At 58.1% G+C, this 57,671-nt stretch carries 44 protein-coding genes, 1 tRNA gene and 3 pseudogenes (2 of these 48 only partly in view); 29 read left to right on the top strand and 19 right to left on the bottom strand.

Annotated features, from left to right (window positions below):
• Positions 1 to 415, top strand: a pseudogene (glk, locus tag AAHB66_RS16535) (glucokinase) (it extends 552 nt beyond the left edge of the window).
• 41 nt (positions 416 to 456) lie between these two features.
• Here glk and AAHB66_RS16530 read toward each other — a convergent pair.
• Together AAHB66_RS16530 and AAHB66_RS16525 are read right to left on the bottom strand one after the other, a co-directional pair.
• Complete coding sequence (locus AAHB66_RS16530) at positions 457 to 1,194, bottom strand: LytTR family DNA-binding domain-containing protein (protein WP_347113650.1); 738 nt, start codon at positions 1,192 to 1,194, stop codon at positions 457 to 459.
• 3 nt (positions 1,195 to 1,197) lie between these two features.
• Positions 1,198 to 2,904 carry a sensor histidine kinase gene (locus AAHB66_RS16525; RefSeq protein WP_347113648.1) on the bottom strand — a complete coding sequence of 569 codons (1,707 nt, stop codon included), beginning with the start codon at positions 2,902 to 2,904 and terminating at the stop codon, positions 1,198 to 1,200.
• A gap of 385 nt (positions 2,905 to 3,289) precedes the next feature.
• Between AAHB66_RS16525 and alaC the strand changes: the two are divergent.
• Positions 3,290 to 4,533: pseudogene (gene alaC, locus AAHB66_RS16520) on the top strand (alanine transaminase).
• Between the two features lie 489 nt (positions 4,534 to 5,022).
• Here the strand turns inward: alaC and lpxP are convergent.
• The 7 genes from lpxP to AAHB66_RS16485 all read right to left on the bottom strand — a co-directional run bounded on the left by lpxP (position 5,023) and on the right by AAHB66_RS16485 (position 12,398).
• Positions 5,023 to 5,943 (bottom strand): kdo(2)-lipid IV(A) palmitoleoyltransferase, encoded by a 921-nt coding sequence (lpxP, locus tag AAHB66_RS16515; protein WP_347116508.1) that lies wholly within the window; start codon positions 5,941 to 5,943, stop codon positions 5,023 to 5,025.
• Between the two features lie 238 nt (positions 5,944 to 6,181).
• Positions 6,182 to 6,841 (bottom strand): hypothetical protein, encoded by a 660-nt coding sequence (locus AAHB66_RS16510; protein ID WP_347113646.1) that lies wholly within the window; start codon positions 6,839 to 6,841, stop codon positions 6,182 to 6,184.
• A gap of 91 nt (positions 6,842 to 6,932) precedes the next feature.
• Positions 6,933 to 7,628: a hypothetical protein gene (locus AAHB66_RS16505; RefSeq protein WP_347113645.1), complete on the bottom strand. Its 696-nt coding sequence runs from the start codon at positions 7,626 to 7,628 to the stop codon at positions 6,933 to 6,935.
• A complete protein-coding gene (locus AAHB66_RS16500; protein WP_347113643.1) occupies positions 7,625 to 7,897 on the bottom strand; it encodes a hypothetical protein in 273 nt (90 codons plus the stop codon). The genes AAHB66_RS16505 and AAHB66_RS16500 overlap by 4 nt, the downstream gene beginning before the upstream one ends.
• A 239-nt stretch (positions 7,898 to 8,136) precedes the next feature.
• Positions 8,137 to 11,496: a CapA family protein gene (locus AAHB66_RS16495; RefSeq protein WP_347113642.1), complete on the bottom strand. Its 3,360-nt coding sequence runs from the start codon at positions 11,494 to 11,496 to the stop codon at positions 8,137 to 8,139.
• Between the two features lie 10 nt (positions 11,497 to 11,506).
• Entirely contained in the window at positions 11,507 to 11,809 is a 303-nt protein-coding gene (locus AAHB66_RS16490) for a hypothetical protein (protein ID WP_347113641.1), read from the bottom strand.
• Positions 11,790 to 12,398: an alpha/beta fold hydrolase gene (locus tag AAHB66_RS16485; protein WP_347113640.1), complete on the bottom strand. Its 609-nt coding sequence runs from the start codon at positions 12,396 to 12,398 to the stop codon at positions 11,790 to 11,792. Before AAHB66_RS16485 ends, AAHB66_RS16490 begins: the two co-directional genes overlap by 20 nt.
• A 115-nt stretch (positions 12,399 to 12,513) precedes the next feature.
• Here AAHB66_RS16485 and AAHB66_RS16480 point away from each other — a divergent pair, with 115 nt between their 5' ends.
• The 9 genes from AAHB66_RS16480 to AAHB66_RS16440 all read left to right on the top strand — a co-directional run bounded on the left by AAHB66_RS16480 (position 12,514) and on the right by AAHB66_RS16440 (position 26,479).
• Positions 12,514 to 14,175, top strand: a complete 1,662-nt coding sequence (locus AAHB66_RS16480; protein ID WP_347113639.1) for a Mur ligase — start codon at positions 12,514 to 12,516, stop codon at positions 14,173 to 14,175.
• A gap of 9 nt (positions 14,176 to 14,184) precedes the next feature.
• Positions 14,185 to 14,880, top strand: a complete 696-nt coding sequence (gene lapG / locus AAHB66_RS16475; RefSeq protein ID WP_347113638.1) for a cysteine protease LapG — start codon at positions 14,185 to 14,187, stop codon at positions 14,878 to 14,880.
• A 9-nt stretch (positions 14,881 to 14,889) separates the two neighbouring features.
• On the top strand, positions 14,890 to 16,836 hold the full coding sequence (gene lapD, locus AAHB66_RS16470; RefSeq protein WP_347113637.1) for a cyclic di-GMP receptor LapD: 1,947 nt from the start codon (positions 14,890 to 14,892) through the stop codon (positions 16,834 to 16,836).
• Positions 16,837 to 16,862: 26 nt separating this feature from the next.
• Positions 16,863 to 17,204: a tryptophan synthase subunit beta gene (locus AAHB66_RS16465; RefSeq protein ID WP_347113636.1), complete on the top strand. Its 342-nt coding sequence runs from the start codon at positions 16,863 to 16,865 to the stop codon at positions 17,202 to 17,204.
• Positions 17,205 to 17,483: 279 nt separating this feature from the next.
• A complete protein-coding gene (locus tag AAHB66_RS16460; RefSeq protein ID WP_347113635.1) occupies positions 17,484 to 20,570 on the top strand; it encodes a retention module-containing protein in 3,087 nt (1,028 codons plus the stop codon).
• Positions 20,571 to 20,706: 136 nt separating this feature from the next.
• Positions 20,707 to 21,309, top strand: coding sequence for a hypothetical protein (locus AAHB66_RS16455; RefSeq protein WP_347113634.1), 603 nt, complete (start codon positions 20,707 to 20,709; stop codon positions 21,307 to 21,309).
• A gap of 180 nt (positions 21,310 to 21,489) precedes the next feature.
• On the top strand, positions 21,490 to 22,839 hold the full coding sequence (locus AAHB66_RS16450; protein WP_347113633.1) for a TolC family outer membrane protein: 1,350 nt from the start codon (positions 21,490 to 21,492) through the stop codon (positions 22,837 to 22,839).
• A 138-nt stretch (positions 22,840 to 22,977) separates the two neighbouring features.
• Entirely contained in the window at positions 22,978 to 25,128 is a 2,151-nt protein-coding gene (locus AAHB66_RS16445; protein ID WP_347116507.1) for a type I secretion system permease/ATPase, read from the top strand.
• Positions 25,115 to 26,479: an HlyD family type I secretion periplasmic adaptor subunit gene (locus AAHB66_RS16440; protein ID WP_347113632.1), complete on the top strand. Its 1,365-nt coding sequence runs from the start codon at positions 25,115 to 25,117 to the stop codon at positions 26,477 to 26,479. The genes AAHB66_RS16445 and AAHB66_RS16440 overlap by 14 nt, the downstream gene beginning before the upstream one ends.
• A gap of 41 nt (positions 26,480 to 26,520) precedes the next feature.
• Here AAHB66_RS16440 and AAHB66_RS16435 read toward each other — a convergent pair whose 3' ends face one another.
• On the bottom strand, positions 26,521 to 27,060 hold the full coding sequence (locus AAHB66_RS16435; protein ID WP_347113631.1) for a DUF2058 domain-containing protein: 540 nt from the start codon (positions 27,058 to 27,060) through the stop codon (positions 26,521 to 26,523).
• A 55-nt stretch (positions 27,061 to 27,115) separates the two neighbouring features.
• The gene (locus AAHB66_RS16430) at positions 27,116 to 27,655 is read right to left on the bottom strand and encodes an isochorismatase family protein (RefSeq protein WP_347113630.1); all 540 of its coding nucleotides are present in this window, start codon (positions 27,653 to 27,655) and stop codon (positions 27,116 to 27,118) included.
• Positions 27,656 to 27,852: 197 nt separating this feature from the next.
• Here AAHB66_RS16430 and AAHB66_RS16425 point away from each other — a divergent pair, with 197 nt between their 5' ends.
• Positions 27,853 to 29,760, top strand: a complete 1,908-nt coding sequence (locus AAHB66_RS16425; RefSeq protein WP_347113629.1) for a flagellin — start codon at positions 27,853 to 27,855, stop codon at positions 29,758 to 29,760.
• Positions 29,761 to 29,789: 29 nt separating this feature from the next.
• On the opposite strand, the gene AAHB66_RS16420 is transcribed toward AAHB66_RS16425, so the two are convergent.
• The 4 genes from AAHB66_RS16420 to AAHB66_RS16405 all read right to left on the bottom strand — a co-directional run bounded on the left by AAHB66_RS16420 (position 29,790) and on the right by AAHB66_RS16405 (position 35,385).
• Positions 29,790 to 30,011: a hypothetical protein gene (locus AAHB66_RS16420; RefSeq protein WP_347113628.1), complete on the bottom strand. Its 222-nt coding sequence runs from the start codon at positions 30,009 to 30,011 to the stop codon at positions 29,790 to 29,792.
• A 269-nt stretch (positions 30,012 to 30,280) separates the two neighbouring features.
• Complete coding sequence (locus AAHB66_RS16415; protein WP_347113627.1) at positions 30,281 to 33,748, bottom strand: peroxidase family protein; 3,468 nt, start codon at positions 33,746 to 33,748, stop codon at positions 30,281 to 30,283.
• 548 nt (positions 33,749 to 34,296) lie between these two features.
• Positions 34,297 to 34,368, bottom strand: a tRNA-Arg gene (locus tag AAHB66_RS16410).
• Between the two features lie 75 nt (positions 34,369 to 34,443).
• Entirely contained in the window at positions 34,444 to 35,385 is a 942-nt protein-coding gene (locus AAHB66_RS16405; RefSeq protein ID WP_347113626.1) for a formate/nitrite transporter family protein, read from the bottom strand.
• 315 nt (positions 35,386 to 35,700) lie between these two features.
• Between AAHB66_RS16405 and mlaA the strand changes: the two genes are divergently transcribed.
• The gene (mlaA, locus tag AAHB66_RS16400; RefSeq protein WP_347113625.1) at positions 35,701 to 36,453 is read left to right on the top strand and encodes a phospholipid-binding lipoprotein MlaA; all 753 of its coding nucleotides are present in this window, start codon (positions 35,701 to 35,703) and stop codon (positions 36,451 to 36,453) included.
• 47 nt (positions 36,454 to 36,500) lie between these two features.
• Here mlaA and fadL read toward each other — a convergent pair whose 3' ends face one another.
• Entirely contained in the window at positions 36,501 to 37,838 is a 1,338-nt protein-coding gene (fadL, locus tag AAHB66_RS16395; protein ID WP_347113624.1) for a long-chain fatty acid transporter FadL, read from the bottom strand.
• Positions 37,839 to 38,209: 371 nt separating this feature from the next.
• On the opposite strand from fadL, the gene AAHB66_RS16390 reads away from it, so the two are divergent.
• The 4 genes from AAHB66_RS16390 to sixA all read left to right on the top strand — a co-directional run bounded on the left by AAHB66_RS16390 (position 38,210) and on the right by sixA (position 42,804).
• Positions 38,210 to 38,494, top strand: a complete 285-nt coding sequence (locus AAHB66_RS16390) for a YfcZ/YiiS family protein (RefSeq protein ID WP_142486589.1) — start codon at positions 38,210 to 38,212, stop codon at positions 38,492 to 38,494.
• A 156-nt stretch (positions 38,495 to 38,650) separates the two neighbouring features.
• Complete coding sequence (gene fadI, locus AAHB66_RS16385) at positions 38,651 to 39,961, top strand: acetyl-CoA C-acyltransferase FadI (RefSeq protein WP_347113623.1); 1,311 nt, start codon at positions 38,651 to 38,653, stop codon at positions 39,959 to 39,961.
• Complete coding sequence (gene fadJ / locus AAHB66_RS16380) at positions 39,961 to 42,108, top strand: fatty acid oxidation complex subunit alpha FadJ (protein WP_347113622.1); 2,148 nt, start codon at positions 39,961 to 39,963, stop codon at positions 42,106 to 42,108. Before fadI ends, fadJ begins: the two co-directional genes overlap by 1 nt.
• A gap of 210 nt (positions 42,109 to 42,318) precedes the next feature.
• Positions 42,319 to 42,804 (top strand): phosphohistidine phosphatase SixA, encoded by a 486-nt coding sequence (sixA, locus tag AAHB66_RS16375; RefSeq protein WP_142486586.1) that lies wholly within the window; start codon positions 42,319 to 42,321, stop codon positions 42,802 to 42,804.
• 45 nt (positions 42,805 to 42,849) lie between these two features.
• On the opposite strand, the gene smrB is transcribed toward sixA, so the two are convergent.
• Positions 42,850 to 43,401: an endonuclease SmrB gene (smrB, locus tag AAHB66_RS16370; protein ID WP_337014147.1), complete on the bottom strand. Its 552-nt coding sequence runs from the start codon at positions 43,399 to 43,401 to the stop codon at positions 42,850 to 42,852.
• Between the two features lie 157 nt (positions 43,402 to 43,558).
• On the opposite strand from smrB, the gene prmB reads away from it, so the two are divergent.
• From prmB to AAHB66_RS16340, 6 genes are all read left to right on the top strand, one after another.
• On the top strand, positions 43,559 to 44,491 hold the full coding sequence (gene prmB / locus AAHB66_RS16365) for a 50S ribosomal protein L3 N(5)-glutamine methyltransferase (RefSeq protein WP_337014149.1): 933 nt from the start codon (positions 43,559 to 43,561) through the stop codon (positions 44,489 to 44,491).
• A 76-nt stretch (positions 44,492 to 44,567) separates the two neighbouring features.
• A complete protein-coding gene (gene aroC / locus AAHB66_RS16360; protein WP_337014151.1) occupies positions 44,568 to 45,653 on the top strand; it encodes a chorismate synthase in 1,086 nt (361 codons plus the stop codon).
• Positions 45,654 to 45,655: 2 nt separating this feature from the next.
• Positions 45,656 to 46,477 carry a penicillin-insensitive murein endopeptidase gene (gene mepA / locus AAHB66_RS16355; protein WP_347113621.1) on the top strand — a complete coding sequence of 274 codons (822 nt, stop codon included), beginning with the start codon at positions 45,656 to 45,658 and terminating at the stop codon, positions 46,475 to 46,477.
• Positions 46,477 to 47,286, top strand: coding sequence for a sulfite exporter TauE/SafE family protein (locus AAHB66_RS16350; RefSeq protein ID WP_347113620.1), 810 nt, complete (start codon positions 46,477 to 46,479; stop codon positions 47,284 to 47,286). The genes mepA and AAHB66_RS16350 overlap by 1 nt, the downstream gene beginning before the upstream one ends.
• On the top strand, positions 47,286 to 47,831 hold the full coding sequence (locus tag AAHB66_RS16345; RefSeq protein ID WP_347113619.1) for an elongation factor P hydroxylase: 546 nt from the start codon (positions 47,286 to 47,288) through the stop codon (positions 47,829 to 47,831). The genes AAHB66_RS16350 and AAHB66_RS16345 overlap by 1 nt, the downstream gene beginning before the upstream one ends.
• Positions 47,832 to 47,844: 13 nt before the next feature.
• A complete protein-coding gene (locus tag AAHB66_RS16340; protein ID WP_106994715.1) occupies positions 47,845 to 48,123 on the top strand; it encodes a YfcL family protein in 279 nt (92 codons plus the stop codon).
• 83 nt (positions 48,124 to 48,206) lie between these two features.
• On the opposite strand, the gene mnmC is transcribed toward AAHB66_RS16340, so the two are convergent.
• Positions 48,207 to 50,207 carry a bifunctional tRNA (5-methylaminomethyl-2-thiouridine)(34)-methyltransferase MnmD/FAD-dependent 5-carboxymethylaminomethyl-2-thiouridine(34) oxidoreductase MnmC gene (gene mnmC, locus AAHB66_RS16335; RefSeq protein ID WP_347113618.1) on the bottom strand — a complete coding sequence of 667 codons (2,001 nt, stop codon included), beginning with the start codon at positions 50,205 to 50,207 and terminating at the stop codon, positions 48,207 to 48,209.
• Between the two features lie 158 nt (positions 50,208 to 50,365).
• On the opposite strand from mnmC, the gene fabB reads away from it, so the two are divergent.
• Entirely contained in the window at positions 50,366 to 51,583 is a 1,218-nt protein-coding gene (gene fabB / locus AAHB66_RS16330; RefSeq protein WP_347113617.1) for a beta-ketoacyl-ACP synthase I, read from the top strand.
• A gap of 67 nt (positions 51,584 to 51,650) precedes the next feature.
• Positions 51,651 to 52,830 (top strand): annotated as a pseudogene (locus tag AAHB66_RS16325) (MFS transporter).
• Positions 52,831 to 52,910: 80 nt separating this feature from the next.
• On the opposite strand, the gene flk reads toward AAHB66_RS16325, so the two are convergent.
• Positions 52,911 to 53,915 carry a flagella biosynthesis regulator Flk gene (gene flk, locus AAHB66_RS16320; protein WP_347113616.1) on the bottom strand — a complete coding sequence of 335 codons (1,005 nt, stop codon included), beginning with the start codon at positions 53,913 to 53,915 and terminating at the stop codon, positions 52,911 to 52,913.
• A gap of 113 nt (positions 53,916 to 54,028) precedes the next feature.
• Between flk and pdxB the strand changes: the two genes are divergently transcribed.
• The 4 genes from pdxB to AAHB66_RS16300 all read left to right on the top strand — a co-directional run.
• Complete coding sequence (gene pdxB / locus AAHB66_RS16315; RefSeq protein WP_347113615.1) at positions 54,029 to 55,165, top strand: 4-phosphoerythronate dehydrogenase PdxB; 1,137 nt, start codon at positions 54,029 to 54,031, stop codon at positions 55,163 to 55,165.
• Between the two features lie 67 nt (positions 55,166 to 55,232).
• Positions 55,233 to 56,246, top strand: a complete 1,014-nt coding sequence (locus AAHB66_RS16310; RefSeq protein WP_347113614.1) for an aspartate-semialdehyde dehydrogenase — start codon at positions 55,233 to 55,235, stop codon at positions 56,244 to 56,246.
• Positions 56,246 to 57,058, top strand: a complete 813-nt coding sequence (gene truA / locus AAHB66_RS16305; RefSeq protein WP_347113613.1) for a tRNA pseudouridine(38-40) synthase TruA — start codon at positions 56,246 to 56,248, stop codon at positions 57,056 to 57,058. Before AAHB66_RS16310 ends, truA begins: the two co-directional genes overlap by 1 nt.
• Before the next feature lie 27 nt (positions 57,059 to 57,085).
• Positions 57,086 to 57,671, top strand: the 5' portion of a protein-coding gene (locus AAHB66_RS16300; RefSeq protein ID WP_347113612.1) for a DedA family protein. 74 nt of this gene lie beyond the right edge of the window; the window shows 586 of its 660 coding nt (coding positions 1-586); it begins with the start codon at positions 57,086 to 57,088; its stop codon lies off the right edge, out of view.

Raw genomic sequence — 57,671 nt, 5'->3', positions numbered from 1 at the left:
GTCGGCGGAGCGCGTGCTCTCCGGTCCGGGGCTGGTGAATCTCTACCGGGCGATCGTCAAGTCTGACGGGCGTCTGCCGGAAAACCTGCAGCCGAAAGACGTGACCGAACGTGCGCTGGAAGATAGCTGCACCGACTGCCGTCGTGCGCTGTCGCTGTTCTGCGTCATCATGGGGCGGTTTGGCGGCAACCTGGCGCTGAATCTGAGCACCTTTGGCGGGGTCTATATCGCGGGCGGGATCGTGCCGCGCTTCCTCGACTTCTTTAAATCCTCCGGTTTCCGCGGCGGCTTTGAAGACAAGGGCCGCTTCCGCGACTACGTTCGTGATATCCCGGTATACCTGATCGTCCATGACAACCCGGGCCTGCTGGGCGCCGGGGCGCATCTGCGTCAGACCCTGGGCCAGGTGCTGTAATCCTTCCTCCCCGGTAAACGTCCGTTCACCGGGGATCTTTCTTACAGGTGCATCAGCTGGCGAAACTCTTTCACCTTGCTGCGACTCACCGGCACCTGAAAATCCAGATCCTTCAGCCGCAAAATGTAGGTGTTGTTAAACCAGGGCTCAATCTCGCGGATCTTGTGCAGGTTGACGCAAAACGACCGGTGACAGCGGAAAAAATGGCTCGTCGGCAGCTTGCTGCAGAATTCGGTAATGTTCATCGGCATGACGAACGACTCGCGCCGGGTATAGACAAAGGTCATCTTCTCATGCGCTTCGGCGTAATAGATATCGTCCACCGGCGTCACGATGATGCGCTCGTCTTTGATCAAATTAATAGTGTCATTTTCACGCGTGACCGGTGAGACTGCGGCCTGTCCCGCGCCCGACTGCTGCTGCCAGGCTTGCTCAAGCTTTTGCAGCATGCTGACGATTCGGGATTCCTGATACGGTTTCAGAATATAGTCGAAGGCCTCCAGCTCGAAGGCCTCCACCGCATGCTCTTTCCACGCGGTCACAAAAACGATAAAAGGCTTGCTGGCAAACTGGCTGATGTTTTGTGCCAGCAGCACGCCGTCCAGCGACGGAATGTTGATATCCAGAAAAATGGCATCGACCCTGTTGTGCTGAAGGTATTTCAGCACGTCCAGCCCGTCCTCAAAGGTGCCGACGATCTCCATCTGGCTGTGTTCTTTGATCAGCCAGCTCAGCTCCTGTTGCGCGAGTATTTCATCTTCCACAATGATGACTTTCATGGGTTACTCTCTCCAGGGCGATAACAACGTCTGCGCATGAACGGCGGAGCGTTCATTGGGCACATAAAAGGCAATCTCGGTGCCCGGCTCAAGGCGGCGAATATGCAGCCCTTCACCATAGAGCAGCTTAACGCGGTGGTGAACATTCAGCAGGCCAATTTTATTGCCGGGCATCTCGTTCGACTCCACCCGCTCAATCACTTTCGGATCGATCCCGTGGCCGGTGTCGCGCACCGCCACCCGCACGCGGTTGCCGCACTCCGCCACGCTTATTGTCACCACGCCCTTGCCCTTGCGCGGCTGAATGCCGTGGACAATGGCATTCTCCACCAGAGGCTGGATCAGCAGGCTCGGGATCACGCAGTTCACCTCTTCATCAATGTCATAGATGACGGTGAGCTTATCGCCAAACCGCGCCTGCTCGATGGCGATGTAATCCTTAATCTGGTACAGCTCTTTTTTGATGTCGATCTGTTCGTCATCCTTCAGCTCAATGTTGTAGCGCAGGTAGCGCGACAGATTGAAAATCAGCTGCCGGGCGGTGTCCGGATTGAGGCGGATCGACGAGGAGATAGCGTTCAGGGCGTTGAACAGGAAATGGGGATTAATTTTACTCTGCAGGGCGCGCAGCTCGGCCTTGTTGGCCATCTCCCGCAGCTGCTCGGCACGCGAAACCTCCAGTTGGGTGGAGATAATCTGCGACAGCCCGACCGCCATCTCCTGTAAAGAGGAGGTGATCTGGTGCGCGTGGCAGTAGTAAATTTTTAGCGTGCCGGTGACGACCCCTTTTTCCCACAGCGGGATCACCAGCATGGAGTGGATCTCCGGCGTGCGGTGGGCTTCGTCGTTATTTTTGATAATGATTTTGCCGTCGCTGATGGCCTGACGGGTGGTGGGGCTGACGGTATCGTCATTATCCCGGTAGTTATGCTCGCCCACGCCCACATAGGCCAGCACCCGGTTAATATTGGTAATGGCAACGGCATCGGCGTGAATATCGGTGCGGATGATGTCGCACACCTTACGCAGGGATTCGGCGTTAATATCGCGAAACAGCGGCAGGGTTTTATTGGCAATATCCAGCGCCAGTTTGGCCTGGCGCGCGGCGCTGGCCTCTTTTTCGCCCTCCACGCTCTGCACCAGCAGCACGATAAAACCGATGCAAACGGTGCCCAGGATCATCGGGATGCCGATTTTCGATACTATATCCAGCCCCAGTTCGACGGTCGGTGCCCAGGCCACCACCAGAATCATGGTCATGGTTTCACAAACCATTCCACCGATAATGCCCGCCCGCCAGTGCTGCTTTTTGGCGAATTTGCGGTTGATCCAGCCCGACATCACGCCCGCAATAACGCAGGTGATCAGGCAGGGGACAGCCGTCACGCCGCCGATATCGATCAGGTAACGGTGAAGCCCGGCGATGACCCCGGTGATAATCCCCACCCAGGGGCCAAACAGGATCCCGCCTGACATTACGGCAATAATGCGCACGTTGACCAGGGAGCCTTCCACCGGCACCCCGGACCAGGTGCTGAACAGGGCAAACATCGAGAAGATGACGGTGACCGCCAGCAGCTCGCGCGGCGAGTGGGCCGATTTATGCAGCAGCTCGCGGAACAGGCGGATACGGATCAGGAAGAAAAGGCAAATCAGCATTAATGCCGCGCGATCGAAGACCGCCAGCAGCATATTGAATATTTCGTGCACGGGTAAACCTGGGAAAACGGGAAAGAACCATGATAAAAAACCTGACGCCCAATGACCAGTCATCCGTCAGTTTTATGAAATGGGGATAAACCATACTATTCAAAGGGGATAGTTTCAGGTTGACCAGAACGTTGCTCCGTTGAGAAAACCCACCCGAAAGTCGTAAATCTATTGATATTAAAATGTTAAGAAAATGGCATCAGAAATGCCTCTTTTTATTCTCACTTCCCGTTTTAGCCGCAGCAGTGTTCCCGTTTTAGCGCTACGTTTTTTTTTATTTTTGCCTCTCGACAAGGCGAATTTTTTCGGGTTATTTTCTAAACACGCCACACACCGTGGCGACGTCGCTCGGACGGTCCGGGCGCTAACGTTATCTGAGGTAGTTATGGCTGACTCCAGTCCTGAACGTCGTTTTTCGCGTATCGATCGTCTTCCCCCCGTATGTATTCAATATTACCGCCGAACTGAAAATGGCTGCGCGTCGGCGCGGCGAAGACATTATTGATTTCAGTATGGGCAACCCGGACGGCGCGACGCCGCCGCATATCGTGGAAAAACTCTGCACCGTTGCCCAGCGCCCGGATACGCATGGCTACTCTACCTCCAAAGGGATCCCGCGTTTACGCCGCGCCATCTCGCGCTGGTATCAGGATCGCTATCAGGTGGAGATCGATCCCGAGAGCGAAGCCATCGTCACCATCGGCTCGAAAGAGGGGCTGGCGCATCTGATGCTGGCGACGCTGGATCATGGCGACACGGTGCTGGTGCCAAATCCCAGCTACCCGATCCATATTTACGGCGCGGTCATCGCCGGCGCGCAGGTCCGCTCCGTGCCGCTGGTGGAGGGCGTCGACTTTTTCAACGAGCTGGAACGCGCCATTCGCGAAAGTTATCCGAAGCCGAAGATGATGATCCTCGGCTTCCCCTCCAACCCGACCGCCCAGTGTGTCGAACTCGATTTCTTTGAAAAGGTGGTGGCCCTGGCGAAGCGTTACGACGTGCTGGTGGTCCATGACCTGGCCTACGCCGATATTGTCTATGACGGCTGGAAAGCGCCGTCGATTATGCAGGTCCCCGGCGCACGCGACGTGGCGGTGGAGTTCTTTACCCTGTCGAAAAGCTACAACATGGCGGGCTGGCGTATCGGCTTTATGGTCGGCAACAAGACGCTGGTGAACGCCCTGGCGCGCATCAAAAGCTATCACGACTACGGTACCTTTACCCCCTTGCAGGTGGCGGCCATTGCTGCTCTCGAAGGGGATCAGCAGTGCGTGAAGGATATCGCCGCGCAGTACAAACGCCGTCGCGATGTGCTGGTCAAAGGGCTGCATGAGGCGGGCTGGATGGTCGAGATGCCGAAAGCCTCGATGTACGTCTGGGCCAAAATTCCGGACGCCTACGCCGGGATGGGCTCGCTGGAGTTCGCCAAGAAGCTGCTGCAGGATGCGAAAGTCTGCGTCTCGCCGGGCGTGGGCTTTGGCGAGTACGGTGATACGCACGTGCGTTTCGCGCTGATTGAGAACAGTGACCGTATTCGTCAGGCGGTGAGGGGGGATTAAGAGTATGTTCCGTGCCGACGGGCTATTGCCGCAGACGACAAAAGCCTCGCCGGAGCAGACCGGGGAGTAAGCACCAAAAAAACAGGAGCCAATTGGCTCCTGTTTTTTTGACTATATATTCTTTGCTCAGTTCATCATCAGGGCAAAAGTACCGACCCAGGCGAACACAATAACTGAAAAACCCATAAAGAAATATTTCACGTTCATCGCTCCGCGTATTTCGTGATACGCATTAAATACAGAGTCCAACTGAGTATAGAGAGGTGAAGTCAGGCCAGGACGGAAATGAGAATTATCCCCGTGATGGCATTAACTCCAGCTCAGAATTCTGTGCTTTCAGGTAGCCAGACGGCGCTAATGTACGCCTAAATTTCAGGGGTGACAAGAGGGGTTTTCTTAAATAATTTCCGTCACTTACGAGTGTCGTGGAACGGCGACAGTTTAATTTCCCAGGGTAATAAATTGTGCTTGAGCAACATAGCCTGCTAACGATACATCATCGTGATTACAGGTGATTGAAAAGGTTAGTTTCAAGGCGAAACTAACCTTCAGAAGAGGGTTAACGATAGAGGGAGGCCTCGCCCTCAGGACGGGTTTTGAAGCGGCGATGTACCCACAGATACTGCTCCGGCGCACGCATGATCTCTCGCTCGATCACCTTGTTGATCCAGGCTGCGGCAGCCACCTCTTCCTGCGGATAGTTTTCCAGTTCCGGCATGATAAACAGGCGATAACCGCTGTTATCGGTTTTTCTCACCATGGTCACGGTCAGCATCGTGGCTTTGGACAGGCGTGAAATCACAAATGTCCCGTTGGTGGTGGCGACATTTTTCACCGCGAAGAAGGGGGCGAAGCTGCTGCCGTTGCGGCCGTAATCCTGATCGGGGGCAAACCACACCGCTTCCCCTTTTTTCAGGGCGCTGACTAATCCGCGTAAGTTATTTCGGCTGATCATTGCCTTATTGGAACGCATGCGGCCCCGGGTCTGCACCCACTCCATCAGCGCGCTGTTGTGCGGCCGATAGGTGGCCATCATCGGCTGGCATAGCCCCATGACGCGACCGCCCAGCTCCAGCGACATAAAATGCACGCCGATCACCATCACTCCGCGGTTTTTGGCCTGCGCGCGCTGTAAATTTTCCAGACCTTCCACATCGAACCACTTGCGTACCCGATGATCCGGCCAGAACCAGGCCATCCCCGTTTCCAGTAACGCCATGCCGATGGATTTAAAGTTTTCAGTAATAAGATGCTCGCGCTCTTCGGGCGACATGGCCGGAAAACAGAGCTCGAGGTTTCTGCGGCCGATGGATTCCCGGCGTTTCAGGAAACGGCGCGAGAGGCTACCAAGGGTGGAACCCAACCAGAGCAGCGCCGGGTAGGGAAGTTGCACGAGCAGCCACAGGACACCCAGACCAAACCACGTAAACCAGTAACGCGGGTGTAAAAGGGCGAGTGTGAATTTGCATTGAGACAAGATAAAACAACCTTTATGAAGAGTGTGTAGGTAGCCCCAGACGGGCGATACGCCGTACTGCTTTTATGACCCGTATTAATACTAATGGTTCCGGGCTGTTACCGTACAGGTCGACTGGTCTGATAATGCGATTTGCCGTTGGGCGGCGTAATGTAGCACTGAATATATCTTAACTGCCATCACTACTTTGTGCCTAAAAATACAGCAAAAAACAGGCATGTTTATTGTCTCTAAAAAGACCTTAGTTTTCACGTGTTTCATAGCCAAAATCAAAGCCCATTAACAGGTTCTCGCGTAAGGCGTGGTTGAGCGGATAGCTGTAGCTTTGCCCGATGCTCACCGCATGAATAACCCGCAACAGCGTGCCGCCGCTCAGCGTCGAGGGCTCCCCGGTAATCGCCACATCCGCCCCCTGTAAACCCTGGCGTAAGGCGTGATAAGCCGGTGAGGCCGTAATGCTGTTATTCATCACGCTGAACATCCCCAGCAGCAGGCAGATCAGCAGCACCGGGAAGGTCAGCGGATGGCGGTTGAGCAGGCGAACCGGACGCCACGAGGTGATATACAGCAGGGCCGCGCTCAGGGGGAGCAGCAGCAGATAGAGCAGTTTTGCCAGATGGGTGAGCGCGCCGAGCAGCGAGAACATCAGCGCAATCGGCGGGACAATCACCGCCCGCGCCGCATCCTCTCCCTGCTTTTCATTCACGCCGCCCGCGCCGTAGCTTGCCAGCGCGGCCTGCAGGTGGGGGAGCTGCTGTTGCACAGCGTAATCAAGATGGGGTGCCTGTAACTGTAGGGCGAACTGCTTCAGGGCGTCATCTTTAGGGTATTCGGGACGAATCCTGCTCTGGCGGGGGAGGGACAGCCTGTCACGCAGCCTGTTCTGCACCACCTCCAGCATAAAAAACGCCTCCCAGTCGAGCCGGGCAGGGATTATCTCTCCGTGATAACGCACCTCTGTCTGCGTAATCTTGTAGTAGTCGAGATAGTCCTTATAAATTTCCGCACGCGCCGCCAGCCAGGCTTTGTAATAGCCGAGGATCCCCCCCCTCCTGGACGCTGATGCTGTCGCGCAGGTTCTGCGCCGCCTCGCTTTCGAGCAGCTGGTGATAGCGGCTGACCGAACTCATCAGCAGCGGCAGCATTGCCAGAAACGCTTTCCCCGACGGGCTGGACCAGGTCTGGCGCTGCCCGCCGTCGGGATCCAGCGGGATCCCCTCCAGCGTCTGATGTCCGTCAATTAAGGATTGCTGATAGAGCTGTGCCAGTAGCGACTTCTGGCGAAATTCACCGGTACTTTGCGCGACCTGGTGCTCAATCACTCGCTCCACCGTCTGCCAGGTCACCACGCCGGTCAGCAGGCAGAGCGAAAACACCATGCTTGCAACGTACAGCGGGGGAAAATCGATGCCGCGCCTTTTCAGCCCGGCGTTGCCCGCCAGCACCAGCTGTAGCACCAGCAGGGCCGCGGCGATGGCGGTTAACGCCCGGCCATAGCGTTCCATGCTGTGAATGTCGTCGGGCGTGGAGAGGCTGCCCACCAGATCCAGCAGGCGCGAGTTGAATGCCAGCTCGCAGATGAGATAGGTGAGGGTGATGATAATCACCAGAGCGTTCTGCCAGAGCGGCAGCGTAGGTCGCTTAATCGCAGGGCGAGGACTGAGTTCACCGATGACGCGTTCCGTCATGATTTCAGCTCCAGACTTGTCTGACGGGTTATCGCCGGTTGCCAGATCTGCTCGGGCAACGAATTGTCCAGCACCGGTACCGCCCTGGGCTGACGTTGTTCTGCTGCTTTAATCGGCGGCCGTTTTTTCACTTTCACCGGCGACGGCGCGTCCTCAGGTATTTCTCTGTATGGCTCCTGCGCGCGCTGCACGGGTATCGCCGGGGGGTTGAACGTACCCGGGACGATAGTATTTTTGTACCGGCCGTCCCCGGCTGGCGGCATTGTCATGGGAAGAGCACCCGCTGACGCCCAGGACCAGCATCAACAGCATCAGCCCGCAGCGGAGTATTTTTTGCAGTGGCACGCTCATCAATTTGTCCTGACCCTGTATCACAGCGGAGGGATGTCTCCTTAACTGTAATCGGGAATTGTAATTCAGGTAGTTGTCCCACCTGAAAATCCCCCTGTGCGCCGCTCCGTTGAGGCGGCGATAGGGTCAGTATGTATTCACCACCAACATCCACTCCTCATGATTTATTATTATTCACTCCCTGCTCCTCGTCCGATGGCATGAGACCAAAGCGGTCGTCCAGCGCCATCACCAGCATACATTCACCCTTCACGCTGACGGCGCGCCAGCCCGCGCCGCTCTCGTCAATCGCCATTCCTTGCGCTTTCAGCTGCGCGATCAGATCGGCAAATTCAGCCTCGTTAACCGGGCGTGGCTGCCAGAAGGTCCGTTTATTGTCGGTAAAGATCGGCAAGAGCTGGATCTGTGGCGTCGGGTGGCCGAGCAGCAGACGGACGATAAAACCGTACGCGGGCATGCCGCGCGCCTGATACTCGCCGTTACTGTTAAACACCGCGTTGCCGATGCTGTAGACCACCAGGCTCTCACCCAGCCGGGCGGCGTCGCCCGCCATATGCGGCCCGGAGCCGATGATGAGATCGGCACCGGCCTCGCTCAGGCGTTTCGCCAGCGCCCGCTGGCCGGCGGTGGTCCAGCGGTAGTCCAGCCCCCAGTGGGCCAGTACGATGGTGGTGGCCGGGCGGGGGCTCGCTTTCTCCTGACGCAGCTGTTCGATCAATCCGCCGCTCAGGCAGGCGACGCCCGCGCGGCGGGGGCGGGCGTAAAAGGCGCACTCCTGCTCCATGTAGCGTCGATACCAGTAGGCGCTGAAGATTTTGTACTGCCTGCCGCCCACCGTCAGCACCAGCGGGGCCTGCGCCTGATGCGCATTAAGACCGGCTCCGATGCAGGCGATCCCACCTTCCTGAAACGCTGCCAGGGTACTGTGCAGACCCGGTAATCCGGCGTCCATGGCGTGATTGTTGCCCAGCGCCACCGCGTCGATGCCCTGCTTACGCAGGGCGGCAACCGAGGCGGCCGGATCCCCGGTCAGACAGAACGGCTTCCGGCCCTCAAGGCTGGCGCTCAGGTCGGTGGTCAGCGCCGCTTCGAAGTTGGCGAGGGTAAAGTCGCTGCCGCGCAGCAGCGGGGCAATAGCCGCGAAGCTGTGGTCATAGCCGTGGCGCTGGAGGGCGTCATCAATCCCGCGCGCCTGGCGCCTGCGGGTGTACCACTCGCCAAAATAGGTGTCACCCAACAAGGTAAGGGTGGCGGCTGGCTTTTCGATCTGCCGGGCGACGGACTCCGGAACGGGCGCTCTGCCTTCAGCCCTGGCCAGCAGCGCATCCAATAGATAGTCGAGATGGAAAGCGTCATCCGCCCCGGCGGCACAGGCCAGCCACAGCTCGCCGGCAATCCACTGCAGCGCAACGCCCCAGCGTCCGGCACTGAACTGCCCCCAGGCGCTGCCGTCACTGTGCAGGTTGCTGCTTTTACGGTAGACCCGCTCGCCGATCGCCGCCTCATTCTCCCCCAGCCACGGCAACAGGTGCGGGTAGCGCTGGTGGAAATGGCGCACCAGCCGGGCGATATCCGCCAGCGTGGTGCGTTGGCCAGGGCGGGGGCGGCCTGAGACGTTATTGAGATGGGTGTGGCGCATCCCCAGCGTGGCGATCCGCGCCCGGAGCTGTTTCAGCGCTTCTGCGCTGCTGCCCGCCAGCAGTTCTGCAAGGTGAATGGCGGCATCGCAGGCGTTATGGATCAGCATCCCCTGCACCAGTGATTTTACGGTAACTGTGCTGCCCCGCGGCAGGCCGAGCGCCGGGTTGCCCTCCAGGACGGTAGCGGCAATATCGTGCACGTTAACCGGGGTTTCGAGGGTGATTTTTTTCGCCAGCAGACGCTCCGCGACACAGACGGTCAGCAATAGCTGGCTGAGGTAGCCCGGCGCAAAGGTGCTGTCGCTCAGCTCAGAGACCCGCTGTTCGCCGGTAGAGAGGTTGATCAGCAGGCGGGCGGTTTGCCCCTTCCCGAGCGCAGTCGGCGCGGCGAGGCGGGTTTTCAGCAGGCCGACGACCCGCTTAAAGTCGGAATTGCGCGTGCTGCCTTTGACCAGCACGATATCGCCGTCGCGTAACGCAGGGGCAGCGGCCTCCACCAGCGCCTCAGCGGTGAGGAAATGACCGCCGCGAACCTCCTCCGGCAGGGCATCGTGCAGAGCCGACATCTCCTCACCGTGCAGAAATGCCTGCTGGCATCCCGCCGACAGCAAGGGATCCGCCAGCGCGCGGTGGATCGCCCCGGCCTGCTCGCCGAGATTGACGATGCGCCCGAGCAGGGCAATAACCCGACCACCGCCGTCGCGGGCACGCTGCGCCGCCACCTCAAAGGCGTTGAGCAGCGACAGGTATTCGGCGTTGTAGCTGTCATCAATCAGGGTGACCGCTCCGCCGTCTGGCAGCGCCAGCGCGGTAATGCCCATATGCTGCCCGTCGCCGCGCCAGGCTTCGAGGCAGGTGATGCTCTGCTCCGGGCTGACGCCCAGCAGATCGGCGGCGATCAGCGCCGCCACCGAGTTAAGCGCGCCCCCCTTGCCGGGGACTGCCAGCCGGTAACTCAGCGTCTGATTGCGGAAAGTGAGGGTAATCTGGCTCCCGCCCTCATCCGGAGCAAAGGCTGTAATGCGCACGTCAGCGGCGGACTCGAAACCGTAGCTGATGATGCGGGCACCATCGCGGCTGACCCCCTCCGCCACGATGTCGTACCCGGCCATATCGCGGTTTAAAATGGCGTAGCCGCCCGGAATCAAACCGTGGCTGATGCGGGCTTTAAAGCGCGCCACGTCCTCAAGGGAGGTGACGCTCCTCCCCACCTGGGTAATACCGATTTCGGTCACGATGACGATATGCGGCTTGATGCGCGGGCCGATCCCGCCGTTGCGCATCCACAGGGCCGAGATCGCCACCTCCATCACCACCGCCTGCGGATTGCAGGCGGTGCGGGCCAGCGTGACCGACGCCCCCGTGCGGGTGTTATGGTTGCCGCGGCTCGCCACCACCGACATGCGAGGAGCAAGGATGCTGTCCAGCATCTCTTTGGTCGTCGTTTTCCCTACCGTACCGGTGATCGCCACCAGTTTACCGTCCAGCCGCCGCCGCGCCTCTTCTGCCAGCCACAGCAGCGCCTGATAGCTGTTGCCAATCACCAGTTGGGGAAAATCCGGGGGCAGATCCTCCAGGCGTCGCTGGACGATCGCCCCGCAGTAGCGGGAGGCATGGCGTGAAAGCGACAGATGAGTATCGTCCCAGCCCGCGTAAATACCGGTGTTGCCGGAGCCCTGCCGCCAGGTGTCGGGGTCGATAGCGACAAACAGGCAGGGGCCGGAGTAGGACGTTTTATCGTGCAGAATGGCGATGTCGTCAGCACGCCAGTCAGCATTTGGGCGATTATGCCACCGGCTGCCGGGCAGTTTTTCGAGATCGGCGGCCGTCCATCCCGGTGCGTCAGCAGGGTGTTGGCGGGTTGATGTCTGGTTCATGGTCGTGTCCTTACGGTGTTGGGGAATGCCCGCGCTGCGGACAAAGCTGAATGGCGTTGATAGCGGCATTGCCCGTCAGATCGTGATACTCCGGCGGGGCAGCGGGGCGTTCGAGCAGCATCACCCGGTGGCCATGCTGGCGCAGCGCAGCGGCAAAGCGCGCCTGCAGATCGAACGGCGTATTGCGATCCTGTGGGTTGCCGATCACCAGGATCAGCCGCAGGGGATCGGCGGCGATCCCGCTAATATGGTCGAGCGGATCCCAGGGATGGGGCAGTCCGGTGCCGTCCAGCTCAGGGGCAGGGGGGCGCATTTCGCTGCTGGCGCATGCGCTGGGCACGCTCCAGCAACCCCCAGGCACCGGAGGTCAGCACCGCGCAGTCGATATCCCGGCGGCCGCTGGTCAGCAGAGCTGAGGCCGCAGTAGCACCGCCGCTGTGTCCGCTGAGGATAAAACGCTGAATGCCGTAGCGGGCTTTGATGGTATCGAGTGCGGCCGCGATCGCCTGAAACTCTTCCGCCTGGCGGCGGCGGTAGTGGTTGCCGCTGGAGCCGTAGGTGCCGGGACGGGCGATGATGATCGTCGGCAGACCGGTCTGGCGCAGCATGGCCCGGGCCTGACGGCGCTGGGCGTCGGCGGTATTGCCGGGGATGGCGTCGGGCGAGCGCTTAATCTGTGAGACGCGGTCGCCTTTCAACACCACCAGAACCAGCGGGGCGTCGCGTAGAGTGCCCGCGCTGAAATAGCGCATACAGGCCACGCCATTCGGGTACTGCACCCAGGCGGCGTCGTTGCTGGTCGGGCAGTGCTGTCGGCTGGCCGGTTGGTTCCACAGCAGCGGCGTCTCAGCGTGAGCGACAACGCTTAGCAGCAGAAAACCTAACGCACACCATCGACTCACAACACCGCCTCGCGGGGAAACAATAGACATACAGAATACACAACTTGTCATACATAATGTTATCATCGGTTAGGATTTTTCTGACAGGGTTCCTCTGGCGTTATCAGGAGTTAAAATGCCGCTCAGCGACTTACTTGCGCAAACCCGCCCGGCGATGGAATTGCTGGAGGTTGCGCCTAAACCGTCGATTTGCCCCGCCTGGGCGATCTTTTTTAGTGCTTCTGATAGTCAAAGCCGTGCGCACATTGTGCAGGGCCGCGGCGACACTTTTGAGCAGGCCTGGCAGCAGGGCGAGCAGGCGCTCCAGCAGTGGCAACAGCAGAGCGGTACCGACGTCTGCTGGCTCCGGGTTGACCTTGTCGATAAGGTAGAAGCACTGCGCTGGGACACGCTGGAAACCCGATTAGCCAAAACCAAACGTAACTATTTTCGCTATGGCCTGAGCCTCGATCCGGCCTTTCGCTACGCCATGCTGGAGCAGGAAATTGCCGCCAACGCGCTGCTCTATCACGGCGACTATGGCGTCGCCACGCCGAATGCCAACAACCTGGCCCATTTCTCACGCCGTCGCTTCGGGGCAGTGCTGAGATGGCCAGAACAGCCTGACCAGAGGCTCTGGCGCTTCACCACCCGGGCGCTGTTTTGCGACGGCGAGCAGCTGCTGCCTGTCGAATCAACCGGGCGGAACAGCGGCTACCGCCAGCTCCCCGACTGGCAGGCGACGGCGCTGGATCCGATGATTGCCTCAGCCACCGACTATCTGGCGCGCCAGATCACCGCCTCCGGGCGTTACCAGTACGGCTGGTTCCCCTGCTTCGATCGCGCCATTCCGACCTATAACGCCCTGCGCCACGCCAGCTCAACCTATGCCCTGCTCGAAGGCTGGGAAGTGACGCGGGAGCCTGAACAGTTCGCGGCAATCGGGCGGGCGCTAAACGACCTTTGCACCACCTTTATTCGCACATATACGCTGCCGGACGGTAGCGAAGCTGACTTCCTGGTGGACACCGGAGATGAGATCAAGCTCGGCGGCAACGCGGTGTGCATCCTGGCGATGGCGAAATACTGCGAGCTGACCGGTGACAACCGCTACCTGGAACAACTGGCGCGGCTGGCGAACGGGATCGGCTTTATGCAGGATCCGCAGACCGGCGGGTTTGTCCATGTGCTTAACGCCGGGGATCTGTCCCTCAAGGCGGCGCACCGCATAATCTATTACGACGGTGAAGCGGCCTTTGCCCTGATGCGTCTCTACGGGCTGACGAAGGCACCGCGCTGGCTGGACATGGTCGAACGGGCGATGGAGCACTTTATCGAACAGAAGCACTGGCAGGCCCACGATCACTGGCTCAGCTACTGCGTAAACGAGCTGACGCTCTACCGGCCGCTGGAGCGCTACTACCAGTTTGGGCTGGATAACGTGCGCGACCATCTCGACTTTGTCCAGAACCGGATCACCACTTATCCCACGCTGCTGGAGCTGATGATGGCGGCATCAAAGATGATCGCCCGGCTTGAAGCCTCGCCGCATCAGCATCTGCTGGCCGGCTTCGATATGGACGTGTTCAACCTGGCGCTGGAGACCCGCGCCCGCTATCTGGCCAACGGCTTTTTCTGGCCGGAGCTGGCGATGTTCTTTAAAAACCCGCCGCGTATCCTCGGCAGCTTCTTTATTCGTCACCACAGCTACCGGGTGCGGATCGACGATGTTGAGCACTACCTCTCTGGCTATGTCGCGTATCGCCAACGCTGGCGCGCCCGGTCAGGCGAGCAGTAAGCCGCCCCTATGCGAGTTCTTCGTTCTCTCCTCTCAGTGCGTTGTCGACATTGGCTGTCGCTCTGGCTGGTGGTCCTGCTGGCTATCTCGCCCGGGCTCGGCGCCGGGTGGGATTTCAGCGCCATCAGCACCCGCACCGAGCGGCTGTATGGCCCGGCTTCCCCCGCGGCCCGACAGCGGATCGATGAGTGGGCGGCCTTGCTTAACAAGCCGTCGCAGGGCACGATCCAGGATAAGTTAAAGCAGGTTAACCAGTTCTTTAACGCCAGAATGGCTTTTCGGGATGATATCGTCGTCTGGAAGCAGCAGGATTACTGGGCAACGCCGATTGAATTTCTGCGTAAAGGGGCAGGGGACTGTGAAGACTTTGCGCTGGCGAAGTATTTCACCCTGCGCGAAATGGGCGTTCCCGCGAATCAGCTACGTATTACCTATGTAAAAGCACTCGAACTGAATCAGGCGCACATGGTGGTGACATGGTATCCCACCCCCACGGCGATCCCGCTGGTTCTGGATAATCTGAAAACCGCCATCCTGCCGGCTACCCAGCGTACTGACCTGCTTCCGGTCTACGCGTTTAACGGCGAAGGGCTCTGGCTGCCGCAGTCCGGCGGCAACAAACGCGTGGGCGACAGCAAACGGCTCTCCCGCTGGCAGGATCTTCTCACCCGAATGCGTGCAGAAGGATTTGTAATTAATGAATAGGATAGGGCCATGTCTCTTTATAAACAGCTACTGATCGGCATCTGTTTATTTACGTTTGTCATTTTCTGCGGGAACTTTGTGGTGACCCTCGAAAGTTCGCGGGAGCAGTACCGCAACCAGCTCAGCGCCCATGCACAGGACGCGGCGACGGCGCTGGGACTGTCGCTGACCACCCATATCGACGACCCGACCATGACCGAGCTGATGGTGAACTCCATCTTCGACAGCGGCTATTTCTATCGTATCCGCGTGGTCGACATTAAGACCAATAAAGCGATCATCGAGCGCAGCGATGTGCCCCAGGATAGCCACGTCCCGCAGTGGTTCGTGCGGCTGGTGCACCTCAGCCCCGGCGAAGGTGATGCTATTGTGATGCGCGGCTGGACGCAGGTCGCAAGAGTCGAGGTGGTGAGCCATCCGATGTTCGCCCTGGCCCGCCTGTGGAACAGCATCGTCGCCAGCTTTTTATGGCTAACCGGCTGTAGCCTGCTGTTCCTGCTCGCCGCCACCCTGCTGTTACGTCGTACGCTGCGTCCGCTTAACTATATTGTCGGCCAGGCGATGGCAATCTGCCGCCGCGAGTTCCTGAATGTATCGGCACTGCCGAAAACCCCGGAGCTGCGCCGGGTGGTTGAGGCTACCAACATGATGGTGACCCAGCTCAAGGCGTTATTCGGCGAGCAGGCCCGGCGCACCGAATCCCTGCGTCAGGAGGCCTATCACGACAGCCTGACCGGGCTGAGCAACCGCCGCGCGTTTGATATGCAGCTGCAGTCGCGTCTGAGCGATGAAGAGAACGCCGGCGGGCACATTCTGCTGCTGCGGGTTCAGGATCTGATGGGCCTCAACCAGCGTCTGGGCGGAGCAAAATCCGATCAATTGCTGGTGGCGGTGGCGGATATTCTCACCGGCCTGCAGCGCAACTATTTTCACAACGAAGGCTTTGTCGCCCGCGTGCGCGGCGGGGAGTTTGCCATTATCGCCCCGCTGATCCTGGGGCAGGATCTCGACAACCTGAGCAACACCCTCAGCACCCAGCTGAAGGCGCTGTCGGAGATGGGCATGAGCGACGTTTCGCCGGTAGCCCACTTTGCGCTGGTGCCTTTTAACGTCGGTGATACTCCACAGGCGGTACTGGCCCAGGCGGACCAGGCCCTGGCGAGAGCGGAGACCGAGATGCGCTTCTTTGCCAGCCCTGATACTGCATCGGCCGGTGAGCGCGAAGAGGATCACCACAGCTGGTACACTCGCCTTGATGCGGTGCTTACGAATGGCGCCTTTGAGCTGTTCTCACAGCCGGTCTATGCGTGCAACAACGCGCATGAGGTCCTGCATCACAAGATCCTCGCCCGCATTAAAACCCAGGAGGGGGAACTGGTGCCGGCGGGTCGCTTTATGCCGTGGATCCACCGTCTCGATCTCAGCCGTCGCATGGATATCGTGATGCTCCAGCAGACCCTGCACGAGCTGGCGAAATCGCCGCGCCCGCTGGCGCTGAGTATCAGCGGCGCCAGCGTTGCCGACGACCAGAGCCTGAACGCCCTGCTGCAGCCGCTGAAAGGCGCGCCGCAGCTGGCCGGTTTGCTGACGTTTGAGCTGGATGAGAACGAGCTTCCCGATATCGAGCGCGTGAACGTGCTGGTCAGTCGCCTCAAGGCGTTGGGCTGCCGTCTGGGGATCCAGCATTTTGGTGGTCGTTTCCACCTTATTGGTAATTTACCCCAGTGGGGGCTGGCCTGGATTAAAGTTGATGGCAGTTATATTCGGGATATAGACAGCGAGGACGATAAAAAACTGTTTATTGAGGCTATTTACTGGGCGACCCGTCAGATTAATTTGCCGCTTATTGCCGAACGTGTGGAAACAGCGGGCGAACTGGCGATTCTGGAAAAAATTGGTCTGCATGGCGCGATGGGGCGCTATTTCGCTGACGCCAGTACGCTGGGTGGAAATTAACCACACAGATTTAGTGGAGACTGAAAATGTATTACGTTGAACGCGATACGGAAAGACGAATTAGTCGGGTGGAACTGACGCCTTTTTCCACAATGACGGAACAGCATGACCTGTGCACGCTCGAGATTGACGAGTGGATGCGCCAGCGAGAAATCCGCGAAGCCACGCTGTATCAACTGCGGCAGAGCGACCTTGAGATGGTGCGTGTGCTGGAGGATCTGATCGAGGTGCTGATGAGTAAAGGTGTCATCACCATTACCGATCTGCCACCGGCCGCGCAGGCTAAACTCACCAGCCGCGCGCAGGCGCGCCGTTCGCTGAGCGGACTGGAGGGATTAATTGCGGATGATGACGAGGGGCTTATTTAACCACTTTCGTTACGTAACGGAATTAATCAAAAATTAACAGGGGGGGCATTGGCCTGGCCCCCTGTTTTGATAGTGCATACCTGTTTAGATTCCTATTCATTCATGCCATCAATTAATATAGGGGCCTGACACGGACCTGAATCAATAAAATTGTTGTTGAAAGGCGTATCCTTGTCAGTGTTGCACAGCAAATTACTAATACAGATTTAATTCTCTTTTAGCATTCTAAGCCTGAGCAATGGATGAATTGGGCTTGAAAAGGATTGAGGGAAACAATATATGAGCGGCGTATCCGGGATCGTCAAAGCAGTAATAGGGCAGGTATTCGCAGTCAGTCCTGACGGCAGCACGCGGTTGCTGACGGAAGGCGACAGGATCCTCGACGGAGAACAAGTCCAGACGGGCGCGACTGGCGCGATTACCTTATCGCTGGCGGACGGCAAACAGTTAGATCTGGGCCGTGACAGCCACTGGGACAGTTCAGGGCACGTGACCACTGACAGCGCGGCGGCCCAGCAGCAGGACGTCGCGGCTATTCAGCAGGCCATTGCCGACGGGCAGGACCCGACGCAGACCCTGGAAGCGACAGCAGCAGGTCCTCAGTCCGCGGGAACTGGCGGTGAGCCTGGCGGCAGCGGCGGCGGGTCGCACACCCACGTCGTGCTCGATTTAACCGCTGAGATTGTTGACCCTAATGCGGGTTATCCGACTATCGGCCTTGATTTCCCCGACGATGAGCGCCCGGAAGAGTTAACGCTGCTTGATATTGACGATTCTGATGCGGATGCGGATGCCGACTCCGATGCAGATGCCGACGCGGATGCGGATGCGGATGCCGATGCAGACGCCGATGCGGATGCGGACTCCGATTCTGATGCTGATGCCGACGCAGATGCGGATGCTGATTCTGACGCCGACGCAGATTCTGATGCGGATGCGGATTCTGACGCCGATGCGGACGCCGATGCCGATGCGGATGCAGATTCTGATGCAGATGCTGACGCCGATGCAGATGCCGACGCAGATGCTGATGCGGATGCAGATGCTGACGCCGATTCCGATGCGGACGCCGACGCAGATGCTGATGCAGATGCCGATGCGGATGCCGATGCGGATGCGGATGCCGACGCTGACGCGGACGCCGATGCTGATGCTGATGCAGACGCCGATGCCGATGCGGATGCAGACTCCGATGCAGATGCAGATGCAGATGCAGATGCAGATGCAGATGCAGATGCAGATGCAGATGCAGATGCAGATGCTGATACCGATGCGGACGCTGATGCTGATACCGATGCGGACGCAGATGCGGACGCAGATGCGGATGCGGATGCGGACGCTGATGCCGACGCTGACGCGGATGCGGATGCGGACTCCGATTCTGACGCCGATGCGGATGCAGACTCCGATTCAGATGCGGATGCTGACGCCGATGCAGACGCAGATGCGGATGCCGATGCGGACGCTGATGCAGATGCAGATGCAGATGCAGATGCAGATGCGGATGCCGACGCGGATGCGGATGCCGATGCCGATGCGGATTCTGACGCCGATGCCGATGCCGATGCCGATGCCGATGCAGATGCCGACGCGGATGCTGATGCTGATGCCGATGCAGATGCCGACGCCGACGCGGATGCTGATGCCGATGCCGATGCCGATGCCGATGCCGATGCCGATGCCGATGCTGATGCCGATGCTGATGCCGATGCAGATTCTGATGCCGATGCAGATTCTGACGCCGACGCGGATGCGGATGCCGACGCTGATGCTGATGCGGATTCTGATGCAGACGCCGATGCCGATGCCGATGCGGATGCAGATGCAGATGCTGATGCAGATGCAGATGCAGATGCTGATGCTGATGCTGATGCGGATTCTGATGCTGATGCTGATGCGGATTCTGATGCGGACGCCGACGCCGACGCCGACGCCGATGCGGATGCTGACGCTGATGCGGATGCTGACGCTGATGCGGATGCTGACGCAGATGCGGACGCCGACGCCGACGCCGATGCGGACGCCGACGCCGATGCGGATGCGGATGCGGATTCCGACGCCGACGCTGATGCCGACGCCGATGCAGATGCAGATGCGGATGCGGATGCGGATGCCGATTCTGATTCCGATGCGGACGCCGACGCCGACGCCGACGCCGACGCTGATGCGGATGCCGACGCTGATGCGGATGCCGACGCTGATGCGGATGCCGACGCCGACGCCGATGCAGATGCGGATGCCGATGCGGATGCAGATGCTGACGCAGATGCGGACGCCGATGCAGACGCTGACGCCGATGCGGATGCGGATGCTGACGCAGATGCGGATGCGGATGCGGATGCCGACGCCGATGCGGACGCAGATGCAGATGCTGATGCCGACGCCGACGCCGACGCGGATGCGGACTCCGATTCTGACGCCGATGCGGATGCAGACTCCGATTCAGATGCGGATGCGGATGCAGATGCCGATGCAGATGCAGATGCAGATGCCGATGCAGATGCAGATGCTGACGCTGACGCTGACGCGGATGCGGACGCGGATGCCGATTCCGATGCGGACGCCGACGCGGATTCTGATGCCGATGCCGATGCGGACGCCGACGCCGACGCCGACGCCGACGCCGATTCCGACGTCAAACTCACCGTTACCGTCACCCCTGGCGATAAAACGACCGAGACGACCGATGACAAGATCATCCACATCAACGGCGGTAGCGGCGATCCTAACGGTTACGACATCCAGAACGGCGTGATCGTGGCGATCGGCAGTAACGTTCACGTCTGGCTGACCCCGGATAGCCCGGACGGCAAGATTCAGGGCGACTTCGTGCCGAAGGCCGACAGCCCGGATCAGATCCACTACTACACCAGCCAGGGTAATGCCAACGCCAACAACGGCGACAAGACCCATACCGATATCTTTGTGGTCGGTGACCATACGGGTGGCTACTACCAGCAGGGCGACTGGTCTCAGGATCACTATGAATTCCGGCCGCTCAACGGCATTACCGGCAACCAAGGCTTACCGCAGAGCAGCGTAGGTAAGGACTATATCTTTGTTCAGGGTAATGAGGCTGACTACACCGTTACCGGTGTCGATCATCCGCAGAACGGCAAAAACAACGACATAGATAACCTGCATGTGGTCGATAACGAGACCGGGAAGTCGCCGTTCCAGAATGCCAACGGCATCGAGGGCGTTGTATTTGGAGACGGGCCATCTGGAACGCACGGTGGCAGTACCACCGTCAGCACCACGGTCACTTTGAACCTCGACGTGAATCTCGAAAGCTCAGACAGCGGCGACCACCTAAAAAGCATCACGCTGGACGGCATACCTGAGGGGGGCGACCTTTACGGGTAATCATACCAACGTCACGTACGATGCGGAGCACGGGACCTACACCCTGGAATTTGATAACGACACCTCGCACTTTACCGGGCAGGTCAGCGTTGAACTTCCGGGCTCTGAGCACGATTTAGGCGAGATCACGCTGACAGTGGATTCTACCGCTGCCGATCAGCACGAAACCGACTTCACCTTTGATGGCGAAGAGGGCGGAACCATCGTCAGCGAAAGCCACGGCGGGGAAGAGCATGCCGATGACGCTGTCGACGACGACCATCCTCTGATGGCCAGCCACAGCGTTGAGGAGAACCATGTCGATCATGACGCTGACGAGAGCGATAAGCAGACGCATACCAGCAGTCTGGATGCGGACGATCACGCCGCCTCGTTAATCGACGACGATAATCTCCTGCTCAGCACCACCGCAGAGCATGGCGAGACGCCGGCGGCATCGGCCGATCATGCCAGTGATGCGCTGCCGGGCGATACGCAGAGCGAGGCCCTCGCCACGCTGCAGAGCGCCAGCCCGGGACAGGACGAGCAGCTGAACTTCAGCGATCTCATCCATGATGACGAGCATAACGATCTCAGCAACCTGATCCAGGCAGGGCCGCAGGGTGACGCGGCGGATGCCCAGGCGGAGGTCGAACATGTTCCTGCTGAAGGCGGCGAGATAGCCGGAACGGACGGTTACGATGCCGGTAACGACGAGATGCTGGATAACCTGATCGCGAAACCGGAAGAGCACGCCTGATCGGCCGCCGCGCAGGGGGCAGTTGGGCTCTGCGCGGCAACAAAGATGAAGTGAATTTAGTTCAGACGAGGGATCCCGTCCGATCATAAACGCGCAGGATGCATTTTTTCCCTCGGTCTAATGGGATTTTCTCTGGTGGATATTGCCAACAATCAAGGGATATGAAGGAAAAACAGCAAGATGAAACAGTATAGTCAGATCGTATTGGGTGCGGCGCTGGTGTTGAGCGCCACGCAGAGCCAGGCCACTACCCTGGAGCAGGCCGTAAAAGACAGCCTGCTGTGGCACCCGGAAGTTAACGCCTCGGTTAACAGCCGCTATTCCGCAGATCAGGATCTTCGTGCCGCCAAAGGCGGTTATCTGCCGACGCTGGATCTCACCGCCGGTACCGGCTGGGAGCAAACCGATAACGCCAGCACCCGTGCGGCAGGCGATCATCTGCGTGATTTGCACCGCAGCGAGTCCGCCATCAACCTGCGACAGAACGTCTTCAATGGTTTTGCAACCACCAGCGAAGTGGGCCGCCAGAAAGCGACGGTCAATTCTCGTGCCTGGACGGTAATGAACACCAGCGAATCCACCGCCCTGCAGGCGATCCAGAGCTATCTCGACGTGCTGATGCGCCAGAAGATGGTCGCGCTGGCAGAAGATAACCTGAAGAATCACGAGCGGGTGTTCGATCAGATCCGCCTGCGTACCGAGCAGGGCGTGGGCCGTCAGGCAGACTTTGAGCAAGCGCAAGCCCGTCTGGCGCAGGCGCGCAACAACCTGCTGACCGAGCAAACCAACCTCGAAGACTCCCGCGCCAACTACCAGAGCATTACCGGCAAAGAGCCTGACACCCTGGTGATGCCCGCTAAAATTGCGGTTCCCGCCTCGCTGGACGCCGCGCGTTCAGTGATGCTGGCAAATAACCCGCTGCTGAAGCAGGCGGACGCCGACGTGGAAGCCACCCGCCAGCAGTACGAGGCGGCAAAATCGCGCTTTTACCCGGACGTGAACGTTGAAGTCGGTCGTACCATGGATAACAACATCGATGGCACCCGCGGGCACAGCCAGGAGTGGCAGGCGATGCTGCGCATGCGCTACAACCTGTACAACGGCGGCAGCGACCAGGCCACGCTCACCTCTTACGCTTACAAAATGAAAGAGGCGGAGGATGTGAAAAATAACGCCCGGCGTCAGCTGAATGAAGATCTGCGTCTGGCCTGGAATGCCCTGAGAAACGCCAGTCAGCAGGTGCCGATCGCCAAAGAGTATGCCGATCGCAGCGTGCAGGTGCGTAGCGCCTATCAGGAGCAGTTCAGTCTGGGCGACCGTACCCTGCTCGATATGCTGGACAGCGAAAATGAAGTGTTCAGCGCCCAGCGCCGCTACGTTGAGCTGCAGTTCGTCGACATGTTTACTACCTACCGCATCAGCGCCCGTACCGGCGAGTTGCTCAAAAGCCTGAACATTCAGGCACCGTCGGCAGCGCAGCCGCTCGATCAGGAGCAGCGTTCACAGACGGAGCTGCCTGAATTAAAATAAGCCGCCCTTAAAGGCTGACGGGGTTATTGCTGGCAGAACGACCGGCAATACCCCCTCTTTTTTATCCCTGCGACCGCCGTCTGCAGAACACTGAGGCAGAGAATGACGCCTGATATTGACTCCCCCGATCGCATCGAGATGACCCCGCAGGCGCAGGGCAGACAGGATCCCCGGCAAAGCCATGACGATCCGCTGCTGGATGCGCTGATGATCGTCTGTAAATTGCATAACATCGCCACCAGCCGCAACGTCCTGACCACCGGTCTGCCGCTGGAAGCGCACACCCTGACGATGGAGAGCTTTCCACGCGCCGCCGGACGGGCAGGGCTCAAAGCGCGGGTGGTGCAGCGGCCGCTGGAAAACATCACCGCGATGTCACTGCCCGCCATTCTGCTGCTGAAAAACAATCAGACCGCGGTGTTGATTGGCTGGGACGATCAACAGCGCGCGCGTCTGCTGCCGAGTGAAACGGAAGGCGGTGAGATTACCGTATCGCCGGAGACCCTGGCGGAGAACTACAGCGGTCGGGTGATCTTTATCTCCCCGGAACATGAGTTTGATGCCCAGCCGACGGCCACGCTGCCGCGCACCAAAGCCTGGTTCCAGGACACGCTCAAACTGTCGAAATTCCTCTACCTGGATGCGGTGGTTGCCAGCTTTCTCGTCAACCTGGTGGCGCTCGCCGCCCCGCTGTTTGTGATGAACGTCTATGACCGGGTGGTGCCGAATCAGGCCACGGCGACCCTGTGGGTGCTGGCCATCGGCATCAGTATTGCGTTTGTGTTCGACTTTGTGCTGAAGATCCTGCGGGGCATTTGCCTCGACCTGGCGGGTAAAAAGACCGACCTGGTGGTCTCCTCGGCGCTGTTCGAACGGCTGCTGGGGATGAAGATGAAGCTGCGCCCGCAGCGGGTAGGAAGCTTTGCGCAGAACTTCCAGGAGTTCCAGTCGATCCGCGACTTCCTGTCGTCCCTGACCCTGACCGCCTTTATCGATCTGCCGTTTACCCTGCTGATCCTGCTGGTGATTGGCATCATCGGCGGTCCGCTGGTATTTATCCCGCTGCTTTGCTACCCGCTGGCGCTGCTGGTGAACTGGCTGATCCAGCGCCCGCTGATGTCGCGGGTTAAGAAAACCTACCAGCTCTCCAACGAACGTCAGGCGATGCTGGTAGAGACGCTGACCGGCCTGGATGCCATCAAGATTAACAACGCCCAGAGCGAGCGCCAGTACCAGTGGGAGCATCTCACCGGCCAGCTCAGCAAGCTGGAGCTGCGGGTGAAGTCGCTCTCCTACGTGGCGGTGAACTTTACTACCTGGCTGCAGCAGTTCAGCGGCGTGGCCATTATCGTGGCCGGGGTCTACATCATTATTGGCGGCAACCTGAGCATGGGCGGGCTGATCGCCTGCTATCTGCTGCACCGTCGCGCCATGATGCCCATCGGCCAGCTGTGCAGCCTGATCACCCGCTACCAGCGCGCGCGGATGACCAAAGCCACTATCGACCGCATGATGGGGCTGGAACAGGAGGTGCAGGATGACGAGGTGCCGCTGAAGCGCGAAACCCTCTCCGGCGCCATTGAGCTGCGCGACGTCACCTTCGTCTACCCGGGCAACCAGTACGCCTCGCTCAGCAACGTCTCGCTGACCATTCAGCCCGGCGAGAAGGTGGGGATCATCGGCCGCAGCGGGTCGGGAAAAAGCTCGCTGGCGAAACTGCTGGTCGGCTTTTATCAGCCGGACAGCGGAAACGTGTTAATCGACGGCATTGATGCCCGCCAGATAGACGTCCACGATCTGCGCCATAACATCGGCTATGCCCCGCAGGATATCCACCTGTTCAGCGGTACCCTGCGGGAGAATCTGGTCTACGGCGCCAGCTACGTTGACGATGAGACCATGCTGCGGGTCGCTACCCTGACCGGGGTACATGAGTTCGCCCGTCGCCATCCGTCCGGGTACAACATGCAGGTGGGCGAGCGGGGGATGAGTCTCTCCGGCGGCCAGCGGCAGGCGGTTGCGCTGGCGCGCGCGCTGCTGCTCGATCCCCCGGTGCTGCTGATGGATGAACCCACCAGCTCCATGGATAACACCAGCGAAGATCTGATTAAAAAGGCGCTGATACCGGTTATCAGCAACAAAACGCTGCTGATGGTGACCCACCGTGCATCGCTGCTGACGTTGGTGGACCGTCTGATTATCGTCGACAACGGCAAAATCATTGCCGACGGTCCGAAAGAGAGCGTCATGAGCGCGCTGAAGAAGGGACAAATTCATGCGAATCGTTGAGTCGCTTAGCCGCCTGATGAGCTGGCTGTCAGGAGATAAACAGCCTGCGCCTTTCACCACCAATGAGGTGAACAAAGCCTTGCTGGATGATGCCCCGTGGGTAGTGCGCGTGACGCTGTGGGCCATTTTCGCCTTCTTTATCGCCATGATCCTCTGGGCATCGCTGGCGAGTATTGATGAGGTGACGCGCGGGGAAGGGCGGGCCATTCCCTCCTCCCGCCTGCAGAAGGTGCAGAACCTCGAAGGCGGGATCGTGGCCGAAGTCTTTGTGCACGAAGGCGAGGTAGTGAAGGCCGGGGCGCCGCTGCTGCGTCTGGACGATACCCAGTTTCGCTCCAATGCCGGGGAGTCCGATGCCGACCGGCTGGCGCTGCAGGCGCGGATCCAGCGTCTGACCGCCCAGCTTGACGATGCAACAACCCTGACCCTGGCACCGGAGATTGTGCAGAAGGCGCCGGATATCGCCAGTGGCGAGATGGAGCTCTTTGCCAGCGTGAACAAACGCATCCAGAGTGAGCTGGCCGGGCTCAACGAACAGCTGGTGCAGAAGAAGCAGGAGCTGCTCGACTTCCAGGGCAAAGTCAGCCAGTACCGCCGTAGCCTCGGGCTACAGCAGCAGGAGGTCAGCATGTCTGAACCTCTGGTGGCCAAAGGGGCAATCTCAAAAGTAGAGGTGCTGCGCCTGCGTCGTGGCGTGGTGGAAACCCAGGGGCAGCTGGACTCGGTGCTGCTCGCCATTCCCCGGGCGGAAGCGGCCATCAAGGAGATCGAAAGCAAGGTCAGCGAAACGCGGGGTCGTTACCGCAGCGAGGCGCTGGGGCAGCTCAACGAGGCGCGAACCGATCTCAGTAAAATAGAGGCCTCGGGCAAGGCGATTTCCGACCGGGTGAACCGCACCCTGGTGACCTCGCCGGTACGCGGCATCGTACAGCAGCTGATGGTCAACACCATCGGCGGCGTGATCCAGCCGGGTAACGACCTGGTGGATATTGTTCCGCTGGATGACAATCTGCTGGTGGAAGCCAAAATCCGTCCGCAGGACATCGCGTTTTTACGTCCGGGTCAGGAAGCGACGGTGAAATTTACCGCCTACGACTACACCATCTATGGCGGGCTGAAGGGCACCCTGGAGCAGATCAGCCCCGATACGGTGACCGATAAGGACGGGAAGAGTTTTTATATTATTCGTCTGCGCACCGACAAAAATCACCTCGGTACGGATGAGAAGCCGCTGTTGATTATTCCGGGGATGATCGCCTCGGTGGATATTATTACCGGTAAGAAAACGGTGATGGCCTATCTGCTAAAACCGATCCTGCGCGCCAGAGCGGAGGCGTTCCGCGAGCGTTAAGAATGGAACAGCCCTCCTCCGGGGGAGGGGGGCTGTCAGGGTTACCACATCAGATCGTCCGGGACGACAAAGTCGGCGTACGGATCGTCTTCGTCCTTCGCTTCCTGAGTCAACTCGCTGCTTAACACGATATAGCTCGCATCACGCTGGGAAATTTTCTCGGCAACGATGGCGGGGATAATTGCATATTCGCTGTCGCGACCGGCGTCGGCAACCAGACGGGCAATGGCGAGACGGCCATTGATCAGCTGCGCCTGGGTGGTCTTATCGACATAGATTTTTTTAATCAGGTTATTGTCGGTGAAGTTAAAACCGATATCCCCTTTTGCCACCACGATCCGGTTCATCTCAATCAGCTGCTTGATCTGCGCCTTATACTCTTTCGCCAGCGCCGCCTGCTTCTGCTGCTCGCTTAACTCTTTGTCGCGTTCAATTTGCGCCTGCTTGTTCACCTCCACCGCTTCGCGCGCCTCACGCGCCTGAACGCGGGATTTTTTGGCGGTGCGCTGCACTTTCGCCATTTTTTTGCTGGTGACTAAGCCAGCTTTAAGCATCTGCTCTTGTAGTGTGAGTTTGGTCATGTTCGTTTCTGAAATCCGTCAAATGATTGGCAGATTATACCCTGGAGCGCAGAGCTCAGTGGACGTTTAATTCCCTGGTGGCGATAACCTGAGCAAAACCAGCATCGAGCAGCCCCAGGGTCACATCAAGAATGGTTTTCGCGCTGAGCTGAGATTTTTCCAGCTCAAAACTGAGCACCGCATCTTTTAGCACCGTCATCTTTAATCCAAGATCGGCACCCATTCTGACGGTGGAGTTTACGCAAAAACCGGCCACCGCACCGATAACGACCACCTCTGAAATATTTGCCTCCTGGAGATGAGCCAGTAATTCCGTTGAGCTGAACGCGGAGGAGGTGTGTTTGATAAATACCGGTTCGCCAGGCCGTTCCTCAAATGCTTCCAGGGGCTGGCTTGATGGCGAGCTGTGATGGAGGGGCGAACCCTGCTCAGGCGTCTGGTGGCGTACATGGATGACGGGGCAGCCAGAGGCTCTGAATTTATCCATTACAGAGGTCATATTTTCAATGCCGGTTTGGGGAAAGTAATCCACGCCCTGTTGAATTCTTTCTTTTACAAAATTCTGCATATCGATGATGAGTAGCGCTTTTGACATATTACCTTCCTTAAACCGTGCCGGTGGCAGGGTTATTCGCCGTTCACAGACGTCGTCGTCACCCTGAATCGAATTAACATATCCGCAATTGCGAACGGCGCACCCCTACTAAATTTGGTTAAGACTCAAATAAATCATCAACTAACCAGGATTACGACCGATAACATCTCCAGACAAACCTGTACCGGTACATCGGAATGTTAAGCCTAAAAACGAATTTAATAGCATTAACGATTCAGGGAAGATCCGCAAAAAATACCTCTGCCCTCGAGCAGGCCATCCGCAATCTCTCCTCTGGCATGCGGATCAACAGTGCGAAGGATAATGCGGCCAATCAGGCGATTGCTAACCGCATGACCAGCCAGCAGAATGCGCTGCAACAGGCGCAACGTAACGCCGGGGATGGTTTGTCGCTGGTGCAGACAGCCGAAAGCGCGATGGGTGAAATTAACAACCGACTGCAGCGCGTCCGTGAGCTCACGGTGCAGGGGCTCAGTGAGTCCTATACTCTGCTGGATGCCGATACCATTCAGGCCGAAATCAATTTAAACCTGAAAGAGATCGATCGGCTGAATACCACCGTCGATTTTAACGGTATCAACCTGCTGGACGGCAGCGCGGGCACGGTCGGTTTTCAGGTCGGCACCCGTGATAATGAGAAAATCTCTCTCGATTTATCGAAAAACTTCAGCGTGGACAGTATAGGCCTGAAGGATTTCGTTATCCGCGGGATCAGCGGAACGGTCTCAGATATAAACCAGGTCTCGGGCAGCGCCAGTAATATCGATCTGACCAGCGGCAATGTCAGCGTCACGTATTCGCCGTCAGGCACCTTTAATTCGCCGCAGCTGGTGCGTAACGCCACCAACAACCAGTATTACATTCAGGATACGGGAAACGACGGCAAGCCTGTCTATTATCAGGCCACCACAATCGCCGAGTGGGATACCGCCAGTGGAACCGGAAACGTGACTGTCAACGCTTCCACTGGAACGCCCGTCTACAGCGGCGTCACCCAGCTCAATGGCCGGTCGATTCCTTCCGTGAACTATCTCGATACCAGCGGCGGGGTATTAAGCAACAGCCCTGCGCCAACGCTTAGAGAATCCAACGGCCATTACTATATCGAGCAGGATGACTTCTATTATCCTGCCACCCTGACATACGGTGCATCCGGTGCCGTCACCGCGCAGATGACCAGCGTACTGGACACGGCTTTTTCCGTTGCTCCTGCTGTCGTAACTTCTACACCTACTATTGATACCACCGCCGCAGCGCTGACGTTTAAAGATGCCAGTAATAATCCGGTCTCCACCGCCAACTCCAGGCTGCTGAAATCGGGTAGCCAGTACATTATGGAAGTGGACGACGGCAGCGGTAATTTTAGCTACTACAATGCCTCGGTGACGGCGACGACTGATGGCACAGCCAGCTCCCTTGTCGTTACGGCGAATAACGCCACCAGCCTGAATAATTTCTCGGACGTTACCCGCGTCAATGGGTCATCACGCGTGACGATGGATCCTGCGAAGGTCAATGTGCGTTACACCGATGCCGACGGCAATACGTCGAACGATGTGCTGCGCCTGGATGCGGACGGTAACTACTACATGGATGTGGTAAACGGCACGGAGTCCAAGAGAGTCACCCTGGTTTTACCCGATGATAACTCCGGCCAGATCATGCTAAAAACGCAGAACGGCGTGGGTGATATCGTACTTTATTATAATGCGTCTATTGGGTCATCGACGGATGCCGCCACCAACTACACCACCCTGAATATCGCGGAAGTCGGGAATGAAATACGGCTGAAAAATCCTCTTAATCCCCTGGCGGCGATCGACAATGCCATTAAGCAGGTTGATGCAAGACGCAGTACGCTGGGCGCCGTGGCTAACCGTCTGGAGTCCACGCAAAATCTTCAGGGGAAAATGTCTGTGGCCGTTAACGCTTCTCGCTCACGTATTGAGGATGCGGATTACGCGGTTGAAGTGACAAATATGGCGCGTGCGCAGATGTTCCAGGAGTCGATGGCATCGCTGTTGACCAAAGCCAATCAGATGCCGCAGGTGGTGTTGTCGTTACTGAATGATTCGATGAAATAAAGCTCCGGTATTCCGGAGCTCAATAAATCTTAGCGAATAACGTTACCGTGCTGTACGCAGCGGCCATCGTTGCAGCTAACCGCATCCACTCTGGCGGCGCGGTGGTTTCTTGCCTGAGCGGTAACCGTCGCGGCAGCCACCGGGTGGTCGGAATTTGCCACTACGGCAGCGCGCTCAACCGGGTGAAAGATTACGCCGGCAAACGCAGAGCACGGGGCGAGTAGTGCCATCGCGATCAGGATTCTTTTCATTCCATTTCTCCGTTGTTTTCTGAGGTGTGAATTCGTTTTAACGGCGCGAGAGTACAGCACAGCGACATGTGAAGTTGTGGGTATGGGTGCTATTGGCTGAGAAGGACGAAGAGAAAGCAGAAACGGAAGGTGTGCAAATTCCCCTGCAGGCGCCAGCATAAGCATATTGATAAAAGAACTGAAAAAAACAGAATTATAAAGGTGGATTTCGTTCCCTTAATAAATCCTTCAGTTCTGTTGGCGTATGCTGGCGCGATAGAGTCTCCTCCTTATCCGATCAGAACAAAATCATTCATATCGATGCTGTTAGCCTTCACGTTTTCTAACGTAATGACATTGCCATTAGCAGGGTTGCCGAGGGTAATCAGGGTACTGTTCCCGGCTCCCCCGGCAATAGTGACGCTGCTGGCAAAATTCGCCACGCTAATGCCCAGTGAACTCAGATCGAGGTAGTCCTGTCCGCCGCTGGGATTACTGTCGAAGCCGTTGGTAATACGGTCTCGCCCAAAGCCTGCGCTAAAGACGAAGGTGTCATTTCCCGTACCACCGGTCAGGATATCGTCACCCTGGCCACCCTCGAGTCTGTCGTTACCCGCTCCGCCCGTCAGTTTATCGTTACCGGCCCCGCCCTGAAGGGTATCGGCACCGTCACCCCCATCAAGGGCGTCATTTCCTGCCCCACCGTTCAGCTGGTCGTTTCCTCCCATCCCATACAAAGCGTCATTACCGCTGCCACCGGTGAGGGTGTTGGCAATGGCATTTCCTCTGCCGGTGAAAGTGCCTGTCCCGGTAAACACCAGGGTTTCAACGTTATTGGTCAACGTGTAATTCAGGAGAGTGGTCTGAACAACATCCGTCCCGCTATTAAGATCTTCCTTGACGATATCTTTCGCATTATCAACCAGATAAACATCATTTCCGGAGCCTCCTGTCATGGTATCGGCACCCTGGCCACCCTCGAGCCTGTCGTTACCCGCTCCGCCTGTCAGTTTGTCGTTACCGGCCCCGCCCTGAAGATTATCGGCACCGTCACCCCCATCAAGGGAGTCATTACCGCTGCCGCCGTTAAGGCTATCGTTGCCGGCACCACCGTTGAGCGTGTCGTTGCCGCCCCCACCGTTCAGGACGTCGTGGCCGATCCCGCCATTGAGGATGTCATTGCCGTTTCCACCATTCAGGACGAGGTTGTTGTTGACTACGACCGGCGGTTTATCGAGCTGACTCGTCCCGAAGATGTTCTCGGGAAGATTGGTCAGGCCCGTGTTGCGTGCCACGATCGCGGCAAAGCCCTGCTCCTCAAGGACGTCGTAGAAGTCCAGATGCTCCACGCGATCGATATAATAGAGCCGGTCACCTTCCTGGATGCGGTCAAGTTGCTCGTGGATGATGACCCAGAAGGTCTGGCCTACCACACCGCCGTTGATATGCTTCTCGGCCAGTCCGCCCACGAACAGATCCACTCTGTCGATGCCTTTGACGGTGTTTCCGTTGACAAATTGATAGCCAGGATTAGCCGCCAGGAAGTCGGCAATCTGAGAATCCTCCAGCACCAGATCAGGATAGGCCTGTTTGAATTGCGCAATGACGGTGTCGCTGAGATTGTTCCGGGCCTGGAAGTCTTCCCATGAACTGTAGGGCGTGAGATCGCCGGCAAATCTGACCGCCTCCTTCACATAGGGATCGCGAGAGGCCAGCAGGTCGGCCCGGATCTGGTTCATCGAACCCAGACCGACGTCCCACTCGCGGGCGACGTCGAAAGCGAACACGTCAGCACTCATACGAACAAGGTCGTTTCGCACAGCATCGACGAGATTGACGTCGACTTCTTCCGCAGCCTGGACAACACCACCGGCAATGATCCCGGCGGCACCGAGCTGCTCATAGCCTGGCTGTGGAGAGTAGGGCAGCTGCGCTTTAGGGAAATTGAATGCGCTCGTATCGTTGGTCGGGTTGAGGAACGCGTCGAACAGCGGTACCTGCGTTGCATTGCCCTGAGCGTCGAGCACCGTCAGCGTCTGCCCTATCATCGAATGACCGAACCGGTAAGCAGCAACCGCGAACTCGTGCGAGACGCGGGCATCCACGTCCGGGTTGTACTCGACGAAGCCGTGATTGCCGTCACCTCTCATGCCACCCAGCAACTTGTCGGCAAAGTCGGTGTAAATAACGCGCTGATATTCAGCCTCGTTGATGATCTTGGCCGCCTGGAACAGCTCTTCAGCGGTTCCAACAAATCCGGCGTCGAGCAATCCGTTGACATGGAAGTTGTGATTCCGCGCCCAGATGTTGTGGACCGCAGTGAGTGCGATGTTCTCGTTCGCCCGTCCATCACCCGCCACGTAGTGGTCGAGCAGGTTGATGAAGGGGTTGGTGTCGAGCAGCAGCGCAAAGCCACTGCCCATGAAATTAGAGGTCATGGCAGGGAGCATCGACGAGTTGATCACGCCATTGCTGTCGACCAGTCCGGCGTAGTACTCCTGGAAGGTCATGTTGTGATCGCCCGGCAGCGAGCCGTCGGTGAACAGCGTGTTGTTGTTCCAGTGATGCAGGATCAGTTCCCTCAGCGTGGGCAGCAGTTTGAAATTTGGATTTGAGGGATCCAGTCCGCCCTCCAGCAGTTTGCCCGTAAACCCGCCCAGTCCGTCGCCTTCGCGCAGGAACTGGCCGACGAGTTCGTTCGAGCCATAGGTTTGGTTCTGGTCAGCGAAGGGCGATGTCTTATTGAGATGCTGCGGGATGCCATTGGCATCAATGCTGTCAACGGTGCCGCGAGTGAGGTCCGCGGGATTTGGCACCGAGCCCGGAGTGCCAATCTGGATGGTTCCGTTACCGCCCTTACCGAGGAAATCGAGACCGTGATCGAAGTACTGACCGAAGGCCGTGAACAAGCTGTTCACGCCGGCGGCGTTGCCGGAAAGGTTTGCTTCCTGAGTGCCAAGGGCATCGCTGATGGCACGCGGATCCAGCCCGGAGAACAGGGGATTGATGTCGCGGTTGTGCGTCGTCTCATTGTAAGCGCCGTAGTGCGCGTCGGTGAGTCGTATGAACGGCTGATCGGCCGAACCATAGTCAAGATGAACACGGTTATTGCCGGTACCTTCGAGATCGCGGATCCCGAGGGCATCGTTGTCTTCACCACCTTCAAGCCCGTTGACGAGATTCTTCAGGTTGGCGACATCACTGGCGGTGAGCGGGAAGGCGCCGTCGCCGCCGACATCGTCATCGTCATCCGCCAACGTTTTTGTGCTCGTTAAGAGAATGGGATCGCCAGGGTTCAGCAGGGTATTCGGGCCGTCAGGCACTGTGCTCTTTTGCTGGGGCAGCGTAGAAGGCCCGGATCTCGACGGCAGCTCAATAGCCGCCTGCGGCGGCGGTGTGCCAGACACACTATTCAGACCCGTGCCGATTACCGGATCGGTACCTTTGTTCACTTCAACTTTGGATAAGATGTTGGCGGTCTGGTTACGGATAATCCATGACGGCGCATCGATAACCGACCCCATCCCGGCGTACTCCGCTTTAAACGAGGGATCAAACAAGCGCTGGAAGGAGTGGTCTGTGGCACCAAACTTGCCTTGCCCTGTGACCAGGTGGCTAAAGCTATCATCGAAGGTACGCATACCGAATGGCACCAGACGGTTGGATAGTATATTGAAGTTGACTCCGTCGACATACGCTTGTGCTACAGAGGCGTGCAGGAGGCTAAATTTCAGGTCAGACTTACGGAGATCGGCCATTTTCGTTTCTCTCAATAATGATGATGAAAAGGCACGAAAAGGCGAAGCCGGTACGCGGCACTCGGATTACGCGCCTGGTATTGCTAACTGAGCGAGTAGACAGAGCGGCTCCGAGCCATGGAAGTTGGAAGTCAGGGCGAACGACCTACATCTCCCCCTTCACTTTACAAAAAGACCCTGTGATGGACATGTTCTGCTCCCACAGGAAAATCGCGACGACTTACTTTGCCAAAGCGATGGCAGGCTTCAGTCAAGCGACCCCCTGAAATTGACTAAAGTCAAAAAGTAAACAACTGTCAATTGTTTGTAACAACTATAAACAACCAGCAATAACTTTAAATTTTTCAATAGCAAAATCGTTGTAAGCGTTCCGTTTAAACGGACCATTCACTTCATGAGATCTTCCGAGAGACTGATTATGTCCCCTGAGGCCCTCGTTGAGGTTTGGAATGCTATTGTCCGGAAATACCTGGATAGTAAATGTGGCTTATAGCTTTATGCGATGCGGTTTTAATGGGGTCAGGCAGAAGGGGATAATGCGCCAGGAATGTCCCCTGCAGGAATCGAACCTGCAACTAGCCCTTAGGAGGGGCTCGTTATATCCATTTAACTAAGGGGACGAAGCGGCACGAGTATAACGCCATTTATACAAGGCGTTAAGCTCGCCACCGCCTGACTGCTTAAAGTGTCGCCATTCAGGCCGAATTTTTATTTTCTTCCGCTTCCTCCTGCTGGGCCTGCTCCCTGGCTTTGATCTCGGCTTTGCGCTTATTCGACATATCGTTACGGATTTGCGCATGGCTCAACAGGGCAAAAATAAAGGTACCGCCGCAGATGTTGCCTGCCAGGGTCGGGATCGCAAATGGCCAGAAGAACTCGCTCCAGTGGATGGTGCCGTTAAAGACCAGATATAAAATCTCCACCGTACCGACCACGATATGGGTGGTATCGGCCAGGGCGATAAGCCAGGTCATCAGAATGATAACCACGATTTTGGCCGAACCGGCAGACGGGAACATCCACACCATGGTGGCGACGATCCAGCCGGAGATAATGGCGTTGGAGAACATTTCGAGCGGGCTGTTTTCCATCACCCCGGTCCCGATTTTCACAAACGCATCGCGGGTGGCCTCGTCAAATATCGGCATATATTCAAACGCCCATGCCGCGACGCCGGTGCCGATAATATTCCCGAACAACACCACGCTCCACAGGCGCATCAGCAGGCCGAAATTGCCCCATGTCGGGCTCTGCATCACCGGCAGTACTGCGGTGACGGTATTCTCGGTAAACAGCTGCTGGCGCGCCATAATCACGATAATAAAGCCAAAGGTATAACCGAAGTTTTCCAGCACCAGCCCACCGGGGATGCCCTCAAACTGAACGTGAAATATCCCTTTAGCCAGAAAAGAGGCGCTCATCGATAGCCCGGCGGCGATGGCTGACCACAGCAGCGCCATGGCATCGCGTTCCAGCTCTTTTTCACCGTCCTGGCGAATATGTTCGTGGATAGCCATGGCACGCGAAGGGAGTTGGTCCTCATCGACCTCAATCTTCTTTCCCCGGCGTTTCTCCTCGCTTTCAACTTCCAGTTCTTCAGTGTGTTTATCTATTTTCTCTTCTTTGAGTTCGTCCATTTTGGTGCTCCTGAGGTGGCTGATACCTTTAAGCGTAGCGGTTTTTGCCCCGACGCCCGTGGGTATGCTCTTAAATTCCTGTTATGGCAATAAAGGCGATACATCCCCGGCAAAGGCCGTATAAAATTGCCAGCCTAACGAAAACCTAAAGCCAGGCTATTCTGAGATCATAAAGAGGGTGTTTTATTGCCCCGATTTGTGGTCGTAGACATCAGTAAGCGTGCTGATACAATCACTTGCACATTTACAGACGGAGCGCGAAAGCGCCAGTACGGATGGCTTTTGCTGATAGCCATACTTAACAGGGAGAAAGATATGAAACTTCGGCTTTCGGTGGTTGCGCTGGGCACCACGTTGCTGATGGGCTGCGCCAGTTCTGGCGAGCAGCAGGGGCGCTCCGATCCTCTGGAAGGATTTAACCGCACCATGTATAGCTTCAACTACAACGTGCTGGATCCCTATGTGGTACGTCCGGTCGCGGTCGCATGGCGTGATTATGTTCCTCAACCTGCCCGTAACGGGCTGAGTAACTTCACCAGCAACCTTGAAGAGCCTGCGGTGATGGCGAACTTCTTCCTGCAGGGCGATCCCTACCAGGGGATGGTCCACTTCACCCGCTTCTTCCTGAACACCCTGTTAGGGATGGGCGGCTTTATTGACGTTGCCGGGATGGCGAATCCGAAGCTGCAACGCGAGCAGCCACACCGTTTCGGTAGTACGCTGGGTCATTACAATGTGGGTTACGGCCCGTATGTTCATTTACCGTTCTACGGCAGCTTCACGCTGCGTGATGATGGCGGTGATGCGGTCGATACCCTCTATCCGGTACTGTCGTGGCTGACCTGGCCGCTGTCGGTGGGTAAATGGACGCTGGAAGGGGTGGAATCGCGCGCACAGCTGCTGGATTCAGACGGTCTGCTGCGTCAGTCTTCCGATCCGTACATCATGGTGCGTGAAGCCTACTTCCAGAACCATGACTTTATTGCTAACGGCGGTAAGCTGAAACCGGAAGATAACCCGAACGCGAAAGCGATCGAGAATGAACTCTCCGAGATTGATGCGGAATAAAAAAGAAAAGGTGAGCACGAGGCTCACCTTTTTTTATCGCTACGTGATTAGAACGCGTAGTTGAAGTTGGTCCCGAACAGCCACGCCTTGCCTTCAGAAGTGAAGTTATACGCAGCCGGGCCTTCGCCCTCGGTGAAGCTGACTTTCTGACCATGCATATAAGATGCGCCCACGTCGATAGAGGCATCATCGTTAAAGGCGTAGGTCATACCGGCGCTCAGCCACAGACGGTCCTGATCCGGGATGGAGATGGAACGCTTGTCGGCCGGAACCGGGCTGTCGTCAAAGGCGATACCGGTGCGGAAGGTCCAGTTCTTGTCGTAGTAATAGGTGGTACCCAGCGCGATACGGTACGCATCTTTAAAGCTTTCATCTTTATAGAACAGGGTTTGACCGTTGTTGCCGGTGGCCTTCAGCTCCTGGAACTGGCTCCAGCTGGTGTAGGTCAGACTGTAGTGAACAGCCCACTGCGGCGCCACGAGGTTATACCCGGAGACTTCCCACATTTCTGGCAGATGCAGCGACAGAGAGCCGCTCTCGGTGCGGCCACCGGTGCCCGACGGCAGACCCATACTGCCCAGGATGCTGTTCAGGGCCGGGTTGATGGAGCTCTTATAGTCGCCGTCGAAGTCGATTTTCACTTCAGAGCGGTAGGTCAGACCCCAGCGGTTGTTTTTATCCAGCTCATACAGGATACCGGCGTTCCAGCCGAAGCCCCATTCGTCGCCTTTCAGGTAGGCAATCTGATCGTCAGGCTCGTTGATCCCATTCAGGTAGGATGGCGGTACGCGGCCGGTCAGCTGACGTGACAGCAATGGACCCAGCGAACCTGCATAACGCTCAATTTTGGCTTTCGCGTAAACGGCATCAAAGCCCAGGCCAAAGCTCCAGTTGCTGTCGAGACGATAGGCTCCGCTCAGGTTCAGGTTGAGGGTTTCCAGATCGGTTTTACCGCCGTAGATACCCGCCGCGTAGCTGTCGTTAAATTCGGTTGCCAGACCGTAGTTGGAAGTGACAGACGCACCCCAACCAAACTGGTCGTTGATTGGCATAACAAAGTGCACGTTAGGCACCCAGGCGGTCGGGGCGATATTGTCCTGGTCTGCACTCTGTCCTGTTAAGGCGGAGTTACCCGTGACGTTGACATCGGGATCGATATAAACGGCACCGATAGAGAAGGTCGGGCGATCAAACATGGTGATCAGCGCCGGGTTACGGCTCGCATTCCCTGCGTCATCAGCGATGGCACCTTCCCCGGAATAGGCGCGGCCCAGGCCTGAGGAAGAGAACTCATTTAGCTGAAAGCCCGCTGACCAGGCGGAGGTGGAGACGATTGCCACTGCGATTGCGAGCGCAGTTTTTTTGAACAGGGTTTTCTGGCTCATGACCATAACCTCATTGAGTTATTTTTATTCAATATTTGTTACACACCGTAACAGGAGCGCGAAGTGTAGGGTCTGTGGTAACACTTAGAAATCAGACCAGTGGCGAGAGTATAGGTCTGACCAGATAGAATGTTGCAAGTCTGTTTATTAATATTTACTGATATGTTTTTCGAAACGGGATCTGGTTGGCAAAATTGTGACCAGTTCGCTTACTCCAAACGGGTGATTTTTGTTTTAGATCATTTTTACGTGTGATATTGCTCACTTACCGGCTTTTACGCCATTAACGACTGGAGCCGCTTTCGGGCGGGGCGTAAAATATCAGCATCTTGTCTATTTCGCGCCGTGCGCGACTACAGAGGAAATCTACTATGAGTAAATGCAGTGCTGATGAAACCCCGGTTTGCTGCTGTATGGATGTGGGTACCATCGTGGATAACACGGATTGCACCGCCTCTTACAGCCGTGAGTTCGCCAGCCGTGCCGAAGCCGAAGAGACGCTGGCCGCACTGACTGCGAAAGCCCGCGGCGTTGAGTCTGAACCGTGCGACATCACCTCCACCTTCACCGAAGTAAACGGCGGGGTGCGCCTGGACATCGATTTCGTGTTCAGCTGCGAAGCTGAGTCTCTGATTTTCCAGCTCGGTCTGCGTTAATTTCCCTTCAACGCCTCCATTCATGGGGGCGTTTCGTTTGTGCTCTGTGGCTTCGCTCGCAATTTTTCTTCTCCCCGATTGGCTAATGTAAAAATTTGGTTAAGACTGTTATCAGGTCAGACCACTTTGCGCATTTGTTATTCACAGGGGAGCGTTATGAGTCAGGCATTACCGCTAATCACCCGTCAGGGCGATCGCATTGCCATTGTCAGTGGATTACGTACGCCATTTGCCCGTCAGGCGACGGCGTTTCATGGCATACCTGCCGTCGATCTGGGAAAAATGGTGGTGGGGGAGTTGCTGGCTCGCAGCGAAATACCTCCTGAGGTGATTGAACAGTTGGTCTTCGGCCAGGTGGTGCAAATGCCGGAAGCGCCCAATATCGCCCGTGAGATCGTGCTGGGCACTGGCATGAACGTCCACACCGACGCCTACAGCGTCAGCCGCGCCTGCGCCACCAGCTTTCAGGCGGTGGCGAACGTCGCAGAAAGCCTGATCACGGGCACCATTCGTGCCGGCATCGCTGGCGGCGCGGACTCCTCGTCTGTCCTGCCGATCGGCGTCAGCAAAAAGCTTGCCCGCGTGCTGGTGGATGTCAATAAGGCCCGCACCACCGGGCAGCGTTTATCCCTCTTCTCGCGCCTGCGTTTGCGCGATCTCCTCCCCGTGCCGCCTGCGGTTGCGGAATACTCCACCGGCCTGCGGATGGGCGATACCGCCGAACAGATGGCGAAGACCTACGGCATTACCCGCGAACAGCAGGATGCCCTGGCGCACCGCTCGCATCAGCGTGCCGCTCAGGCCTGGGCGGAAGGCAAGCTGGCGAACGAGGTGATGACCGCCTACACCCCGCCTTACCGCGAGCCGCTGAGCGAAGATAATAATATTCGCGGCACGTCCACGCTGGCCGATTACGCGAAACTGCGTCCGGCCTTCGACCGTAAGCACGGCACCGTGACCGCCGCCAACAGCACGCCGTTAACCGATGGCGCGGCGGCGGTGATCCTGATGACCGAATCCCGCGCCAGAGAGCTGGGGCTGATCCCGCTCGGCTATCTGCGCAGCTATGCCTTTACCGCCATTGATGTCTGGCAGGACATGCTGCTGGGACCGGCCTGGTCCACGCCGCTGGCGCTGGAGCGTGCCGGGCTCACCATGAACGATCTGACGCTGATCGACATGCATGAAGCCTTTGCCGCCCAGACCCTGGCCAACCTGCAGCTGCTGGCAAGCGATCGTTTTGCCCGGGATGTGTTAGGACGCGCCCACGCTACGGGCGAGGTCGATGAAAGTAAATTTAACGTGCTGGGGGGCTCCATTGCCTACGGGCACCCCTTTGCGGCGACCGGGGCGAGGATGATCACCCAGACGCTGCATGAGTTGCGCCGTCGCGGCGGTGGGTTTGGCCTGGTTACCGCCTGCGCGGCGGGTGGCCTGGGCGCCGCAATGGTTCTGGAGGCAGAATAATGGAGATGACAACGGCGTTTACCCTTAATGTGCGTCCGGACAACGTGGCGGTGGTGACCATCGATGCGCCAGACGAAAAGATGAATACCCTGAAAGCCGAGTTTGGCGGTCAGGTCCGTGCGATCCTGAAGCAGGTGCGCGAAAACAAAGCCCTGCGCGGGCTGGTGTTTATCTCGGCCAAACCGGACAACTTTATTGCCGGGGCCGATATCAACATGATCGCCCGCGCCAACAGCGCCCAGGAAGCGGAAGCGCTGGCCCGTCAGGGGCAGCAGATCATGGCCGAAATTCATGCCCTGCCGATCCCGGTGATTGCGGCGATCCACGGCGCCTGCCTCGGCGGTGGTCTGGAGCTGGCGCTGGCCTGCCACGGACGAATTTGTACCGACGACGGCAAAACGGTGCTGGGCCTGCCGGAAGTACAGCTCGGCTTGTTGCCCGGCTCGGGCGGCACCCAGCGTCTGCCGCGGCTGGTGGGCGTCAGCACGGCGCTGGAGATGATCCTCACCGGCAAACAGCTGCGTCCACGCCAGGCCCTGAAGGTCGGGCTGGTGGATGAGGTGGTTCCGCATGCCATCCTGCTGGAGGCCGCAGTGGCGCTGGCACTGAAAGACAAACCGGCCGGCCGTCAGTTACCGGTGCGCGAGCGCGTGCTGGCAGGGCCGCTGGGCCGTACGCTGCTGTTCAAAATGGTGGCGAACAAAACCGAACAAAAAACCCAGGGGAATTACCCGGCGGCAAAACGCATCCTCGAGGTTATCCATACCGGTCTGACCCAGGGCAGCAGCAGCGGCTATGCCGCAGAAGCCAAAGCCTTTGGCGAGCTGGCGATGACCCCGCAGTCCCAGGCGCTGCGCAGCCTCTTTTTTGCCAGCACCGAGGTCAAAAAAGATCCCGGCAGCGAGGCCGAACCTGCGCCGCTCGACGCCATCGGCGTGCTGGGTGGCGGGCTGATGGGAGGCGGTATCGCCTTCGTGAGCGCCAGCAAAGGCAAATTACCGGTGCGGATCAAAGACATCAATCCGCAAGGGATCAACCACGCCCTGCAGTACAGCTGGCAGCTGCTTGATAAGAAGGTCAAACGCCGCCATATCAAAGCCAGTGAGCGCGACCGCCAGCTGGCGCTGATCTCCGGTACCACGGATTACAGCGGCTTCCGCCATCGCGATGTGGTGATTGAGGCGGTATTCGAAGATCTGACGTTGAAACAGCAGATGGTGGCCGAGGTCGAAGCGCACTGCGCGCCGCACACCATCTTTGCCTCCAACACCTCGTCGCTGCCCATTGGCGATATTGCGGCGCAGGCCGCACGTCCTGAACAGGTGATTGGGCTGCATTTCTTTAGTCCGGTTGAAAAAATGCCGCTGGTGGAGGTGATCCCTCACGCCAGCACCAGTCCGCAGACCGTTGCCACCATTGTAAAACTGGCAAAAATGCAGGGCAAAACGCCGGTGGTGGTGGCCGATAAGGCCGGGTTCTACGTCAACCGCATCCTGGCACCTTATATCAATGAAGCCATGCGCCTGCTGACCGAAGGGGAGAAGGTAGATCACATTGATAATGCGCTGGTGAAGTTTGGTTTCCCGGTCGGCCCAATCCAACTTTTGGATGAGGTGGGAATCGACACCGGCACTAAAATTATACCTGTGCTGGAAAGTGCTTACGGGGAACGATTTAGCGCCCCTGCAAACATTGTTTCCGCAATCTTGAATGACGATCGCAAAGGCAGAAAAAATGGACGCGGTTTCTATCTTTACGATCCAAAAGGGCGTAAAAGCAAGAAGCAGGTAGACCCGGCGATTTATGGGCTTATTAAACCCACCGGCGAGGGCAAACTCTCCGCGACACAGTGTGCAGAACGCTGCGTCATGATGATGCTCAACGAGGCGGCGCGCTGCTTTGGTGAGCAGGTAATTCGAAACGCGCGCGACGGCGATATTGGCGCGGTGTTTGGCATCGGTTTTCCACCTTTCCTGGGTGGCCCGTTCCGCTATATGGATAGCATTGGCGCGGGTGAAGTTGTTGCGATTTTACAACGACTGGCTGTGCAATATGGGCCGCGGTTTACACCGTGTGACACATTATTGCAGATGGCGGATCAGGGGCTGCGATTTTGGCCAGCAAAGGAAACTGACCCGGTAAATTAAGGTCAAATAAGAGTAAATCCGCCGTTGAAGGGTCTGGTCTTGTCTAATTTGTAAACAGACATTGACTATACTTACGCCGTTGAGGTAAAAAACAGCGTTTCATTCAACGGATGGATCAGGCACAATGCCCGGCCATCGGGTTTTCTACCTCGTGATGAGTTCACGCGGGGTGTTAACGCCGGTGATCCTGGTCAACAAAAGCGGTGCAATATGCAAGTTTTTATCATGCGTCACGGTGACGCGGCACTCGATGCTGCCAGTGACTCTGTTCGTCCTCTGACGCCTTGCGGCTGTGACGAGTCCCGTCAAATGGCAACCTGGTTGAAAGGGCAAAAAGTGGATATTGAACGTGTCCTCGTCAGCCCGTTCCTGCGAGCTGAACAGACACTGGAAGTGGTAGGGGAGTGTATGAACCTGCCTGCCGGCGTCGATGTTCTGCCCGAGCTTACCCCCTGTGGCGATGTGGGGCTGGTCAGTGGCTATCTTCAGGTGCTATGCAATGAAGGCGTCGCCTCTGCGCTGGTGATTTCCCATCTGCCGTTAGTCGGCTACCTGGTGTCTGAACTCTGCCCGGGCGAAACGCCGCCGATGTTCAGCACCTCCGCCATTGCCAACGTTACCCTCGATGAAAAGGGTGTCGGTGTGTTCAACTGGCAGATGAGCCCCTGCAATCTGAAGATGGCGAAAGCTATCTGACGTAAACCACATCCAGGCGGGTAGCCTCAGCCACCCGCCTGCCTGTCAGGGCAGCTCAGGCGGTTGCCACTCTTCTACTTCAATCAGCACCAGCAAAGCGGCATCGCCGCCGTACTCTTTGGGTGCCTGATGAAAAGCCATCACGTGCGGATGCTGGGCAAGCCACAACGGGGTTTGCTGCTTGAGGATATGCTTTCCGTGGCCGTGCATCACGCAGGCGCAGAACAGATGTTCCCGGCGGCAGGCCGCAATCAGCGCGCCCAGCTCCTGTTTGGCCTGCATTTGGGTTAACCCGTGCAGATCGAGAAACAGCTCCGGCGAATAATCCCCACGACGTAATTTTTTCAGCTCGAAATGGCTGACGTCCGCGCGCACGTACTTTACCGCGCCCTCGGTGTTCAGCAGCGGCTGGAACTCATCGGAAAAATAGTGGCTGGCATCGGCCTGCTCCTGAATCAACCGTTTTACCGGAACTTCACTCACTTTTTTGCGTAACGGAGGGTGGACGATGGTGTCCTGTTTGATTTTACGCGTGCCGGTCATCAGCTGACGAAACAGCGTTTGATCCTCCTCGCTCAGCGATGTTTTCTTTTTCATGGGTCCGTCTCATCTCTTATTTCCGACAGTGTACCTGACTAGCCGCACGGCAAAACGCATTTTTTACCCGCAAGGCGTTAGCGACAGTGCTGATTTATCGCCGTCTTCGTGGCACACTAGCCGCCGAAAATTTAGCGAGCATGCCCTGGAGAATATAATGGATAAAATTTTTGTCGATGAAGCGGTGAATGAGCTGCAAACCATTCAGGACATGTTGCGTTGGGCGGTCAGCCGTTTCAGCGCGGCCAATATCTGGTACGGTCACGGCACCGATAACCCGTGGGACGAGGCGGTGCAGCTGGTCCTGCCGTCCCTCTATCTGCCGCTGGATATCCCGGAAGACATGCGCTCAGCGCGTCTGACCTCCAGCGAGAAACACCGCATCGTTGAGCGCGTGATCCGCCGTGTTAACGAACGTATCCCGGTGGCCTACCTCACCAATAAAGCCTGGTTCTGCGGCCATGAGTTCTTTGTCGATGAACGCGTGCTGGTGCCGCGCTCGCCGATCGGTGAACTGATCAACAACCATTTCGCCGGTCTGATTGACCATCAGCCAGAGCACATTCTGGATATGTGTACCGGCAGCGCCTGCATCGCCATTGCCTGCGCCTACTCCTTCCCGGATGCGGAAGTGGACGCCGTCGACATCTCCCCGGATGCGCTGGCGGTAGCGGAACACAATATTGAAGAGCACGGCCTGATCCATCACGTGACGCCGATCCGTTCCGATCTGTTCCGCGATTTGCCGAAAGTGCAGTACGACCTGATCGTCACCAACCCGCCATACGTTGATGCAGAAGATATGTCCGACCTGCCGAACGAATATCGCCACGAACCTGAACTGGGTCTGGCGTCCGGCTCCGACGGTCTGAAGCTGACCCGTCGCATCCTGGCCTGCGCGCCGGATTATCTGACCGATGACGGCATTCTGATTTGTGAAGTGGGTAACAGCATGGTACATCTGATGGAGCAATATCCGGATGTGCCGTTCACCTGGCTCGAGTTCGACAACGGTGGCGACGGCGTCTTCATGCTGACCAAAGCGCAGCTTCTCGCCGCGCGCGAACACTTCAGCATCTACAAAGATTAATCCAACGGGCTTCGGCCCGTTTCACATTGCGCAAACACAGAAAGCTCAAACACAGAACAACGAAAACGGAGCCGTGATGGCAGGAAACAGTATTGGACAATTATTCCGCGTGACCACCTTTGGTGAGTCGCATGGTCTGGCGCTGGGTTGCATCGTTGATGGCGTACCGCCAGGCATCGAACTGACTGAGGCCGATTTACAACACGATCTCGACAGACGTCGCCCTGGGACATCGCGCTACACCACCCAGCGCCGCGAGCCGGATCAGGTCAAAATCCTGTCAGGCGTCTTTGAAGGGCGCACCACCGGCACCAGCATTGGTCTGCTGATTGAGAACACCGATCAGCGTTCGCAGGACTACGGCGCCATCAAGGACGTGTTCCGTCCGGGCCACGCCGACTACACCTACGAGCAAAAATACGGTTTTCGCGACTATCGCGGCGGCGGACGCTCCTCCGCCCGTGAAACCGCCATGCGCGTTGCCGCAGGCGCTATCGCTAAAAAATACCTGGCGCAGAAATTTGGCATCGTCATTCGCGGCTGTCTGACCCAGATGGGCGATATCCCACTGGCGATCGCAGACTGGGATCAGGTTGAACAAAATCCGTTCTTCTGCGCGGATGCCTCGAAGCTGGAGGCGCTGGACGAACTGATGCGCGGCCTGAAGAAAGAGGGCGACTCCATCGGTGCCAAAGTCACGGTCGTGGCTGACGGCGTACCGCCGGGCTGGGGTGAGCCGGTCTTTGACCGCCTCGACGCCGACATCGCCCATGCGATGATGAGCATCAACGCGGTGAAAGGGGTGGAGATTGGCGATGGTTTTGACGTTGTGGCCCTGCGCGGCAGCCAGAACCGCGATGAAATTACGAAAGAGGGCTTCCAGAGCAACCACGCGGGCGGCGTGCTCGGCGGTATCAGCAGCGGGCAGCAGATTGTCACCCATATTGCGCTGAAACCGACCTCCAGCATCACCGTACCGGGGCGCACCCTGAACCGCGCGGGCGAAGAAGTTGAGATGATCACCAAAGGGCGTCACGATCCGTGCGTCGGGATCCGCGCGGTGCCGATCGCAGAAGCGATGCTGGCGATCGTGCTGATGGATCACTTCCTGCGCCAGCGCGCGCAGAATGCGGATGTGACGACCCCACTTCCACGCTGGTAACCATGAAAAAAACCGCAATTGCTCTGCTGGCACTGCTCGCTAGCGGGGCCTCGCTGGCGGCAACGCCGTGGCAGAAAATCACCCACCCGGTAGCGGGAAGCGCCCAGTCGATTGGCGCGTTCTCGAATGGCTGCATCGTCGGCGCCGAGGCGCTGCCGCAGCAGTCCACCACTTATCAGGTGATGCGCACCGATCAACGCCGCTACTTTGGTCACCCGGATCTGGTGCTGTTTATTCAGCGGCTGGGCAATCAGGTGCATAACCTGGGGCTGGGCACGATGCTGATTGGCGATATGGGGATGCCGGCAGGCGGCCGCTTCAACGGCGGCCACGCCAGCCATCAGACCGGGCTGGATGTCGACATCTTCCTCCAGCTGCCGAAAACCCGCTGGTCGTCGTCCCAGCTGCTGAAGCCGCAGGCGCTCGATCTGGTCGCCAGCGATGGCAAGCGCGTGGTGCCGTCGCTCTGGTCGCAGGACGTCTCCAGCATGATCAAGCTGGCGGCGAAAGATAACGACGTCACGCGCATCTTCGTCAACCCGGCCATCAAGCAGCAGCTCTGCCAGGATGCCGGCACCGACCGCGACTGGCTGCGCAAAGTGCGACCCTGGTTCCAGCACCGTGCGCATATGCACGTGCGTCTGCGCTGCCCGGCGAACAGCCTCGAGTGTGAAGATCAACCGTTACCACCGCCAGGCGATGGCTGCGGCGCGGAATTACAAAGCTGGTTTGAGCCAGCGAAACCTGGACCTAAGCCTGAGAAGAAGACACCGCCTCCGTTGCCGCCTTCCTGCCAGGCGCTACTGGATGAACATGCCCTGTGATGGACCAATTTACTGAGTTGTTTATGGTGTCGCCGCTGCTGCTGGTGGCGCTGTTTTTTATCGCCATGCTGGCCGGTTTTATTGATGCCCTGGCCGGCGGCGGTGGATTGCTCACCGTTCCGGCGCTGCTGGCGGCGGGGATGAGCCCGGCCCAGGCGCTGGCGACCAACAAGCTGCAGGCCTGCGGCGGGTCGTTATCCGCATCGATCTATTTTATCCGCCGCAAGGTGGTGAGCCTGGCCGATCAGAAGCTCAATATCCTGATGACCTTTATCGGGTCGACCAGCGGCGCGCTGCTGGTTCAGCACGTGCAGTCCGACGTATTGCGCCAGATTTTGCCGATCCTCGTCATCTGTATTGGCCTCTACTTTTTGCTGATGCCGAAGCTCGGGGAAGAGGATCGTCAGCGCCGCCTGCACGGACTGCCTTTTGCCCTGATCGCCGGCGGCTGCGTCGGCTTCTATGATGGCTTTTTCGGCCCCGGCGCCGGATCGTTTTACGCTCTGGCGTTTGTCACCCTGGCCGGGTTTAACCTCGCCAAATCCACCGCCCACGCTAAGGTACTGAACGCTACCTCTAACCTGGGTGGCCTGCTGCTGTTTATCATCGGCGGGAAGGTGATCTGGGCGACCGGCTTTGTGATGATGGCCGGGCAGTTTCTGGGCGCACGGGTAGGATCGCGCCTGGTATTAAGCAAAGGGCAACAGCTCATCCGTCCGATGATTGTCATTGTCTCGGCCGTCATGAGTGCCAAACTTCTTTATGACAGCCACGGACAGGAGATCCTCCACTGGTTGGGGATGAACTAATGAACAGTACGCATAAATATGAACAGCTGATCGAGATATTCGACGGCTGTTTTGCTGATGATTTTAATACCCGTCTGATTAAAGGCGACGACGAACCGATCTATCTTCCTGCAGATGCTGAGCTTCCGTATAACCGGATCGTCTTCGCACACGGCTTTTATGCCAGCGGTTTGCATGAAATATCGCACTGGTGTATTGCCGGAAAAGCGCGCCGCGAGCTGGTGGACTTTGGCTACTGGTACTGCCCGGACGGGCGTGACGCGGCGACCCAGGGACAGTTTGAAGATGTGGAAGTGAAACCCCAGGCGCTGGAGTGGCTGTTCTGCGTGGCGGCAGGATTCCCGTTCAACGTCAGCTGTGACAACCTCGAAGGCGACTTCGAGCCAGACCGTATTGTCTTCCAGCGCCGCGTTCACGCGCAGGTGATGGAGTATCTTGAGAAGGGCATCCCGGAACGTCCGGCACGCTTGATCAAGGCTTTACAGAATTATTACCACACGCCGGAGATCACGGCGGAATGCTTCCCGTGGCCGGAAGATCTATAACTGAGGAAAGAAGATGATCGCAGAATTTGAATCACGCATTCTGGCGTTAATTGATGACATGGTAGAACACGCCAGTGACGATGAGCTGTTCGCCAGCGGTTATCTGCGTGGACACCTGACCCTGGCCGTTGCCGAGCTGGAAGCCGGTGACGACCATTCACCACAGGCGGTGCACGCTGAAGTGTCCCGCAGCCTGGAAAAAGCCATCCTGGCGGGCGAACTCTCTCCGCGCGACCAGTCGCTCGTGCTGGGAATGTGGGAAACCTTGTTTCAGAAAGCCAGCCTGAACTAATCAGGTATCGCCCGGTGGCGCTACGCTTACCGGGCCTACGGATTATTCCCTCTCCCCTCTGGGGTGAGGGGCCCAGCCCGCACCTACTTTACCATCTTCCCTTTCAACAACTTCCTCACCCATAACCGGTTCGGATTCAGCGCCGCCAGCGTATGCGCATCCAGCGGGATCGGCTCGTGGCTCATCTGCGCGGCGAGTATTTCCGCCGTCAGCGGTGCCGTACAGAGCCCGCGTGAACCCAGTCCGCCCAGCATAAACAGATTGCGGAATTCCGGGGCACTCACTGCCTGGTCCTGGTTGTTGGCTAAATCCTGATACGCCGCCAGGGTGGCGTCGTAGTCCGGCACCGCTCCGGTCATCGGGAGATGATCGCGGGTGGCGCAGCGAATGCCGTTGCGCGCCTCACCTGCGCTAACGTCAACCTCACGCGCCCATGCAGCCTCGGGTAAACAGTCGATCAACCGCTGGCGGTTGTTCTGCTGATCCTCGTCGCTGTACTGCGGCTCCGTCTGTCCGCGGTGATAGCTTGCCCCGATACAGTGTTGGCCGTTGGTCGGGTTTTGCGGCGTCAGATACCCGTCGTAGCACAGCACCTGGCGCAGCTGGCTCAGCTGCGGGGCCGCCGGGATATGGCTCACCTGACCGCCCACCGGATAGACCGGCAGCGGGGCGGTCTGGCTGAACTGGTTAACGCCATGCCCGTTCGCCAGCACCACGCTGCCGTGCTGCGCGTGCTCGCCCCCGGCGAAGTGCAGCGTCCAGTGCGCGGCGCTCTGCTCCAGAGACATCACCTTACGGCCGTAGTGCACCTGCAGGCCGAGCGTTTGCGCCTCGGCAATCACCGCCGCGGTAAGCTGCGCCGGGCAGAGCCAGCCGCCGAGCGGATACTGGATCCCGCCGCAGCCGGTCGGTACTCCAGTACTCTCTTCCACCTGTTGGGCATTGACCGCCACCGCGATCTGCTCGGGCAGGCCCAGAGCGAGCATATGATCAATTTTCTGCTGGCTCTTCTCATCCCAGCCAAGCTGGGTAACGCCGCACCAGGCGTGATCAAAGGTGACGGGCAGAGCATCGTACAGGCGACGGGCGAAAGTAAACGCCGTCGGGAAAAACTGGCTCAGCGCCGCATCGTGCGCGCTCAGCAGAGGGTAGAGCGCACCCTGGCGATTGCCGGAGGCACCCGCCGCCGGGACGTCGTCGGCGCAGTAGAGCGTCACCTGCCAGCCGCGGCGCAGCAGCGCCAGCGACAGCAGGGCGCTGGCGATCCCGCCGCCCACCACAGCGGTTTCTCGCCCGTCACTGGCGGTGCGGGCAAACCACGGCGTGCGGGCAGGGGAGGGGCGATCCTGCTCCATCACCCCGACGAGCATTTCCCGCTTGCGGCCAAAGCCTTTGGTTTTTTTCATCGTGAAGCCGGCTTCCTGCAGGCCGCGGCGGACAAATCCGGCGCAGGTGAAGGTAGCAAGCGTAGCCCCGGGCCGCGCCAGGCGGGCCATCGCGGCAAACAGCTCCGGGCTCCACATGTCCGGGTTTTTGGCGGGAGCGAAGCCGTCGAGGAACCAGGCGTCAACCTGCTGGTTGAGGGAATCATCCAGTTTGTCAGTGAGTTCGTTGATATCACCCAGCCAGATATCGAGGGTGACGCGCCCGTCGTCCAGCAGCAGGCGATGGCAGCCCGCGATGGGCAATGGCCACTGGGCCTGGAGCTGCTCTGCCCAGGGTGTTAATTCCGGCCAGTGCTGATGCGCCAGACGCAGATCCCCGGCGGCCAGCGGGAATTTCTCAAAACTGATGAAATGTAACCTTTGCAGCGTAGCGTCAGGGTGAGCCGCACGGAAGCGATCGAACGCCTGCCAGAGGGTTAGAAAATTCAACCCGGTGCCAAAACCGCTCTCCGCCACCACGAACAGATCGCGGGGATGCGCCGGAAAACGGGCGTTCAGCTGATTTCCATCAAGGAAAACATAACGTGTCTCTTCCAGTCCGTTATCATTAGAGAAGTAGACGTCATCAAAATCTCGGGAAACAGGTGTACCCTCAGCGTTGAATTCGAGGTTGGCGGGTTGTATGGCGTTTTGTTTCACGTAAGTTACTCGTCTGACAGGCTGTGCCGCGATCTTAGCGATGTGCGTCTGTTGGTGCAAATTTCCGCATAAATTGGCTGATCGGACTTGTTCGGCGTACAAGTGTACGCTATTGTGCGACTCGAAACTTAAAATAGTGCGACTTACAGGGGTATTGAATGAAACGTGCAGTGATTACTGGCTTGGGCATCGTTTCCAGCATCGGTAATAACCAGCAGGAAGTCCTGGCATCTCTGCGTGAAGGACGCTCCGGGATCACCTTCTCTGAAGAGTTTAAAGATTCCGGTATGCGCAGCCACGTCTGGGGTAATGTCAAACTGGACACCACGGGCATGATCGATCGCAAAGTGGTCCGTTTCATGAACGATGCCTCTATCTACGCCTACCTCTCCATGCAGGAAGCGATTGCTGATGCGGGCCTGAGCGAAGAGGTTTACCAGAACAATCCACGCGTGGGTCTGATTGCGGGCTCCGGCGGCTCGTCTAAAGCGCAGGTCTTCGGTGCTGACGCTATGCGTAGCCCGCGCGGCCTGAAAGCGGTGGGTCCATACGTTGTGACCAAAGCGATGGGCTCAGCGGTATCCGCGTGCCTCGCAACCCCGTTCAAAATTCATGGCGTTAACTACTCCATCAGCTCCGCCTGTGCGACTTCCGCTCACTGTATCGGTAACGCGGTAGAGCAGATCCAGCTGGGTAAACAGGACATCGTGTTTGCTGGCGGCGGCGAAGAGCTGGGCTGGGAAATGGCCTGTGAGTTCGACGCGATGGGCGCACTGTCCACCAAATACAACGAAACGCCAGAAAAAGCCTCCCGTACTTACGATGCAAGCCGTGACGGCTTCGTTATCGCAGGCGGCGGCGGTATGGTTGTGGTTGAAGAACTGGAACACGCTCTGGCTCGTGGCGCGCACATCTATGCCGAGATTGTTGGCTACGGCGCAACCTCCGACGGCGCAGACATGGTTGCTCCATCCGGTGAAGGCGCAGTGCGCTGCATGAAGATGGCAATGCACGGCCTGGATACCCCAATCGACTACCTGAACTCCCACGGTACCTCCACTCCGGTAGGCGACGTGAAAGAGCTGGGTGCTATCCGCGAAGTGTTTGGCGACAACAGCCCGGCAATCTCCGCGACCAAAGCTATGACCGGTCACTCTCTGGGTGCGGCTGGCGTGCAGGAAGCGATTTACTCTCTGCTGATGCTGGAACACGGCTTTATCGCCCCAAGCATCAACGTGGAAGAGCTGGACGAGCAGGCTACTGGCCTGAACATCGTTACCGCGCCAACCGAGCGTGAGCTGAACACCGTGATGTCTAACAGCTTCGGTTTCGGCGGCACCAACGCCACGCTGGTAATGCGTAAGCTGAAAGCATAAGCGTTTGAATGTATAGTAGAAGGGAGCCTCTGGCTCCCTTTTTTTATGCCTGAACATGGAGTTATGCATGACGGCTATTACCTCAGACAAAAACGCCTCTTCCGGAAACGTCTCGCTGTTTCGTATCGCCTTTGCGGTATTCCTGACCTATATGACCGTTGGCCTGCCGCTGCCGGTGATCCCGCTGTTTGTTCACCAGGAGCTGGGCTATGGCAACACCATGGTCGGCATCGCCGTGGGTATTCAGTTCTTAGCCACGGTGTTAACCCGCGGCTACGCCGGTCGGCTGGCGGATCAGCACGGTGCAAAACGTTCAGCGCTGCAGGGCATGTTCGCCTGCGGTCTGGCGGGCGGCGCATGGTTACTGGCCGCGCTGCTGCCGGTGGACGCGGCCTGGAAATTTGCGCTGCTGGTGGTGGGACGCTTAATTCTCGGTTTTGGTGAAAGCCAGCTTCTGACCGGCACCCTGACCTGGGGGATGGGGCTGGTGGGGCCCGCGCGTTCCGGCAAGGTGATGTCCTGGAACGGAATGGCCATCTATGGCGCGCTGGCCGCTGGCGCACCGCTGGGCCTGCTAATTAACAGTCAGTTTGGCTTTGCGGCACTGGCCGCGACCACCATGGCCCTGCCGCTGCTGGCATGGGCATTTAACGGCACGGTGCGTAAAGTGCCGGCCCATAAAGGCGAACGTCCCTCCCTGTGGAGCGTCGTGGGGCAAATCTGGCAGCCGGGCCTGGGCCTTGCCCTGCAGGGGGTAGGCTTTGCGGTGATTGGTACCTTCGTCTCGCTCTACTTTATGAGCCGTGGCTGGGCGATGGCAGGGTTTACGCTCACCGCCTTTGGCGGCGCGTTTGTCCTGATGCGGGTGCTGTTCGGCTGGATGCCGGATCGTTATGGTGGCGTGAAGGTGGCGGTGGCGTCGCTGGTGATTGAGACCATTGGCCTTGTGCTGCTCTGGCAGGCCCCAAACGCGCCGGTGGCGCTGCTGGGCGCAGCCCTCACCGGCTGCGGCTGTTCGCTGATCTTCCCGGCACTCGGTGTCGAGGTCGTTAAACGCGTTGCTCCGCAGGTGCGCGGCACGGCGCTGGGCGGTTATGCCGCGTTTCAGGATATCTCCTACGGGGTCACCGCGCCGCTGGCAGGGCTGGTAGCCACTTCGTTCGGCTATCCGTCGGTGTTCCTGGCGGGGGGCGGTTTCTGCGGTGGTGGGAATAGTGGTGACGTTAGTGGCGTTTCGCCGGGGTTAGCTTTTGCCCGGTGGCGCTACGCTTACCGGGCCTACAAGGACCGTAGGCCGGGTAAGGCGAAGCCGCCACCCGGCAAAACATCACGCGACCAGCCAGAAAAGCGCCAGCGCAATGATTAACGCGATCAACATTACTCCTGGACGGGCAGAGAGCGTTCTGAAGGTTTCCACTACCGGGGCAAACAGCGGGCTGTAGATCGGCTGGATATTGCGCACTTCAATTACGCCAGCTTCACGCTCGGTGCGGCGGGTAAAGATCGCATTAAGCAGATCCTGAACCTGGGCGGTGGTCAGCACCGTCTGCGGCGTCGCCTGCCAGTTCTGGCGGGCATAGTCCTGAATGTTGTCCCACTCCTGCGGCTCCAGCGGCTGTTTCAGCGCCGCCTGCAGGGTATGCAGCGTTGGCGCGCTCTGGGTACTCAGAGTCTGGCGCGCCTGTAGCCAGGTGGCAAGATGGGTAAACTGCCTGGCCGGGATCAACTCTCCCGCCTTCACGCCTGACAGCTCCAGCATCGACTGCCAGATCAGCTTGGTCGGCTCGCCCGTAGCGGCAGCCAGCTTGGTCACCATCTGCTTGAGCGTATTATGTTCAGCAGGCAGCAGCGGGCGTTCGGTGGCCGGACGCTGCTGCGGCTGCGGAATGGCGAGCTGGTTATTCTGCAGCAGCGTCAGCACCGTCTTAAGCTGCTCTGGCGTCAGCTGGTTGAGTGCCGTCTGGCCATACTGCTGGCGAATAAAATCGCTGGCCGCCTGGCGGTTATTCCCCTGGCTTAACAGCTCCGTCAATTGCGAGACCATCTGCCGGGTGGTGTGGTTTTGCTGCGCGGTATTCAGGCGCTGATTCAGGTTTTGCTCTGCAGCAGGGAAGTGGCGCGACAGCATGGGTGCATCGCTCTTCAGGCCCAGATCGTGTTTGACCCCGGCCCACACTTCCGCACTCTGCTGCGACGTCAGGGCAATCAGCCGGGTAATCAGGCGTTCCAGTACGGTGCGCTGCTGTGTGGAGAGGGGCTGTTCGCCTGCGACGTGAGACGGACGCGGGCCGTCACCCGGAGGTTGCGGCGGCGTACCTGAAATGGGCTGCATCGTCAAAAAATCCTTAAAGTCGTTACTCAGCGTAAACCAGGTTACGTATATGCCTGGCGGCCAGATTATGGCACACTTGACCGGTTAACTTCCTCTCAAACAGGTACTCAGACGTGAAAATCCTCGTTGATGAAAATATGCCTTACGCCCGCGAGCTGTTCAGCCGCCTGGGTGAGGTTAAGGCCGTTCCCGGACGCCCGATCCCGCTCGCTGAGCTGGATGATGCCGACGCGCTGATGGTGCGCTCAGTGACCAAAGTGAATGAGGCGCTGTTGTCTGGCAAAGCGGTGAAGTTTGTCGGTACGGCAACCGCGGGAACCGATCATGTGGATGACGCGTGGCTGAAGCAGGCGGGGATCGGTTTTTCCGCCGCGCCGGGCTGTAACGCCATCGCGGTCGTGGAGTATGTTTTCTCTTCCCTGCTGATGCTGGCCGAGCGTGACGGCTTTACCCTGGCCGATCGCACCGTCGGTATTGTCGGGGTCGGGAACGTGGGCGGTCGCCTGCAAAAGCGCCTGGAGGCGTTAGGCATCCGCACGCTGCTGTGCGATCCCCCGCGTGCCGACCGTGGCGATGAGGGCCATTTCCGCAGCCTGGACGAGCTGGTGGCAGAATGTGACGTCCTCACCTTCCATACTCCGCTGTTTAAAGACGGTCCTTATAAATCCCTGCATCTGGCCGATGAGGCACTGATTAGCCGCCTGAAGCCGGGCACTATTCTGATCAATGCCTGTCGTGGCCCGGTGGTGGACAACGCCGCGCTGCTGAAGCGTCTGGACGCCGGTCAGGATCTCAGCGTGGTGCTGGACGTCTGGGAGCCGGAGCCGGATCTTAACGTGGCTCTGCTGGATAAGGTGGACGTTGGGACCGCACACATCGCGGGCTACACCCTGGAAGGCAAAGCGCGCGGCACCACCCAGGTGTTTGAGGCCTACAGCACCTTTATTGGCAAATCGCAGCAGGTGGCGCTGGACACCCTGCTGCCGACGCCGGAATTTGGCCGTATAACCCTGCATGGCCCGCTGGATCAGGCAACGCTGAAAAGGCTGGTGCATTTAGTGTATGATGTGCGCCGCGATGACGCGCTGCTGCGAAAAGTAGCGGGTATGCCGGGTGAATTCGACAAGCTGCGCAAGCACTATGTGGAGCGCCGCGAATGGTCTTCCCTGTATGTGATGTGTGATGACGCTGCGGCGGCATCACTGCTGCACAAGCTGGGCTTCAACGCCACTCATCATCCGGTTCGTTAATGTCTTCTTAATGCTCCCTGGCGGATAACCCGCCGGGGACGCTTTTTTATTTCTGGAGTAAACCACCATGTCTGAAGGCTGGAACATTGCCATACTGGGCGCAACGGGCGCCGTGGGCGAAGCCCTGCTCGAAACCCTTGCCGAGCGTCAGTTCCCGGTGGGGGAGATCTTTGCCCTGGCGCGTAATGAGAGCGCAGGTGAGCATCTGCGTTATGAGGGCAAATCGGTACGCGTTCAGGACGCGGCTGAATTCGACTGGACCCAGGCGCAGCTGGCCTTTTTCGTCGCCGGTGCTGAAGCCTCCGCAACTTATATCGAAGAGGCCACCAACGCAGGCTGTCTGGTGATTGATTCAAGCGGCCTGTTCGCCCTTGAGCCGGACGTGCCGCTGGTAGTGCCGGACGTCAACCCGTTCGTGCTGGCCGACTACCGCAACCGTAACCTGATTGCCGTCCCGGACAGCCTGACCAGCCAGCTGCTGACCGCCCTGAAACCGCTGATCGATGATGGCGGCTTATCCCGTATCACCGTCACCAGCCTGCTGTCGGCCTCCGCTCACGGTAAAAAAGCGGTGGATGCGCTGGCCGGGCAGAGCGCCAAGCTGCTGAACGGTATTCCGGTGGATGAAGAGGACTTCTTTGGCCGTCAGCTGGCCTTCAACATGCTGCCGCTGCTGCCGGATCGCGAAGGCAGCGTGCGTGAAGAGCGCCAGCTTGTCGATCAGGTCCGCAAGATCCTGCAGGATGAGGGACTGATGATCTCCGCCAACTGCGTGCAGTCGCCGGTGTTTTACGGTCACGCCCAGATGGTGAGCTTCGAAGCCATGCGCCCTCTGGCGGCGGAAGAGGCGCGCGACGCCTTTGGCCGCGGCGAGGACATTGAGCTGTCTGAAGAGAGCGAATTCCCGACCCAGGTCGGTGACGCAACGGGCAACGCCCGCCTCTCCATCGGCTGCGTACGCAACGATTACGGCATGCCGGAGCAGATCCAGTTCTGGTCGGTTGCCGATAACGTTCGTTTTGGCGGCGCGCTGATGGCGGTGAAAATCGCCGAGAAACTGGTGCAGGAGTATCTGTACTGATGTCAGAAGTGGAACAAAAGCCGGTCCATAGAATTGCCCTCGGGATTGAGTACGATGGCAGTAAATATTATGGCTGGCAGCGTCAGAACGAGGTGCGCAGCGTCCAGGAAAAACTGGAGAAAGCGCTCTCTCAGGTGGCGAATGAGCCCATCAATGTCCTGTGCGCGGGGCGTACCGACGCCGGTGTCCACGGTACGGGGCAGGTGGTTCACTTTGAAACTACCGCGGTGCGTAAAGACGCGGCCTGGACGCTGGGGGTAAATGCGAATTTGCCTGGTGACATCGCCGTGCGTTGGGTCAAAACTGTGCCGGATGATTTTCACGCGCGCTTCAGCGCCACCGCGCGCCGCTACCGCTATATCATCTATAACCAGCGTCTGCGTCCGGCCGTGTTAGGCCAGGGCGTAACGCATTTTTACGAGCCTCTGGATGCCGATCGCATGCATCGTGCGGCGCAGGCGCTGATTGGCGAAAACGACTTTACCTCGTTTCGCGCGGTACAGTGCCAGTCGCGTACCCCGTGGCGCAACGTGATGCACATTAACGTCAGCCGTTATGGGGCGTATGTGGTGGTGGATATCAAGGCCAACGCCTTTGTACATCATATGGTGCGGAATATTGTTGGCAGCCTGATGGAAGTGGGCGCCGGACACCAGCCGGAGAGCTGGATTGCAGAGTTGCTGGCAGCAAAGGACAGAACCCTGGCAGCAGCAACGGCGAAAGCGGAAGGGCTGTATCTGGTCTCGGTCGATTACCCGGATCGTTTTGACCTTCCGAAACCGCCAATGGGCCCGCTGTTTTTAGCGGACTGATAGCCGTGCAATAAAGGTTTAGACAATATGGATTTTATTCGCTTTGTTATTGATTTCATTCTGCATATTGATGTTCACCTGGCAGAGCTGGTCGCTGATTATGGCGTCTGGGTCTATGCCATTCTGTTCCTGATCCTGTTTTGTGAAACCGGACTGGTCGTCACCCCGTTCTTACCGGGTGATTCGCTGCTGTTCGTGGCGGGGGCGCTGGCCTCTCTGGAAACCAACGACATCAACGTTCACCTGATGGTGGTTCTGATGCTTATCGCCGCGATCCTTGGCGATGCGGTGAACTACACTATAGGGCGGCTGTTTGGCGATCGGTTATTCAGTAATCCGGACTCGAAGATTTTCCGTCGCAGCTATCTTGATAAAACCCATGCGTTTTATGAGAAACACGGCGGTAAAACCATTATTCTCGCCCGCTTTGTGCCGATCGTCAGAACCTTTGCCCCCTTTGTTGCGGGGATGGGTCATATGTCGTACCGTCAGTTCGCGCTCTATAACGTTACGGGTGCGCTGCTGTGGGTACTCAGCTTTACCTACGCGGGCTATTTCTTCGGGACCATTCCTATGATTCAGGAAAACCTCAAGTTACTGATCGTAGGGATTA

The sequence above is a fragment of the Leclercia sp. S52 genome (assembly GCF_039727615.1).
GTDB classification, from domain to species: Bacteria; Pseudomonadota; Gammaproteobacteria; order Enterobacterales; family Enterobacteriaceae; genus Enterobacter; species Enterobacter adecarboxylatus_B.
The sequence above is the reverse complement of the archived record's forward strand: the minus strand, read 5'-3'. Positions and strand labels throughout refer to the sequence as shown.

Coding starts and splice junctions, on each gene's coding strand:
- AAHB66_RS16530 (WP_347113650.1), bottom strand. CDS start 1,194: ATGAAAGTCATCATTGTGGAAGATGAAATACTCGCGCAACAGGAGCTG.
- AAHB66_RS16510 (WP_347113646.1), bottom strand. CDS start 6,841: ATGCTGGAGGTGGTGCAGAACAGGCTGCGTGACAGGCTGTCCCTCCCC.
- AAHB66_RS16505 (WP_347113645.1), bottom strand. CDS start 7,628: ATGACGGAACGCGTCATCGGTGAACTCAGTCCTCGCCCTGCGATTAAG.
- AAHB66_RS16500 (WP_347113643.1), bottom strand. CDS start 7,897: ATGACAATGCCGCCAGCCGGGGACGGCCGGTACAAAAATACTATCGTC.
- AAHB66_RS16495 (WP_347113642.1), bottom strand. CDS start 11,496: ATGAACCAGACATCAACCCGCCAACACCCTGCTGACGCACCGGGATGG.
- AAHB66_RS16490 (WP_347113641.1), bottom strand. CDS start 11,809: ATGCGCCCCCCTGCCCCTGAGCTGGACGGCACCGGACTGCCCCATCCC.
- AAHB66_RS16480 (WP_347113639.1), top strand. CDS start 12,514: ATGCCGCTCAGCGACTTACTTGCGCAAACCCGCCCGGCGATGGAATTG.
- lapG (WP_347113638.1), top strand. CDS start 14,185: ATGCGAGTTCTTCGTTCTCTCCTCTCAGTGCGTTGTCGACATTGGCTG.
- lapD (WP_347113637.1), top strand. CDS start 14,890: ATGTCTCTTTATAAACAGCTACTGATCGGCATCTGTTTATTTACGTTT.
- AAHB66_RS16465 (WP_347113636.1), top strand. CDS start 16,863: ATGTATTACGTTGAACGCGATACGGAAAGACGAATTAGTCGGGTGGAA.
- AAHB66_RS16460 (WP_347113635.1), top strand. CDS start 17,484: ATGAGCGGCGTATCCGGGATCGTCAAAGCAGTAATAGGGCAGGTATTC.
- AAHB66_RS16450 (WP_347113633.1), top strand. CDS start 21,490: ATGAAACAGTATAGTCAGATCGTATTGGGTGCGGCGCTGGTGTTGAGC.
- AAHB66_RS16445 (WP_347116507.1), top strand. CDS start 22,978: ATGACCCCGCAGGCGCAGGGCAGACAGGATCCCCGGCAAAGCCATGAC.
- AAHB66_RS16440 (WP_347113632.1), top strand. CDS start 25,115: ATGCGAATCGTTGAGTCGCTTAGCCGCCTGATGAGCTGGCTGTCAGGA.
- AAHB66_RS16435 (WP_347113631.1), bottom strand. CDS start 27,060: ATGACCAAACTCACACTACAAGAGCAGATGCTTAAAGCTGGCTTAGTC.
- AAHB66_RS16430 (WP_347113630.1), bottom strand. CDS start 27,655: ATGTCAAAAGCGCTACTCATCATCGATATGCAGAATTTTGTAAAAGAA.
- AAHB66_RS16425 (WP_347113629.1), top strand. CDS start 27,853: ATGTTAAGCCTAAAAACGAATTTAATAGCATTAACGATTCAGGGAAGA.
- AAHB66_RS16420 (WP_347113628.1), bottom strand. CDS start 30,011: ATGAAAAGAATCCTGATCGCGATGGCACTACTCGCCCCGTGCTCTGCG.
- AAHB66_RS16415 (WP_347113627.1), bottom strand. CDS start 33,748: ATGGCCGATCTCCGTAAGTCTGACCTGAAATTTAGCCTCCTGCACGCC.
- AAHB66_RS16405 (WP_347113626.1), bottom strand. CDS start 35,385: ATGGACGAACTCAAAGAAGAGAAAATAGATAAACACACTGAAGAACTG.
- mlaA (WP_347113625.1), top strand. CDS start 35,701: ATGAAACTTCGGCTTTCGGTGGTTGCGCTGGGCACCACGTTGCTGATG.
- fadL (WP_347113624.1), bottom strand. CDS start 37,838: ATGAGCCAGAAAACCCTGTTCAAAAAAACTGCGCTCGCAATCGCAGTG.
- AAHB66_RS16390 (WP_142486589.1), top strand. CDS start 38,210: ATGAGTAAATGCAGTGCTGATGAAACCCCGGTTTGCTGCTGTATGGAT.
- fadI (WP_347113623.1), top strand. CDS start 38,651: ATGAGTCAGGCATTACCGCTAATCACCCGTCAGGGCGATCGCATTGCC.
- fadJ (WP_347113622.1), top strand. CDS start 39,961: ATGGAGATGACAACGGCGTTTACCCTTAATGTGCGTCCGGACAACGTG.
- sixA (WP_142486586.1), top strand. CDS start 42,319: ATGCAAGTTTTTATCATGCGTCACGGTGACGCGGCACTCGATGCTGCC.
- smrB (WP_337014147.1), bottom strand. CDS start 43,401: ATGAAAAAGAAAACATCGCTGAGCGAGGAGGATCAAACGCTGTTTCGT.
- prmB (WP_337014149.1), top strand. CDS start 43,559: ATGGATAAAATTTTTGTCGATGAAGCGGTGAATGAGCTGCAAACCATT.
- aroC (WP_337014151.1), top strand. CDS start 44,568: ATGGCAGGAAACAGTATTGGACAATTATTCCGCGTGACCACCTTTGGT.
- mepA (WP_347113621.1), top strand. CDS start 45,656: ATGAAAAAAACCGCAATTGCTCTGCTGGCACTGCTCGCTAGCGGGGCC.
- AAHB66_RS16350 (WP_347113620.1), top strand. CDS start 46,477: ATGGACCAATTTACTGAGTTGTTTATGGTGTCGCCGCTGCTGCTGGTG.
- AAHB66_RS16345 (WP_347113619.1), top strand. CDS start 47,286: ATGAACAGTACGCATAAATATGAACAGCTGATCGAGATATTCGACGGC.
- AAHB66_RS16340 (WP_106994715.1), top strand. CDS start 47,845: ATGATCGCAGAATTTGAATCACGCATTCTGGCGTTAATTGATGACATG.
- fabB (WP_347113617.1), top strand. CDS start 50,366: ATGAAACGTGCAGTGATTACTGGCTTGGGCATCGTTTCCAGCATCGGT.
- flk (WP_347113616.1), bottom strand. CDS start 53,915: ATGCAGCCCATTTCAGGTACGCCGCCGCAACCTCCGGGTGACGGCCCG.
- AAHB66_RS16310 (WP_347113614.1), top strand. CDS start 55,233: ATGTCTGAAGGCTGGAACATTGCCATACTGGGCGCAACGGGCGCCGTG.
- truA (WP_347113613.1), top strand. CDS start 56,246: ATGTCAGAAGTGGAACAAAAGCCGGTCCATAGAATTGCCCTCGGGATT.